Below are 57,671 nucleotides of genomic sequence, written 5' to 3'. Positions count from 1 at the left end.
GAGGGGAAAATAACGAGCTTATTTATTCCAACCTTAAACATGCTGAAATTGCGCCTTACTATTCTTACACGAAACACTTAATGTTCCCGGACTACTTGCTGATCAACTCAACTTTATTTGATGGTATGAGTGAAGAACACCAAGAAATCTTTAAAGAAGAACTAGCAGTTGCAATTGAACGTGAAGTTGAAATGTGGGAAGAAGACGTGCAAAAAGCGATTGCCGACGCTGAAGCAGCTGGTGCAAAATTCAATGAAGTAGATGTTGAACTGTTCCGTCAAGCTACTGAATCAGTTGTTGAGGAAAAGTTGGCTTCTGAAAGTGCAAAAGCGTTATATGAAAAAGTTCGCGAAGCAGCAAAATAAGTGGTGGTGATTTCAGATGGAAACAGTCAAAAAATGGCTTGATAAGATTTTATCAATGATATGCGTCGGATTATTCGGCGCATTAGTTCTCCTTGTTACATGGCAAGTTTTCACACGGTTTATCTTGAACAACCCGAGTACTTTCTCTGAGGAGTTGGCAAAATATTGTTTTGTCTGGTTGGTGCTTTTTGGAGCGGCTTATGTATTTGGGGAAAATGGGCATATGCGTATCGAGTTCATCCAGGATGCTTTGCCGAAAAAATTCAAAATGGCAGTCCAAATTTTTATTGAACTAAGCATTATCGTTTTCTCAGCTCTTGTATTACTTTCTGGTGGCTTAACAATTACTAAATTGGCATGGACGCAAATGTCCGCAGCATTACACATACCAGTTGGTTACTTATACTCTGTAATGCCGATTTGTGGGGTAATCATCATATTCTATTGCCTTTACAATATTTATACTATCGTAAAAAATAAAAAACCACTAGAAATTATGTAATGGCGAGAGGGGAGGTATGACAGATGATGTCAGCAGGGATAGCAGGTTTAATTTTATTTGCAGGGGTAGCATTTTTTCTCATAATCGGTGCACCGATCAGTATTAGTGTCGGAATTGCATCAATGCTTGCGATGTTTTCGATGCTGGATCCGGCAAATGCACTTCAAACTTCGGCACAACGAATGTTTACAGGAATGAACTCATTTACGCTGTTGGCCATTCCTTTCTTCATATTGGCCGGGGTCATTATGAATAACGGCGGGATAGCCATGAGGTTGGTTAATTGCGCGAAAGTCATATCTGGACGCATGCCCGGATCATTGGCGCAAACGAATGTATTGGCCAATATGATGTTTGGTTCCATCTCTGGATCAGGGGTTGCAGCAGCAGCTGCAGTTGGCTCGACAATGGCCCCTATGCAGGAAAAAGAGGGTTATGATCGTGCGTTTAGTGCGGCTGTCAATATCGCATCTGCACCAACAGGCATGTTGATCCCTCCGAGTAACACACTGATTGTATTTTCACTAGTAAGTGGTGGTACATCGATTGCGGCATTATTCATGGCAGGATACATACCGGGGATTTTATGGGGAATCGCTTGTATGATTGCTGCTTACGTAATAGCGAAGCGAAGAGGTTATAAAAGTAATGAAAAAGTTCCGTTCAAGGTAGCATTAAAAGTTTTTATCGATGCGATACCATCACTATTACTGATCATCATCGTGATTGGCGGGATCATTTACGGTGCCTTTACCGCTACGGAGGGCTCGGCCATTGCCGTAGTCTATGCACTATTACTATCCTTTATCTATAAAACGATCAAAATCAAAGATTTGCCAAGAATATTGATGGAATCCACTCGTACAACGGCCATCGTAATTTTCTTGATCGGTGTTTCGACAATTATGTCATGGGTGATGTCATTTACAGGTATCCCTAGATTGATTGCCGACACGCTACTAGGGTTCACGGATAGTATGATTGTTATTTTGATCATCATGAATATCGTTCTTTTAATCGTTGGAACATTCATGGATCCAACACCGGCTATTTTAATTTTCACTCCTATTTTCTTGCCGATCGTTACACAGTTCGGCATGGATCCGGTACATTTCGGAATCATGGTTGTTTTCAACTTAAGTATTGGTACGATTACTCCGCCGGTAGGACCTGTCCTATTTGTAGGAGCGCGGGTAGCAAAATTGAAAATCGAGCAAGTCATACGCCCATTGATACCATTTTTTGCCGTAACAATCGTGGTCCTTTTGATTGTCACGTATATTCCGGAACTTTCACTATGGTTACCAAAGGTATTTGGACTTATTAAATAGCAAAAAGAGGCGTCCAAAGGTATTCAGTAAAGGTACTTTTGGTCGCTTTTCTAGTCATATGAGTGCCAAATCCATAAAAGGAGGACAAAGAGCGTGAGAGCAATTGTTTACACTGCGCCTAACACAGTTGAATGTAGAGAAGTAGATAGACCAGTTGTGCCAAAAGGATATGTGCTACTAAAAAATGCTTTCGCGGGGATTTGTGGAACAGATCTGAATATTTTCGCGGGTACACACCCCAGGGCACAAGCTCCCCTTATTCTCGGACATGAATTTTCCGCAACGATAGAAAGCGAGCATCCGAAATACCCAGTGGGCACAAAAGTGACAGTCAATCCTTTGATTAGCTGCGGTACATGTATTCCATGCAGCACGGGGCAATCCCACGTATGCGAGGATTTGAAATTGGTGGGGATTGATGTTGATGGTGGCATGGCAGAATATGTTGCCGTCAAAGAAGATAAAGTCATTCCATTGCCGCAAAGCGTTTCACTTGAACTTGGCGCACTTTCGGAGCCTATAGCCGTAGCTGTGCATGCCGTCAGAACGGCAAAGTTTTTGGTGGGGGATCGCGCGGTGGTGTATGGTGCGGGAACAATCGGTTTATGTGTAGCTTTGACATTAAGAGCTTACGGAGCATCGGAAGTAATTGTCATTGAGGCAAATGAACACCGACTTCAAAAAGCCGGTGAATTAGGTTTCCAAACACTGCATTCCTTGAAAGATAATGTCGTGGAAAAGTTGGCGGAAATGACAGGGAACGCCGGAGTGGATTATGTATTCGACTGTGCGGGTCACCCGGCTGTCATCAAAGAAGCAACAGAAGTCGTCAAGGTTCAGGGGACCATTGTTGTGGTGGCAGCTTATAAAAAACCGACCGAAATGAATTTAATTCAAGGGATGTTCAAAGAATTGTCGGTCCAATTCGTTCGGGTTTATACAAAACGAGATATCGAATTGGCACTGGATTTACTAAAAAAGGTTCCACAGTTCTCTGAAATTATTACCCATGTTTTAAGGCCCGAAGAAGCCATGGATGGTTTCGAATTACTGACAACACCAACGAATGCCATTAAAGTATTGTACGCGTTTTAGGAGGGAATTCATGCACCGATTATTTGATTTGACAGGTAAAAATGCCGTCGTCACAGGGGGCAGCCGCGGATTGGGAAAGAGTATCGCGCTTGGCTTGGCTGAAGCGGGAGCCAATGTAGCAATTGTCTCCAGGGGAGAATGTCCGGAAGTTGTAAGTGAATTGAAACAATTCGGTGTTAAAGCGGTATCGATCGCTTTTGACATCGCCAATATTCCTATGCATCAAGAGCTCCTAACTATAATAGAAGAAAAGCTTGGAAAAGTTGATATTTTAGTGAATAACGCAGGTGTCCAGAAACGGCACCCATCCGAGGAATTTCCTCAAGAAGATTGGAATTATGTGATGAATGTCAATGCGAACGCTGTATTTAGCTTATGCCAAGTTTTTGGAAAGCCGATGTTGGAACGGGGAAACGGAAAAATTATTAATTTAGCTTCTTTGCTATCTTTCCAGGGTGGCTTTACTGTTCCGGCTTATGCAGCAAGCAAGGGGGCGGTCATGCAATTCACTAAATCCTTGGCAAATGAATGGGCTTCAAAAGGTGTCAATGTAAACTGTGTGGCCCCTGGTTATATGGCCACGGATATGAATGAAGCCCTGATTGATGACGAAGTGAGAAGCCGCCAAATCTTGGATCGTATTCCGGCAGGACGCTGGGGAACAGGGGAAGATATGCAGGGTGCCGTCATCTTTTTAGCATCAAGCGCCTCGGATTACGTACACGGCTTTACAATCGCAATCGATGGTGGCTGGCTGGGCAGATAACATTTAATAGAGCCATGTCAGAAAACCTTTTTCAGACTAAAACTACTTTATAGAGTCCCTATAAGGCAAAAGGAGAGAAAGTATATGAGTTTTCAATTAGACTATTTTTCACTTAAAGGTAAAACGGCACTAGTAACCGGTGCACGCACAGGAATCGGGCAGGCCATTTCAGTCGGGCTTGCAGCTGCGGGAGCCCACTTAATTTTAGTTGGCCACCGCGATAATATGCAAGAAACACAAGAGAAAATCGCCGATGTAAACGGCACTTCCGAAACATTCCTGATCGACTTGAGCGATGTTGACAATTTAGGAGCAAAATTGGAGCCTGTATTGGCAAAATATCAAATCGATATTTTAGTAAATAATGCAGGAGTGATCTACCGCGAACCTGCTGCAGCACATAACGTACAAGAATGGAATCGAGTAATGGATGTTAATATCAATTCCGTATTCATGCTTAGCCAAGCAATCGGAAATCAAATGATTGCAAATGGAGCGGGGAAAATTATTAATATTGCTTCTCTATTATCATTCCAGGGTGGCATCAATGTGCCGAGCTATACGGCAAGCAAGCATGCGATTGCTGGATTGACAAAAGCATTGGCAAATGAATGGGCATCCAAAGGGGTGCAAGTGAATGCGATTGCCCCTGGTTATATTTCAACGAATAATACGGAGGCACTCCGTAATGATGATGTACGAAATCAATCGATTTTGGAACGAATTCCGGCAGGACGTTGGGGACAAGCGGATGATCTAGCGGGAACAGCTGTATTTTTGGCATCCCGTGCATCGGATTATGTATCAGGCCATGTGTTAGTTGTAGATGGAGGCTGGATGGGCCGCTAAATCTAGTGGAGTGAGGTTGAATAATATGGATATTATTACAATTGGAGACGGCATGATTACATTTGATCCGTCTGTTAAAGGCCCTTTACGCTATGTAGACGGATTTAAAAGGAAGATTGGCGGGGCGGAATTGAATGTGATGATCGGCTGTGCACGTCTGGGGTTAAAAGCGGGCTGGATTAGCCGACTGGGTAAAGATGAATTTGGCCGCCACATACTCAATACTGTGCGTGGGGAAGGGATTGATGTTTCGGAAGTGAAGCTTATCGAAAACTATCCGACATCACTAAATTTCAAGGAAGTTCATGCATCAGGCGATAGTAAAACATTTTATTACCGCCATAAATCCCCGACCGAGACTTTTAAGGCAGAGGAGCTGCCGGTTGATTATATTAAAAAGGCCAAAATCTTGCATGTTACGGGAGTATTCCCGGCGATACTTGAACAAAACCGCCAAATCATATTAGAAGCATTGAAAATCGCCAAACAGAACGGTGTAAAAGTTTCTTTTGATCCGAATATCCGGTTGAAACTTTGGTCAAAAGAACAAGCCCGGGAAACGTTGTTGAGCTATTTGCCATACGTGGATTTTTTACTGACCGGCCGTGAAGAACTTGAAATCTTGTTTGAAACTTCAAATGAAGATGAGATGATCCAGGCGCTACAAAACTTTGATATCAAGCATGTGGTCGTCAAAGATGGTGCACTGGGGGCTTCCTATTTGGAAAACAATCGACTCATTCAAGTGGAAGGATTCAAAGTCGGCAAGGTCGTCGATACAGTAGGTGCTGGGGACGGATTTGATGCAGCTTTTCTTTATGGCATTATACAAGACTGGTCTATCGAAAAGTCCATCACACTAGCCAATGCTGTTGGGGCAATGGTTGTACAAGTGGAAGGCGATAATGAAGGACTACCCTATTTAGAAGATGTTGAAGTGTTTTTAGGAACGCGTGAGAAAATCGAAAGATAGGAAGATGAGGCAATGTACAATAAATTACAAGGTATTCGGTTAATACCAGTTTTACGGAAAGTACCCTACGAGCTATGCCAAGAACTTGTGAAAGCATTGAAGGATGGGGGCATAAAAGCTGTCGAGATTACAATGGATTCCGATCATGCTTCCGAGATGATTCGGGATGTAAAGCAACAAAATGGTGGAGACTTATTAGTGGGGGCAGGAACCGTTTTAACAATGGAAGATTGTGAAAAAGCAATCGCATCAGGTGCTGAATTTATCGTTTCGCCATCTTTGAATGTGGATGTTGTCAAAATATGTATGGAACATAATATTCCAGTAATCCCCGGTGTTTTTACACCGACCGAAATGCAAACAGCATACAGTGCAGGAGCTGAAATGATCAAGCTTTTCCCGGCATCATCTCTCGGAACGAAGTTTATAAAGGATGTAAAAGGTCCATTGGCACACATCCAGATAATGACTACAGGCGGCATTAACCTGGAAACGGCTAGATCCTATTTAGAGGCGGGAGCCGCTATTGTTGGAGCAGGCAGTGACCTGATCAAAAAAGAGTGGCTTCAATCAAGAAATTGGGAAGCCATCACAAATGAAGCCATTGCGTGGGACAAAAGCCTGCAGTAATTTTATTGATCCCCTTAAAGTTTAATTGAATAATAGAAAAGCATTATGCATACCTCAAAAAGGATATCGCCAGGACTAAGCCCCTTGAGCAATATCCTTTTTATTTGTCCCCTTATAGCATTTGCCCAAGATAAATCGACACGGCATGGGCACGATTTTTCGCATCCAATTTAATCAGTACGGATTTAATATATTGTTTTACAGTCGCTTCGCTTAAAGAGAGAAGCGATGTTAATTCCTTTGTGGACATTCCATTTGCAAGCGCTCTCAAAACTTGGTTTTCGCGAGGGCTCAGTTTTGGGTGAGCATTTATTTGCGGTTGGATGAACAGTTCACCTGCTGATTGTCCAAAAATGGTAAACTGGTCCAATTCCTGTTCGCTAAATCGAACACTATTTTTCGTAAATTCACAACATAAATAAGCAATGGTCATATTATTGACAGTGATGGGTATAACCAGCAAGGCTTTTAATGGTTCGGTGCGGTGATAACGGCTCGATATGAGGGTAATGATGTCTTTTCCTTCATGGTAAGTCGTTTTACGTTTCTCCACGGCTGTTTTCACGATCGGCAAAGAGCGGATATCATCCCGAATATAGGAAATGGATTGAAGTTGCCCATCTTGCATGGCGGCGACACCTTCCCCCACATAGCCGATGGGACTGTATCGGAAAAAAGAAGTTTTATCACAGATTGACAGTTCGTCCAACGCATGAAGAATTTGGCATATTTTTTCTTCCTGAGTTTGTAAATGAATACAATTCGCTAATTTATCTTCCAAGCCCCGTGCAAGTTTTTGCATATCTATCACTCCTTTATTATTTATATGATTGGCATCTATTAAAAAGTAGTAATCTTCCTAAAAAAATTGACCCGATTATGGTAGGAAAAATAGCTAAAAGTAGGAATGTTGTAGATGATTGATAGTTGATAAGATGATATTGCATACGAAAGTCTGTAATTCCAGTAGATGAAAGGATGTCAAAAAATGTAAGCGTTTTAACGCAGGCGATCAGTATCAGTTTTTGAAACAGTACCTACAAATCTTTCGAACATACAAGGGGGAATATTATGGGAGAAAAGCAATTTGATGCAGTTGTGATTGGTGCAGGTTTTGCAGGGCTTTATATGTTGCATAGGCTACGACAACGCGGGTTATCGGTAAAAGTCATTGAAGCTGCGGATGGTGTCGGAGGCGTATGGTATTGGAGCCGCTATCCAGGGGCGAAGTGTGATTCCGACTCAATTTTCTACAACTTCACATTCTCAGAGGAACTGTATAAAAAATGGCGCTGGAAGGATCGCTATGCATCACAGCCTGAAATATTGGAATATTTGAATTTCGTGGCGGACGAGCTGGATTTACGGCCGAATATACAATTTAAAACACGGGTTAATAAAGCAAAATTCAATAATGAACGAAAGCAATGGGAGATTGAAACCGACAGCAATGAAACCTTCACAGCGAAATACTTCATCAGTGGGGTCGGGTGTTTATCGACGACGAATATACCGCCATTTGAAGGTACTGAAACGTTCAAGGGTGAGCAGTATCATACGGGGCGTTGGCCGCATGAAAAAGTGGATTTTACCGGGAAACGGGTGGTCATTATCGGGAATGGCTCGAGTGGAGTACAAGCAATGCCCGAGATTGCAAAAGAAGCAAAGGAACTTACGCTCTTAATGCGTACCCCTCACTATGTCGCTGAAGCGCGGAATAAGAGGTTAAGTAAGGAGGAGCAGGATCAGGCAATCGCAAACTATGCGGAAATCCGTGATTCTTTTTCAACAACACCCGGAGGCATCAGCATGTATACTACCGGAAAATCGGCTACTGAATTTACTGCACAGCAACAAAAAGAGACCCTTGACTACGTTTGGGATACGGGTGGTCTTGCACTAGGTTCCGTTTATACGGATACAGGCATAAATAAGGAGACGAACTTTGTTGTTTCCCAATATGTCCGCGATAAAATTGACGAAATCATTGAAAATCCTGAAAAAGCCCAGCTTCTTCATCCAGATTACTATATTACGACAAAGCGATTGATTATCGGAACGAACTTCTATGAAATTTTTAATGAGGAGCATGTAAATCTGGTCTCATTAAAAGAAAACCCAATTCAAGGCATTGTGGAAGATGGCGTGAAGTTGAGTGATGGAACAATTGAGTGTGATGTAATTATATACGCAACGGGTTATGAAGCAATGACGGGCTCGCTTTTGAAAATTGATATTCAAGGAAGGGACGGCCAAACGATTCAGGAGAAGTGGGGGGAGGGTCGGGATGTCAAAACATATCTTGGCTTAACAATGGAAAACTTCCCGAACTTCTTTATGATCACTGGGCCACAAAGCCCTTCCGTCCTAACGAACATGCCGGCCGCGATTGAACAGCATGTAGATTGGATCGACCATTGTATCGAATATTTGGAAACAAATGCTCTGCAAACAATCGAAGCTCAAAAAGTATCGGAACTGAAGTGGGGAAGACAATGTGATGACCTAGCCAACGCGACCCTTTTCCCGCATACAAATTCCTGGTACACAGGGGCGAATATTGATGGGGCGCAACGTGGATTTGTCATTTATGTAGGTGGATTAAATAACTATAAACAAATTTGTGATCAGGTTGCCGACAACCATTATGAAGGCTTTTCGTTTGAAAAAGCACAAGCCAATGTAGTGCTTCAATAGAAGTAAAAGGAAGAATGGAAATCGCTTATACTTTTTTAAAATCCAAAGGGGGAATTTTATAATGAAAAACCGTGTGAATCCAGAGATTGTTGAGATGTTGGACTTATTTCCGCCACTAGATTTAGATAATTATGAGGCAGCACGTGCAGCTGCAGCACAAGCACCTTTGGCTCCACAAGATCCGAATATTGCGATTAACGATAAAATAATTGAAGGCCCGGATGGCAATGATTTACGTCTACGAATCTATGAACCTGTTTCAAAATCGGAAGAATTGGCTGGTCTTTTATGGATTCATGGCGGTGGCTATGTCTTAGGGTCTCCTGAAGAAAACGATGCATTATGTCAGCAGTTTGTGAATGAAGCCGGGTGTGTAGTCGTATCCGTCGACTATCGATTGGTGCCGGAACATCCATACCCAGCACCACTGGAAGATTGCTATGCAGCCCTGAAATGGTTTGCGGATAATGCGAAGGACTTCGGTGTCGATGCGAATCGAATCGGAGTTGCAGGATTGAGTGCCGGTGGTGGTTTAACAGCTGGATTGTCGCTTCTTGCAAGAGACCGCAAAGGACCGGAAATTTGCTTCCAAATGCCTTTATATCCAATGATTGATGATCGAAATAATACACCATCGAGTTTCGAAATCAGGGGAAATTATATTTGGAACCATGATTTAAATGAAAAAGGATGGTCTTTCTATTTAAATGGCGAAAATGGGAAAGACGATGTGCCAATTTATGCGGCTCCGGCCAGAGCGACAGTCGAGGAACTTCAAAACTTGCCATTTACGTATACTTGTGTAGGCCAGCTTGATGCATTCCGCGACGAAACGCTGACATATGTAACCAAACTTGCACAAGCGGGTGTCGATGTGGAATTCCATCTTTACCCTGGTGGCTATCATGCTTATGAGATTGTTAACCCTGAAGCGGAAATTAGTAAGCGCACAAATCAAGAGTACGTCAATGCGGTAAAATACGCATTGAACCGTACAAGTTCCGTATCTTCAAAATGATATAGAATAGTAGATTTTTCACCAGGTTGGGAGGGTTGCTTGTAATGGCAGCCCTTTTTCCATTAGCTTGGTGACTCCCATATTTCAAAAAATAACCTGAAAATTTTGTGCGCAAATTGAGTATAAATTCTTTGAATTTTTACCGAATTTTCGGTAAAGTTTAAATGTAATTAATTCTATTATCGAAATAATAATAAAGGGGAAATGTAGAATGACGATTTCGAAGTCAATTACTCTTGCTAATGGTGTTGAAATGCCGCGTGTCGGTTATGGTACATTCCGGATGAAAGACCACGAACTTGCTTATCGAGGTGTGGTGGATGCATTGGAAGCAGGCTATCGTGCGATTGATACAGCAGCCATTTATGAAAACGAAGAAGCAGTCGGCAGGGCGATCAAAGATTCTGGAATTCCTCGCGAGGATTTATTTATTACTACAAAAGTATGGAATACAGACCAAGGTTACGACAGTACATTAAAAGCCTTTGAAACTTCCTTGAAAAAACTAGATTTGGAATATGTGGACTTATACTTAGTGCATTGGCCAAAGCCGACATTGGTGGAAACATATAAAGCGATCGAGCGCCTATATGAAGAAAAACTGATTCGCGTACCGGGGGTTTCCAATTTCCACGAACATCACTTCGAGCAGCTGTATAAAGAGTGCTCAGTTAAACCTATGGTCAACCAAATCGAACTTCATCCATCTTTATCACAGGATGCGCTGCGTGAGTTTTGTGCAAAAGAAAATATCGTGATTACAGCTTGGGCACCACTTGGTACAGGCATCTTGTTCACGCACCCGGTTGTGAAAAAATTGGCGGACAAGTATGAAAAAACTCCGGCTCAAATCATCTTGCGCTGGCAATTGGAAATCGGCAATATCGTCATTCCAAAATCATCCACACCTGAACGCATAGCAGAAAATTTCAATATCTTTGACTTTAGCCTGCAAAGCAATGAAGTCTCAGCAATCACCGCTTTAAACACAGGTCACCGCACAGCATTAAACCCGGATGATGCGTATAACCAATAATTATTTACGGGCGCCTTCTTTATTGAAGGTGCTTTTTTGATGGGTGATAAATTACTTATACGGAAGCAACTTCGAGTAATAGTAAAAAAAGGCATACATATAGCAAAAAGTATTTGATGCTTGATAAAGTTACTGAAAGAAATTTGACGCGGGCTTACACAAATCTGTTTAAAGAACGCAAAATTTAAAGGCAATACCATAAGTTAAAAAGGAGGAAAGTATGAAAAAACCAGTCGGATTATTACTTACAATTTCGATAATCGCTATATCATTTGCAGCGATTTTTGTAAAATGGTCGGAAGCACCAGCAACTGTAATAAGTATGTACCGCATGTTTTTGGCATGCGTTTTGTTATTGCCCGTAATAGTCGTGAAAAGAAGAGAATTTATGAAACTAACTAAAAAGGATTGGCTATTTTTATTCATCTCCGGTGTGTTTCTAGCCCTTCATTTTGCATTGTGGTTTGAATCTTTGAAACTAACAACCGTGGCCAGTTCGACAATCATACTTACATTACAGCCAATCATTGCTCTTATAGGGGGATTTCTTGTTTTTAAAGAAAGAACGAATATTTTTGCCTTATTGACGATAGGGGTTTCGATGGTCGGTGTCGTTATGGTTGGTTGGGGGGACTTTGGGTTGAATAGCAAGTCGATGATTATTGGAGATATTTTATCTTTTTTAAGCGTCATCGCAGTCGTGGGGTATTTGCTCATTGGCCAGAACAATGTGAAAAAGATTTCGCATTGGATCTACAGTTTCAGTGTTTTCTTTTTTGCAGGAATTACATTAACGGTGTACAACCTCTTTGCAGGTACACCTATTGTTGGCTATGATACACGGGAATGGGGCATTTTCTTGTTATTGGCGATTTTCCCAACGATGGCCCATGTCATCTATAACTATTTATTGAATTATATCAACACGACAACGGTGTCGATGAGCATTTTAGGCGAACCGATCGGGGCAACAATCCTGGCGGTAATCCTTCTGGGTGAACGTGTGATGGCCTTGCAGATTATCGGGGGAGCGGTTGTTTTATCGGGAGTGTTTTTATTTTTGATGCAGCAAAGAAAAGTCACTACTGAAGAGCTGTCAAAATTGGAATGATATGTTGAAGCGCGATTATTTCGATACACTGGATTGACCTACAAGAACAAATATACTTAACGATTCAGGAGTTCAAATAATATAAAAATTTTGATTTCTATAGGATTTTTCAAATAAATTTTTGCACGCTTGTTATGTTAATTAGTATTTTCGGCAAGGTTACGGAAATTTGAAAATGACTGTAACATACAAAGAAAAGGTGAAGGAAAAAGTGCGCATTACTTGTGAGAGGAATTTTTCAACAGGTCGGTAGGATTCACACAAAGAATGAGCCTAATCACGATTTAAAGGAATAATAGTACAACTTTCAACACCGTCTAAAAAAAGGAGCATGTCATGGATAAAAATGAATTAATTCAACTTTTCAACAAAGAACTTCGATATGAGTCCCAAGTACAAGGTTTCATAAGAGAGGAAACGGAAAATGTTGTGCGTCATGTTTCACAGTTTGGTGAGAATGGATTCATAATCTATTCAAATGTGAACTCGGAAAATGCGAGGGAAATTATTAAAAAAGAGTTAACGTATTTTAGTGACATTAAGCAGGATTTTGAATGGAAAGTATACAGTTATGATAAGCCTGATAATCTGAAAGAAATTCTCGAGCAAGAGGGTTTTACAATTGGGGATCCGGAAGCACTGATGGTCATGAAGATAGATGATGAACACACCCTGCTTACTAATCGCCAACTCCTCGGTGTAAAGGAAATTACGAATGAACAAGGTATTCAGGATATTATTGTTTTGGAAGACGCTATTTGGAATGAATCTCATGCTGAGCTTGGAGAAAGACTGTGGAGAGATAAACGAAATAATCCTGAATCCCTATACATTTACGGAATTTATGAAGATGGGCAGCTAGTAAGTGCTGCGTGGATGTACTTGGAGAAGCACTCGTCATTTGCCAGCTTATGGGGAGGATCGACGCTTCCGTTGTACCGAGGAAAAGGTTACTACACAAAACTATTAGCTGCTCGTGCTCAAAAAGCATTTGAGAAGGGGCATCCTATCCTTACTGTTGATGCCAGTCCAATGAGTAGACCGATTTTGGAAAAGCTTGGTTTTATTTGTCTCGCATACTCCAATGGGTGCCAGTCACCTACTCTTAAGTAGAAATTATAATTCTTCTGTAATTTAACCCATATTACTAGGCATCTTTTTTGATAGGACAAAACGAGTCCATTCTTTCTTAAAAATTAAGTGCTTTAAACGAATCAACTTCAAATCAGTCGTACCTCTTAATTAGGGGTACGCTTTTTAAATTTATAAACCACTTAAAGATGGAATAGTCTTATCTGATGGTTATTGGGGTTATGCAACTGCTCGGGGTTCATTTCGAATGTACATACGTTTGAAAACCAGCTGCCAAGCATGATATAAGTAGTAGAGACAAAGAACTTTTGCCATCAAATTTTTGACGCTAAGTTCTAATATAGAGAGAAATGAAGAATATACATAGGGAGTGAATCTATGTCCAAAATTATTCTTATAGAAGATACGGAAACGATAAGAGAAGAGCTTAAAACGTTCTTAACTCGATATGGCTATGACGTTGTTGCACCAACTGACTTTGATAATATTATAAATGAAACGCTAGGGGAAGAACCGGATCTCATACTCTTGGATATAAACCTGCCTGTATTTGATGGATATTATATATGCAGAGAAATCAGGAAAGTCTCGGATGTGCCTATTGTAGTAGTGACAAGCAGGGATAACGAGATGGACGAACTGATGAGCATGAACCTCGGTGCGGATGATTTTATTACAAAACCATATAATACTCAAATTCTTTTGGCGAGAATTGAATCGATTCTAAGGAGAGTCCAGGGATCCAATAATGGAGAGATATTGGCATACAATGATCTGAAAGTTAATCTGTCCAACGGTTCCCTGACCTTTAAAGGGATGACAGTGGAGCTGACGAAGAATGAACTTAAAATACTGTCCTGCTTGATAAAAAACAAAGGAAAAATCGTATCGAGGGATGACTTAATGGACTTTATGTGGAACTCGGACATATTCGTTGACGATAATAATTTATCCGTGAATGTCACGCGGCTCAGAAAAAAACTTGATGGAGTGGGGATGAAAGAAAGTATCGAAACGAGACGTGGATTAGGATACATACTACCATGAGCATAAAAGATTACTTAAAAGATCGCACATTGTTCCTGCTCGTCAATTTCATCTTATTTATTGTCATCTGCGGCATTATGCTGCTGGTCAATATAAGCCATAACATCATCTTCCTCATATTCTGCATATGGTTTTTCCCCGTGTTTTCCTATATCATTGTCGAATTTATTAAGCAGAGGAATTTTTACAGTGAGTCAAACAATATTATGGAAAGTTTAGATCAAAAGTATTTGCTTACCGAAATCATGAAAGAACCTGACTTTATTGAGGGGAAGGTCTTTTACGATTTATTAAAACAAGCGAATAAGGATATGCATGAGCATGTAAAAAAATATCGCGATATGCAAAGTGAATATCGGGAGTATATTGAGACATGGGTACATGAAATCAAGACCCCCATTTCTTCGACCAGATTAATAATCGAAAATAATCAAAATGACACAACGAGAAATATCCACCACGAAATAAAGAAAATTGAGGAATACATCGAACAAGTATTATATTACTCAAGAAGCAATAATGTGAGCAAAGATTATATTATTAAAGAAGTTCCTTTAGCCACTCTCGTTAAAAATGTGATAAAGAAAAATTCCAGAGACTTTATTAGCAAAAGTATCTCCGTCGATATTGAAACTGTCGAGGGCACTGTGTATAGCGACGTTAAATGGTTGGAATTCATATTGAATCAAATAATAGGGAATTCCATTAAATACATCAGGGAAAGCAATGGCAACGTAAAAGTGTCTACAACGAGAAATGAGAATAATATTGTGCTCATGATAGAGGATAATGGCATCGGGATTGCAGAAAAGGATTTAAATAGGGTGTTTGAAAAAGGCTTTACCGGTGAGAACGGGAGAAAGTATGGAAGATCGACGGGCATCGGGCTTTACCTATGCAGGAAACTTGCCGAACAGCTCGGGTTGGGACTTGCGTTGACATCAAAACCAGGGGAAGGCACAAAGGTGAGTATTATTTTTCCACTCGGCAGCGTGAACTTATTGGGTTGATTCATATTCATAAATACGGATTTATGGCATTGTTGAGCATAAATCTGTTTTTTTATGTCACAAAAATGTAACTTTCATGAAATCTAAATCGATATGCAATTTTTTGGTCGCCGTGATAGGTTAATATTTGCATAGAGATTCTCGTTGAAAAGGAGATGGATTTAATGAAACCAATTGAAAATAATGAGAGAGTTGAAGTGTTGGATGTACTAAGAGGCTTTGCATTGTTCGGCATTCTTTTTCTTAATATACCTGCAGTGTTAAATGTGGAACTCCCAAGTTCTGTGGGGGATACAAAGTATTTTTATTTTTTGCAGTTAGTATTTGAAGGGAAGTTTTTCACGATATTTACCTTTTTATTTGGAGTAGGTTTTTCCATTTTTATGACACGGGCCCAGGCGAAAGGGGAAAGGGCGTACATCCTTTTTGCGAAGCGTCTGGCAATCTTGTTGATATTCGGCTTAATACATATGCAGTTTCACCCGGGTGAGGCACTGTTCATCTATGCGATCATCGGCTTCATTTTGATGGTCACGATGAAATTTCCAAAGCAACTAAATCTATTATTGGGCCTTGTATTACTGGTCATTGTGGAATTGCTGGGGGCAAAAATATTAATGCCGCTGCCGCTAATTTTACTGGGTATTGCAGCGGGGCAGTATGGACTATTTTATAAAATAGAGGCGAATAAAAGGAAATGGACCATCGCAGCGATTCTCTTCTTTATAGGTGCGGCCATCGCCATTCTTTATGGTTATTTGCACCTGCCATCGACACATTATTTTATCCAAGAAAATTCACAGAGCGAAATTGATAAAATCTTATTCCTATATGATATGACGCTGTACACGGCGCCGCTAATTTCCGGATTTTTCGTTACTTTGATTGTTTGTCTCGTTCAATGGAAAGGGATGCGGAGAATGTTAAGTCCATTAAAATTTTTCGGTCGCATGGCTCTGACCAATTATATTGGTCAAACCGTGTTGATGTTGTTTATCGGGAAAGTGCTTTTGGACAATGCAACTTTGACCTATACCCAGACCGGTTGGATGACGCTCGGCATTAATTTGGCACTCATTGTGATAAGCACACTGTGGCTTCAACGTTTCACATATGGACCGCTCGAAAAATTATGGAGAATGGGTACGTATTCAAAATTTAAATAATGCTGACGAATCAGGGATGGGTCTTTATCATGTAAGGATCCATCTTTTTGTTCGTTTAATTAAAGAAAGGATGGTGAACACAGCCACCCATATGCTGCCGTACTTTAATGATTTTATAACGAGGCTATTAGTGATGTGTGGTTTTGCATGGAAATAAGTAATTGTTCGAATATGTGAGGTGCTGTACTCAAATAATGCCTTTAAAACATTTATGAAATTATGTTAAGTTCAATATAGGGGAAGTAATTGACTGTATTTGCGTGCGAAATGCTGGAACTATTAAAAAGTAATTTGAAGGAACTTATAAATATCGCTAGAATAAAGAGAAATGAACATAAAAAGGTTGCTGCTTATGGTAAAAGTATCACTACATAAAAAGATTTTAGGGCTAACGATGTCACTTAGCCTTCTACTGATCCTTCTCTTAACATCTTATTATACGCACATGAATGGAAAGCAAATTGAACTAGAACGGGGCCGCTTGGCTTTGGAAATATCAAAATCCGTTTCTGTAATGCCCTCCATCATCGAGGCATTTGAGCTGGAAAACCCCTCGGAGCGCATTCAGCCGATTGTTGAGAAAATCCGAGTGAAAACGGGGGCTGAATTTATTGTAGTGGGAAATCGTGAAGGGATTCGCTATTCCCATCCAAAGAAAAATGAAATCGGCAAGAAAATGACCGGTGGTGACAGTTTAAGAGCGATTGAGCAAGGCGAATATTATGTATCCGAAGCGAAAGGTTCATTGGGGCGGTCGATGCGCGGGAAATCACCGATATTCAACGAGGATGGCGAGATAATCGGTGTGGTTTCGGTCGGGTTTTTGGTAGATGACATTGAAAAACAGATATTTAAAATTTTATCGAAAGAAATGCTCATTTCTATAGTGGCTATCATCGCCTCCATCCTGGGCAGCTACCTGCTTTCAAGGAGTATCAGGAAAGATACGATGGGATTGGAGCCGTACGAAATTGCCAATCTTTATAAAGAAAAAAATGCTGTATTGCATTCCGTGCAAGAAGGCATATTGTCGATAAATAATAAAGGCATGATTACTTCGATGAATCAGCGGGCAAAGGTTCTGCTTGGGATCAGTGGGTCGGTCCGGCATTCGAAGGTAGATGGTTTATTCCCGGCCAGTCAGTTATACGAAGTATTGAAGACAGGACACCCACAGTTTGATAAAGAAATGACCTGGAAAGAAAAAACGATAATTGTCAGCTGTACACCCATATTGGATGGGAAAAATGTTGGAGGGGTTGTCGCTTCATTCCGCGAAAAAACCGAAATCGAACAAATGATCAACACGTTATCGGAAATGAAGACATACTCTGAAGAATTGCGTGCCCAAACGCATGAGTTCACTAATAAGTTATATGTATTATCAGGCTTATTGCAGTTGGGTGAGTATGAAGAAGCAATCAAGATGATTCAAGGCGAGACTTCCGAACTGGAATTCCAGAATCAAATTGTCTTCAAGCAGATCAAGGATACGAAAGTTCAGGTCATCCTGCTAGGGAAGTTGGGTAAGGCATCCGAAAAGAAAATCGTATTTGAAATTGATTCTGAAAGCTACATCGATAAATTGCCGGAGCATATCAATCTATCGCAACTAACCCTAATTTTGGGCAATATAATTGATAATGCATTTGAGGCGGTTCATAGCAGCGGAAGTCCAAGCGTTAAATTTTTCGCCACCGACTTAGGAGAAGATATTATTTTTGAAGTAAGTGACAATGGATACGGCATTTCGGACGATGATTTGCCGGCGTTATTTAACCGTGGCTTTACTTCAAAAGAAGGGGAAAACCCAAGAGGATATGGACTATTCAATGCGAATAAGGCAGTAAAGGAGCTTGGGGGCATTATAGAAGTGCAAAATGGTAAAGAGAACACGTTATTTACAGTGTATCTTCCCAAGAAACCGTTAGGAGGGGATGAACGGTGAATATTAGAGCAGTCATAGCAGAAGATGATTTTCGAGTCGCGGCAATCCATGAAAAATTCTTGAGTAATTTCAAAGAAATCGAAGTCGTGGGAAAAGCGTTAAACGGCAAAGAAACAATCGAATTACTGAAGGAGCAAAACCCGAACTTGCTATTGCTAGATGTGTATATGCCCGACCAACTTGGTACCGAGCTTTTGCCAATTATCCGCAAGCAATTTCCCGATGTGGATATTATTATGATTACAGCGGCTACGGATAAAGAAATGCTTTCAAAGGCACTCCATTATGGTGTGGAGCAATATTTGATAAAACCAGTAAAAATGGAAATGTTCCATCAGACGATCGAGGAGTATCTTCAAAAATCGGAGTTGCTCGAATCCAAACAAGAAATCGACCAGGATTTTGTCAATCGCCTCTTTAATAGATCGACATCCCACAATCATGCAAGGGAATCGACTTTGCCGAAGGGAATCGACGAAATTACACTGGTCAAAGTGACGGAAGTGCTCCGGTCCAGTAGTTCGGGGCTGTCGGCAGAGCAAGTCAGCGAACAAATTGGTGCTTCACGGACGACTGCGAGACGCTATCTCGAATACTTGATCACGGTAAAAGAATGCAAGGCGGAAGTGGTCTATGGCGTAGTAGGCAGACCGGAGAGAAGATACTATAAAATATAATTGAGAAGATAGTTACATGATGATTCAAATTTTTCGTGGGCACCCGGTAAATGGGGTGCCCACTTTTTTTTGTTTCCCTAGTGGTTCTCCTTCAAGTACCCGTTTCGTGAACACAATGAACAAAACTTTCAAAATGTTTTTAAAACACAATATTTTGCAATCGCTTACAACGTCATTTTTTTATCTTAATATAGATTTATGGGGAAACAAGAAAGTTTCAAAAATAGATGTTTTAGGGGGATGAAGTACAGATGCTTGCTATATTGGGATTTTTAATGATACTTACATTCATGGTATTGATTATGTCGGGAAGATTATCGGCGATGATCGCTTTAATCATTATACCGATAGTGTTTGCTGTCCTGGGCGGATTTGGAAGCGAAATTGGACCGATGATGCTTGAAGGAATCAAAAGTGTGGCCCCGACAGGCATAATGATTTTGTTTGCTATTCTATACTTCGGTACTTTAATTGATGCCGGGGTATTTGATCCAATCATTAAAACAATTTTGAAAGTTGTAAAAGGAGATCCTGTGAAAATTGCGATTGGAACAGCGATCTTGGCGCTTTTAATTTCCTTGGATGGGGATGGCACGACAACATATATGATCACCATTTCGGCAATGCTGCCACTCTATAAAAGGATTGGTATGAAACCGATAGTCCTGGCGGGGATTGCAGTCTCGGCTTCGGGAGTAATGAACCTTCTGCCTTGGGGCGGTCCTACAGCACGCGTAATGTCAGCTTTAAATCTCGAGATGTCCGAAGTATTCACACCAGTCATACCAGCAATGGTCGGCGGGGCACTCTTTGTTCTATTTATGGCGTTCGTGCTGGGGAAACAAGAAAGAAAGCGAATCGGCATAATTGAAGTCGATTTTCAAGCGATGGCCCAAATGGCCGCTACTGCGGATGATGCTGCCCTTAAACGTCCGAAATTGATTATTTTCAACTACGCTTTAACGATTGCGCTTTTAGTGGCACTAATTACGGAGCTGTTCCCACCGGTAGCATTATTCATGCTTGGGTTTGCAATAGCGATAACGGTAAACTATCCAAAAATCAAAGATCAAAAAGAACGTGTGGCCAACTATGCCGATAATGCTCTATCTGTCGTATCGATGGTTTTTGCAGCAGGGATTTTTACAGGGATTCTTTCAGGTACTGCAATGGTAGATGCCATGGCGGATTCCGTCATTCATTTTATTCCTGATGCAATGGGTTCCCACTTTGCTGTGATAACGGCTATTCTCAGTGCTCCGTTTACTTTCTTTATGTCGAATGATGCCTTTTACTATGGGGTACTGCCATTGCTTGCCAAGGCAGGGGCGGTGTACGGCATTGACCCAGCTCTGATAGGAAGAGCTTCCCTTTTAGGATTGCCTGTGCATCTACTGAGTCCATTAGTTCCATCTACGTACCTTTTGGTCGGTATGGTGGGAGAAGATTTCGGGAAATTCCAGCGTATCTTCTTGAAATGGTCATTCGGATCCACACTCGTGATGATCGTTGTATGTGTATTATTGGGAATTATCCCTTTGTAAAATTATCATGAAGAGCAACCTTAATAAGTTGCTCTTTTAACGGGTTTATCTTTATCGTTGACATTCAATAAAGTTTAGGTTATAGTAAATGTAATAAGGTCCTAGTTAGGATAAGATCAATTCACCTATTACCAAAAGTAATCGTGTTTGTTCGGTACTTTTGGTAATAGGTGGATTTTTTTTCGGAAGCTTATAATTTAATTAAATGGAGGTCATTTAAATGACACAAGGTACAGTAAAATGGTTTAACGCAGAAAAAGGTTTCGGTTTCATCGAAGTAGAAGGTGGATCTGACGTATTCGCTCACTTCTCAGCAATTCAAGGAGAAGGATTCAAATCATTAGAAGAAGGTCAAAAAGTTGAATTTGAAGTAGAAAACGGTCAACGCGGACCACAAGCTGCAAACATCGTAAAACTTTAATTCTTTCAATCGTTTTTGCCTTAGCAAAGATGAAAAACCTTTTTAACAGGGTACCTGTAGATCGGACACTTAGTGTTTGAATCTACAGGTATTTTTTTGTATTGAATTTTACATACGTAGATTAGGAAAAAAGCAAATATTTCTGGTCTTTTATTATAAAAGCTAACTTATCTATCTAACTATCCATCTAATTCCCTTTGTTATAAGAAAAATGTTTAAAGACCGACTGAACAGGGGTAAGAAGTAACTATGAAAGAAAATACTACTAATTTGTAGGAGGAATAATATGAAAAAGTTCATGAAATCAATCGTTCCTGTCTCAGCGCTATTATTGATGCTGACAGGATGTGCAGAAGATGAAGAAGACGTGGATGTAGATGTAAATGAAGAGGAACCGGCAGTTACAGATGATGAGGCGGATGTGAACATCATCGATGAAGATGGAGCAAATACTGAAACAAATACTGAGCCCAACACAGAAACGGATATTGATGACACGACTATTGACAGTACTGGTGGCCAAGGTGGAGCTAGCGACAACACGACAGTGGAGGGTCCAACTACCGACACTGATGATGGCGAGACTAATGAATAATAGAAGTTAGGAATTTGAACTTTCCGAACATTATTCGTAAACGGTAGATAAAGTCGATTACCATTGGTATAGAAAAAAGCAGGAATAGGTTTTCCTGCTTTTTTTTTGCCGATCATCCACAAAATATCAACCGCAAAAGAATAATTGATTCCAGAGTGAAGACAAAGTCGATATTCGACTTTGTCTTCACGTTTTTTAGGCTATTCCCTTCAATGCAAGATTACCGTGTCTGTCTTGAAGACGCTTGGCAGACAAGGCGGGCAGTTGAGTGAAAATCCGGAAAGAATATTACACATTACGTTCATGAGGGGACGAACGAAACAACCAACGCAGGATGAAACCGTTTGTCAACAGTCTAAAGATCAACTCTAAAAGAAGAGTTGATCTTTTTTATTGCTATGCAAAGATTTGACCACCGTTTACATGAATGGTCTGCCCTGTAACGTAACGGGAATCGTCCGAAGCCAAATAGACGTAGGCCGGTGCCAACTCAAACGGTTGACCTTGGCGGTTCATCGGATTTCCTGCCTGAGGAACTTCCTCTGCAGAGAAGCTTGCCGGGATCAGCGGTGTCCATACTCTGCCAGGAGCGACAGCATTGACTCGAATTCCTTTGCTCACAAGATTTTTTGCAAGAGCACGTGTCATGCCGACATTTGCTGCTTTTGTCATCGTATAATCCATTAATTTATCATTGCCGTCGAAGGCCACAACCGATGCGGTATTCACGATGGAACTGCCGGATTTTAAATACTTCAGTGCTTCGCGTGTAGTATAGAAGTGTGAATAGACATTGATTTTGAACGTTTCATCGAACTGTTCGTCCGAAATATCGAGGAAATCATTTTGCTCGAATTGAACACCCACATGGTTGACCAGAATATCGAGTTGGCCGAATGTCTCCACTGTTTTCGTGACAATATCCAGACACTGTTGCTTTTCTCTCAAATCACCAGGCAACAGTAAACATTGTTGACCAAGTTCTTCGATTCTAGCTTTTGTTCTTTCTGCATCCTCTTCTTCTTGAGCACCGAAATACGAAATGGCTACATTTGCACCTTCTTTTGCAAAGGCAATCGCTGTCGCAGCTCCAATCCCGCTATCACCACCAGTAATCAGCGCAACTTTTCCTTGTAGTTTGCCGCTGCCTTGATATGCTGGATTTTCAATAATGGGTCTTGGTTCCATCAGTCCTTCTATGCCTGGCTGACTTTGTTGTGTCTGTTCGGGAACGGTCAATGTGACTTCTTGAGTTTGTGTGACCTTTTTGTAATTCGGATTTTCGGGGTAGCCTTCTTGATTGTTTGGCTCTTGTGTCATGTTAAAATTAACCTCCTAATGTACTGAATGATTTCTTCCATAGTTGTTTAGCCAATAGCGTTTGGACGATTCCAATGGCGGCCGATGCGCAATGCTTCGATAAAGGACTCTACAGTCTGGACAACGCCTTCATCCCCTTTATTCACATTTGTGCCAATTAAATCAGGTGCCACCAGGAAGGCAAGTGGTTTGTAATGATTGTATGTCTCCTGAATGTAATGATTTAATTTACTGCTGGATTTGGGATCACCAAATTTAGCGGCAACAATGATTCCGTCATATAGGACCGGGGAGGCTGTATCCATCGTATGATCAACTTCGAAGTGCTGGATTATTTGCTGTCTATCACTGATGAGCTCTACAGCAATTTTTTGATTCTTTAATGTTTCCACGATTTTGCTTACGTTTTCAGTTGTTTCATCAACAATGATGGCCACTTTTTTGGATTCGGTGGTGAATACAGGATTTGCGAATAAGCTTACGGCAGGAGAAATTTTATTTGTTTCAACTGCTTGTATCGTTTTAGGTGGTTCAACCCCTACATTCAGAGCGAGCTGTGCAGCCAATTCAACGTCGATGTTTGCAAACATCTCCACCACTTGCTGTCGTATATTACGACGCGCCACTTTTCCGACCTCAAAGCTTGCGGCTTTCACAATATGTTCCTTTTCAATATCGGTCATACTCAGCCAAAACATTCGCGCTTGAGTGAAATGATCCATAAAGGATTGACTTCTCGCACGGACCTTTACGCCATCCACTTTCTCTTGATAGTGTTCATAGCCGCCATCACTTGGGGAAACAGGTCCGGGTGTATTTTGCTGGATCGAGTTTTTATGATAACTAACCGGGCCGACATTGATCGTTTGGCGTCCATAGCCATCACGCTGGTTGTTGTGGAATGGGCACACTGGACGGTTGATCGGCAGCTCATGGAAGTTAGGCCCTCCCAGGCGTATCAACTGTGTATCTGTATAAGAGAATAAGCGGCCTTGAAGCAGTGGATCGTTGGAAAAGTCGATGCCGGGCACAACATGGCCAACATGGAAGGCGACTTGTTCAGTCTCGGCAAAGAAATTATCGACGTTTTGATTTAACGTCATTTTTCCTAAAATGCGGACAGGTACTTCTTCCTCTGGCCATATTTTTGTAGGGTCGAGAATATCGAAGTCAAAATTAAATTCATCTTCTTGCGCAATTAGTTGCACACCAAGTTCATATTCGGGGAAATTTCCTTGCTCGATATTGTCATATAAATCGCGGCGATGGAAATCGGGGTCCTTCCCAGCAATTTTTTGAGCTTCATCCCAAACCAAAGACTGGACGCCTAGCTTTGGTTTCCAGTGGAATTTAACAAAATGGGCTTGTCCAGCGGCATTTACAAAACGATAAGTGTTGACGCCAAAGCCTTCCATTGTCCGATAGCTTCTCGGAATTGCCCGGTCGGACAAATGCCACATCACCATATGGGCACTTTCTTGATTGTTTGCAATAAAGTCCCAGAATGTATCATGGGCGCTTTGAGCTTGCGGGATTTCGTTATGTGGTTCCGGTTTTACGGCATGAACGAAATCCGGGAATTTAATCGCATCCTGCACAAAGAAGACGGGCATGTTATTTGCGACCAAATCATAATTACCTTCCTCTGTATAAAACTTTGTGGCAAAACCGCGCACATCCCTTACCGTGTCTGCCGATCCACGGGATCCCGCAACAGTGGAGAAGCGCACAAAGACAGGGGTTTGTTTGCCTTTTTCTGAAAGGAAGTTTGCCTTTGTAATATCACTGGCATCTTCATAGCATTCGAAAACGCCGTGGGCTGCTGTCCCTCTAGCATGGACGACACGCTCAGGTATACGTTCGTGGTCGAAATGCGTCATCTTCTCGCGAAAGTGAAAATCCTCCATAATCGTGGGGCCACGGGAGCCGATTTTTAATGAATGTTCATCTTCGGACACCTTCAGACCTTGGTTGGTCGTTAGGGGCCGATTGCTGTCATCGGATTTAAAGTGGTCCAATTGCTGTTGTTTTTTATTCATGAAAAATTCCTCCTACCGAATGAAATCTATACAATACCTCTATTCCTTTGTAGTTAAGAAATAAACTAATTCTTAAGTAATAAAAAGCCCAACCTGTTTAACAAGCAATTTAGGAGGAATATAAATAGAAACTGAGGGAGAAAGCTCTCTCTTCATAAAAGGAGAATCATATGGAAAAAATGGGTCAGATTTTGGTAGAATTTCCGCTAATGTTAGTGTTGATGTTCATTGTTATTCGTTTAATGGGGAATAAAGAATTGAATCAATCGACGCCGATTGATTTTGCGTTCATGGTACTCCTTACAAGTGTCGGATGGGATGTGACCATTTCCCAAGACTACCCTTTATGGTTTACCATCGTTCTTTTCGTTGTATTAGTGGTGATGATTTATCTATTTGATTGGATAACCGTTAGGAATAAAAAGGCGGAAAAATTCATCATCGGGGAACCCCTTCTTCTGATTGAAGACGGTGAAATCATTGAGAAGGCTTTGAAAAAGGAACGAATATCAGAAGATGAAATAATGGCACTTTTACGATTGAAAGGCTTTTTTATAATTGAAGAAATAGAACAATGCTATTTGGAATTTAACGGGGATATATCGGTGAAACCGAAAGAATCCAAGCGAAATTAACAATTCTACATACGAAGAATAAAATGGGCTGCCTTTTTGGCGGTCTTTTTTTTGTGTTAATTACTGTATGGAATATTATGTTAAAATCTAGAAAGCGGGTTTGATAGTCTGCCACCGTTAATAAAGAAAACCAATGATTTAATGGATAGCTAGATTTATAGGATATTCAATTCAAATTGAAATAATGGAGGAAATTAATTGAAACATCGAATTATGATTGTGGAAGATGATTTGGCGATAAGTGACATGGTTCACGAAAGTTTGGCCAAGGAAGGATACGAAGTGATAGTAGCTTATGATGGCGAAGAGGCATTACAGTTATTCGATTCGCAAAGAATCGATTTAATCCTGCTCGACTTAATGTTGCCAAAAATGGCTGGTATGGAATGCTTGAAGGTGATCAGGGCAAAAAGCATGGTACCGATTCTCATTATGTCCGCAAAGGGCGAAGATGTGGATAAAGCTTTGGGATTAGGGTTTGGTGCGGATGATTATCTCTCAAAGCCGTTTTCACTGATTGAGCTAAAGGCAAGGGTTCAAGCGATCCTCAGAAGGCAGATACACTATACAAGTGCAAAGTATTCCGGAGCAGCTGATCGAGAAGAGATTATTAAAGTTGGTGATTTGGTAATCGATCTTAATAGTTACTCGGTTCGCAAAGCCGACAAGGAGCTCAATCTCACTGCGAAGGAGTTTAATATTCTCAAACTATTTATGGCGAAACCTAACCATGTCTATACAAAATCTCATTTATATCAACGAGTTTGGCAAGAGGAATATTACGGTGATGAAAATGTCATCAATGTGCATATTAGAAGACTGCGGGAAAAGATTGAAGACAATCCTTCTGCTCCGAAATATATTAAAACCGTATGGGGAATCGGCTACAAATTGGGGGAAGTATAGATGCTGACGCTAGTTGTCATTCTACTACTCGTTTCTTTCAGCCTGAATATCGCAATGTTCCTTAAACGATTGGCGCATAGGAAGGAAATCCAATATATCGAAAAAAAACTTCGGAGTATTGTAGTAAATTCATCGGACGAAAAATTGCTCCTCTATACGAATGATAAGCAGATAAAAGCCCTGTTGATCCAAATCAATCTACTTTTGGAGGAATCCCAAAAAGCAACCGTAGATTATCGTGTACTGGAACGCTCCATGAGAAAGATGCTGTCGAATATTTCGCATGATTTAAAAACACCCCTCACAGTGATACTTGGTTATGCAGAAAACATGATGAACGATGATGATTTAGATCCTCATAAGGTAAAGGCATCCTTGCAGACAGTACATTTAAAAACAGTTGAAGTGCTGGATTTAATGAAACGTTTCTTTGAGCTTGCTCGGCTGGAATCAGGAGATAATCATGCAGAGATAGTGAAAGTTGATATTAGTGAAATTTGCCGAAAAATCATACTGGATTATTACGAGATTTTAACAAGAAAAGACTTTGAGGTCGCTATCGAGATACCGGAAACACCCATTTTTGTTTGGGGCAATCAAATTTCAATCGAACGCATTCTAAATAACCTCATTACGAATGCGATTAAATATGGCGCAGACGGAAAAATGATCGGGTTAAAGGTGAAAACGAACAATGATCATGCCTACATAGAAGTTATGGACAAAGGAAAAGGGATAAGTGAAATCAACAGAGACCGTGTTTTTGAGCGGATGTATACGCTGGAAGACTCAAGAAACAAGCTCTATCAAGGGAGTGGACTGGGATTGACCATCACGAAGAGATTAGTGGAGCAATTGGGTGGAAGCATTTCCTTGGATAGCGAACCATTCAAGAAAACCGTATTCACGGTTGCATTAAAACGATTTAACTTTTAAAAGCAAAAAGGGGAATCTTCGAGAATGAACTTAAGATTTTTGTAAGGAACGAGTAAGTAAATCGATATTTTTGATTGATACAATAAAGACCATAGAGCAGAAGGGGGGGAATCAGGTGAGTGATATCATTCAATTAAGAAATCTCACAAAGACATATGAAGGAAAAGATGTGGTGTCGAATGTGAACATGCACGTAAAAAAAGGGAAAATTTATGGCGTTTTAGGTCCCAATGGTGCCGGAAAAACAACCCTTTTCCGTATGATCACTAATCTGGTGAAGCCATCAAGCGGGGAAGTAATAATCCTCGGCGACAAGCTGACATCGAAATCCTATGAACTATTTAAAAGAATGGGAAGTATTATCGAATATCCCGTATTTTACGATTTGTTGACAGCGAGGGAGAATCTAGAGCTGCATTGCGAATATATCGGTTATTACAATGAAGATGCCATTGATCAAGCGCTTGATTTAGTCCAATTGAAAGATTTTGAAGGGAAAGCAGTAAAAGACTTTTCATTAGGAATGAAGCAGAGGCTCGGCATTGCCAGGGCAGTTATAACGAAACCCGAAATTCTCATATTGGATGAACCGATTAACGGGCTGGATCCAGTCGGTATCGAACTCCTTCGAAATATTTTTCAGATGCTGAGCAAGGAGTATGGAATGACATTGTTAATATCCAGCCATATTCTCGCGGAAGTCGAACAAATCGCCGATACCATTGGAATCATGAAGGATGGGAAACTGATCGAGGAAGTAGCGATGGAGAGCATCCGCCTACAAAACATGAAATACATTGAATTAAGAACAAGTGATGTCAAAAAAGCAGCCTTTATCCTCAATGAAACATTGAAAATTTCTAATTTCAAAGTACTCGAAAATACAACCATCCGCATATACGACATGACCATACCTCTAGGTGAAATATCAAAGGCACTTGTTTTAAACGATGTTTTGGTAGAAGCAATCAAACAAAAGGACCATTCATTAGAGGACTACTTTTTAAAAATTATCAATGGGGGCGGAATTGGTGTATAAGCTCATCAAACTAGAAATAAAGAAATTTAAATTGTGGAAGCATTGGAAAGGGGTCCTTATTTCAAATGTAGGATTCATTGCATTTCTTGGCATGATCTATGGACTGGAACTCAGCGAGGAAAACGTTCCATTCGAAAACTTTGAAATGGTCATACTTATCCTTGGTTCGATTGTCCGGGCGACATTCATCATATATGCCTCGTTTCTTATCGTGAAATTGGTGATAGATGAATATAAAAACAAGACCATCGATATTATGTTTACCTATCCGGTAAAGCGCAAAAAAATCCTGGCTGCGAAGTTGATGATCGTGATGGCATTCACTTTCTTTACGGTTTTCTTATCCAACGTGTTGATCGGAGGGTTATTTGTCATAACGGAAGCTGCCTTCGATATTTTACCAGGCGAGATTGGAGTGGATGAAATTTATAACAACCTCATATCCACGTTCTTTTACTCTTTAGCTACTGCAGGAATAAGTCTTATTCCCCTTTTGTTTGGGATGCCACGAAAATCTGCGCCGGCTACAATTGTTACAGCGATTTTTTTAGTGTGCCTGATCGGTAACACAACCGATAGTTTCACGGTGTTTTCAATAATTGCTGTCCCGATTTCGCTAGCTTTGCTAGGTTTGTTTATAGGTTACCTATCCATCCGAAACATTGAAAAAGTAGATGTAAGATAATCATGTTAGCAAATAGATTCTTGATACAATTGGAATGAGGAAACAATGAAATGAAAAAACTGATGAGTTTACTATTGATTTTCATTCTGGGTTTAGTTGTTTTCTTGTTTCTAAGGCCTGGTTTTGAGAAAGTAACATTGAAAGAAGAAAAAGAGATTGAAATCGCCAAAATTGAACAATTACAATTGCTGACTGCCTCAGCAGATATCGAAATTATTGCCAATGCAGCTAACATAGTAAAAGTGGAATTAAAGGGGGATATCCCCAAATCGATGAAAGACGAGTATGCGCTAAACCTGGTTGAGGAAGGTAGTCGTTTGAAGATTTCGTACTTAAGTAACGATAATCGGTTAAAATGGAAGTTCGGAAGTGAAAAGGACGTCATGTTACAGGTGACCTTGCCCGAAAAAGTTCTAAAGAATTTGATAGTGCAAACAACTTCTGGAGATATTGTCTCCAAAGATATTTCAGCACAAGAGCTGGACTTTAGATCCACTTCAGGAAATCAAAGTATTAGAGGGTTGAAATCAAACGAATCTCTCGCTATTGAAACTGTAAGTGGGGATATCACTCTGAAAGGCAGCGAAACAAATGACTTCTCCATTGACTCCACGAGCGGGAATGTTGCTATAAATTCTTTAGTATCCCAAAATGGGCGGATCGATATAGAATCCGGGAATATTAATATGCTGATTGAAGAAATGATTCATACAATGAACATCGAAACAATAAGCGGTGATATCAGGTCAACATTTGAACGACCTCCTGAGTCTCTCAAGATTGACTTTAAAGGGACTTCTGGTCAAGCAGTTATAAAGCTGAAAAAGTTTATATATGAAGACAATGCTGAAAATAAAGCTGTTGGTGAAACTGGAGACGGTGCCAATCTGCTAAAAGTGCGAACAACTTCCGGTGATTTCATAGCTAATTAAAATCCTTCCCTATACTTTAGTATAAAGAAGTTTAGTAGATTGAAGGATAATCATAAAATTTCCCCGTTCTGAATTGGAACGGGGTTTTACTTTTAGTGCTTCCTTTTGTCATATAATTTTTTTTGCGCTCCAGACGAATAGCGTTTTAAAGCTGCTTGATAAGCATGATTGCCATTTTTAATATAAAGGCATCCTTGAAATTTTGCGGCTGGTACCCCGTGAATTGATGGATTTTATTTAATCGATAAGTCAAGGTATGTCGATGGATCTGAAGGCGATCGGCACATACATTAATTTGCAGATCGCTTTCAAAGAAGGCTTCCAATGTGTTCAACATTTTTTCACTCATGCCGGGAAGTGTTTTTGACAGAAACTTTAGAACTTCTGGGTCTTTTTTGTTCTTAAGTAATGTATAAACTTCTATTTCTTCAAAAAACGTATCCCGTCTTTCATCAAGAGCAAAGGCAAGGGTTGTTTTTGCGCTGCTATATGCGTAAGACAGTTGGATTAAGGAGTTGACAGCAGGGCCTATCCCCATATAAATCTCAAACTTTTTTCGCAAGTTTGCAAGTTGATCCAAGATGGCCTTCATTTTTCTTACTGAGTCCCCAGTAAGGCAGATGTAATACTCATTCAGCTCCATTTGACCAAAAAGAATGGGTTGTTTGTATAAAATGTTTTCCAAATTGATGGATAATGTATTTGTTGCAAATTTACCTTCCTGCTTGATTAGAATAATTTGGAATGGCTCCTTTAGAGCAAAAGGGAGTTTATGTATGCGTTCAGTAAGAATGTTTGGGTTGGATTCACCCTCAATCAATGTTTTGAAGATGAAGTCCCCATTTTTCCGCTGCCATTCGCTCTCACTTTCGGTCAGCACTTGGTGGACCATCATCTCGGTTGTCAATTGCACAAGATTGGCTATTTCATCCAACTCATTGGGAGCACCAGTGATCCCGATTACCCCGATAATTTCATCATGAAATTTAATCGGCATATTAATGCCGGGTTTGCAATTTTGAAATTGGTTGGAAAGTTTTTCATCTACTACAAGGGGCCTTCCCGTTTTGACAACTTCAATCGCCCCTTCGTGGATTAAATCGATCCGTTCTTTGTCCCCCGAAGCCAAAATGACACCGTTTGGTCCAATGACATTGATGTTGTGATGAAGTCGCAACATGGTTTGGGCGACTATTTCTTCTGCTAATCCAATAGATAACATTTTATACACCCCGTATAAAAAAGATACTGTACTAATACAGTTATATTGTACACCTATCATAATGATAATTTCCATAGTTTCTCATTATAATAATTGTAAGCGCTTAATCAATAGCAATCTTAGTTTTGATGAAAGGGGCAAGAGGATGAAAGTTGTAATCAGTCCAGACTCATTTAAAGGAACATTGACAGCGCTCGATGCGGCTCGTGCCATCGAAAAAGGGATCAAGCAAGTGGACGCTAACATTGAAACAGTGCTGTTGCCGGTTGCAGACGGTGGGGAAGGCACAATGGAGACACTCGTTTTGGCAACGAATGGCCGCTATATAAAAACGACCGTACTCGATCCTCTTGGTCGGGAGATAGAAGCCTCTTTTGGCGTACTGGGGAATCAGACTACTTGTGTTATAGAAATGGCCTCTGCATCCGGAATCACACTGTTGCATAACAATGAACGCAATCCTCGGCTTGCCTCGAGCTTTGGGACAGGTCAATTAATTAAATGCGCATTGGATCAAGGCTTCAGGGACTTTATCATCTGTATCGGAGGAAGTGCCACAAATGATGCAGGTGTAGGAATGCTTAGGGCACTAGGGCTTCGTCTGCTCGATCAACATGGACTTAACGTACAAAAATCCATAGACGGTTTATTTGAGGTAGAAAGACTGGATTTTGCAAATTGGGATGCAAGATTAGCAGATTCAAAGATTGCCATTGCCAGTGACGTGGATAATCCGTTAGTCGGTGAAGTAGGGGCGACGGCTGTCTTTGGACCACAAAAAGGCGTAAAAGCCGATGAAGTGCAGTATTTCGATGATGCATTGACCCACTGGGCGGATGTTGTCGAGAAAGAAAAAGGGATTCGTTTGCATGATTTCAAAGGGGCGGGAGCTGCCGGTGGAATGGGGGGCGCATTGATTGCTTTCTTGCAAGGGAAGTTCCACCAAGGGATCCATCTTGTTCTTGATGTCATGAAATACAAGGAGAATATTCACGGTGCTCATTTAGTTTTCACCGGCGAAGGCAAATCGGATAGGCAAACCTTGCACGGGAAAGCACCTTTTGGGGTGTTGGAATGTGCAAAGAACCTTCAAATACCTACAGTCTTGCTTTCAGGTTATATCGAAGAAATCGATCAATCGTTATTATCGGATCATTTTCATCAGGTTTATTCCGTGGCGGGGGAGTCCATTACAATCGAGGAAGCGATGGAACAGGCTTCGGATTGTTTGGCGGAGAAGGCTTTTCAAGTGTTCAGCAAATTACTCAAATAAGGGGGATTTCGTATGTTATTTGTCATTATTTTACTGGGGGTATTACTGGTTGTATTTGCAACGGCCAAGTTAAAGCTACATCCATTTTTAGCATTAATCTTAAGTTCATTCTTTGTAGGCATTGCAAGCGGTATGCCCTTATTGGATGTTGTAACGAATATCAATACCGGTTTTGGCAGTTTAATGACAAGTATCGGGATTGTCATCGTGGCAGGAACGATGATCGGTGTCATATTGGAGCGTTCCGGTGCCGCTTACCGAATGGCGGAAGTTGTACTGCGTATTGTTGGGCCGAAGCGACCTCAATTAGCAATGTCGATCATCGGTTATATCGTTTCGATTCCTGTATTCTGTGATTCTGGATTCATTATTCTATCAAGCTTGCAAAAATCTTTGGCAAAACGTGCAAAAGTGACGATTGCTTCCATGGGTGTAGCACTTGCAACAGGACTGTATGCGACACATGTTCTTGTTCCGCCAACTCCTGGACCAATTGCCGCGGCGGGAAATATTGGTGCGGCAGACTATTTAGGGACAGTCATTCTTGTTGGTCTCATCGTAGCCATTCCCGCAACATTTATAGGGTATCTTTGGGCAGTGAAAGTCGCTACAAAAATTAGAGTGCCGATGGATGAGGAAGAGGCGCTTGATTACGAAGACGTTATTAAATCTTTTGGGGAGATGCCATCAACATTCAAAGCATTTTTCCCTATCATACTGCCGATTGTGTTGATTGGGATCGGTTCGATTGCAGCGCTAGTAGGCAATCCTGAATCCACTGTCAATATGATCCTGCGTTTCTTAGGAAGCCCGATCGTTGCGTTGCTTCTAGGCGTATTGGCAGCATTCCCATTGCTTCCGAAATTAAACGAAGAGACGTTAACCGGCTGGATTGGAGATAGCTTAAAGGATGCGGCCCCTATTCTACTCATAACTGCAGCAGGTGGGTCATTTGGAACGATTATTAAAGAAACAGGCGTGGGCGACAAGCTGCAGCAGATGGACCTTGGTTCACTAGCTACGGGATCCCTGTTCTTGCTAGTGCCATTTATCATTTCAGCAGCTCTTAAGACAGCGCAAGGTTCGTCGACAACGGCTCTCGTTATTACGTCCACACTTGTAGCACCGATGCTGGTAACAGCTGGAATTGAAGGTGCCCTTCCATTGGCGCTGGTCGTCATGGCAATCGGCGCTGGGGCTATGACGGTTTCCCACGTAAACGACAGCTTTTTCTGGGTAGTTACGCAGTATAGTGGAATGGAAGTAACGCAAGCCTATAAAGCTCAAACAATGGCAACTCTTTTACAAGGAATCACAACCATTGTATTCACGATCATTTTATGGCTCATATTTGTATAATGAACAAAGCATACTTGCACATATGAATGTGCCGGTATGCTTTTTTTATGCTAACGGATGAGCCAAGTCTTGGTTTAATCATGGTCTATCAACAATCATTTTAGTCGGTGTGTACCTCAGTCACAATGAAAGTTAAGAAATCTTTTATGGGCCCTTCCTCTTGTAAGGGTTCTTTTTCATCCAAATGTTAAGAAAAACTTAAGAAGTTTCCGCAATTTATATTAAGAATTGACCTTTATACTGTTGGATATAAGTTGTTTTTAACAATTCTTGGAACACTTAATGTGGGAGTGCAGCACCCATTACATCATACCGAGATTGGATTCCTTTAAATAATTATTAATCCGATGTTAAATTCGAATATAAGGAGTGAGATTGTAAGATGGACATTAAAAGTATTATCGGTAAATTACTGCCGATTTTGCCGATAGCCTCGATTGCGGCGGTCGTAATCATTGGAATCATGTACTTATCGTATAAATTATATCGAAAAAGGGGTGGGAGCAAAAAAGCATCACTGAGTCAATTTAGCGCTTTATTTTTACTGCTGGGTTGGTTTGTTGTTGTGATGGTTTTAACAACATTCAGCAGAGGGGCACATTTTGAGGGGTGGGTTAATCTCCGTCTGTTCAGCGATTATATGAATGCTTGGAATCAATGGTCTCTTAGTGAATTACAGCTTATCATTTTTAATATGTTAATGTTTGCACCACTCGGCTTTTTGTTGCCGCTTCTCGGAAGTAGAACGCGCAGAATTGTTCCGATCATACTAGTGTCGCTAACTGTTACATTGGGCATTGAATTATTCCAACTGTTCACCAAAAGAGGAATATTTGAATTGAATGATATACTGCACAACACAATCGGTAGTATTGCGGGATATCTCTTGATGCGTGCAATTTTGGATGCGGTGGCACATCGAAAACTAAAGCTTCAGCCGTTGTTTAAAGCGCTTTGCCTTCCACTTGTTTTTACACTGCTTTTCACGGGGGCAATGATTGTGTACCATTCAAAAGAACTCGGGAACCTTTCCATTCGCCCGGCATCTGCACAAAATATGAACCATGTTGAAGTGACGCTAAAAACGAAACTCGAGAAAGAAGGGGACACAGTTTCACTGTATTATAGCGACCAAATTCATAATCTTGAATACGGAAATGATATGGCGGATTTATTGCAAAGCTCTTTTAATTTATCGCAAAAGGGCGGTATGCGCAAGGATGGCTTCAACCGCATATGGACTTTATTAGACAATAGTGGCAAGGAAATATTTTTGAATTATAGTTTAAAAGATGGAACGTGGAATTTGTATACCGAAAATTATGAAACCGTCTCTATGGCTCAGGAGGAATTAAATAGTTATCGGGATTTTTATGAAAAGTGGCTGCTATCAAATGGGTTATTGTCGGAAGAGGCGACATTTAGTACACAAGATGAAAATACTTTGCGGTGGGACATGAAACGGTCCATCAAAAATATAGCCTATGAAGAAAAAGATTTTTTTAAAGGATTCATTATGCTGATACCCTCCCAAAATAATGACCTGCCAATTGATGTGTTTTATGATATGAAGGAAATGGAATATGTAAGAGATATTAAAATTAGCAGCCCCTCGCAAGCATATAAAGAAATTTTGAATGGGAATTTTACTATATATAATGATCTAAAGGATGGGGACAAGTTATTTGTAAATGGCTATGAGCTTGACTACACTTTCGACTCCAAAGGTTACTATCAGCCTGTTTACAAGTTTACGGGATTAGTGAATGGCCAACATTGGGAAGCATTGATACCTGCTGCAATCGATTGATTAAACATTTAAAAGTTATTTGAGGATCAGCTTTTCCTTAAATAACTTTATTTTTTTGCGACTTCGCGTCTTCCACAAATGTATGCAAAACCTTGTATTTCGAAGGGGCAAATAGGTAAAGAGGTTAACCACAGCAGTTCTTATAAATAAGTGGATTTGAAAAGGGGAATAGAACCGAATCTGTTTAAAGTAATGATCATTGGGTAAAAAATGTACCATAGATTGGTTTTTGAAAGTTTGCAAAGTGTGGACTTTTTATTCTTTGGCTTTAAAGATTAAACAGAATAGGAGATGGTTTTAATGAAAAACACACATCTAACCGATCCACGCAAGAAATTTTATACAGAAAAGTTCCCGGATCAAGAACAGAACACACCAGCACTGCAAAGTAAAATGAGCCCTAAACCTGACTGCGGGGAGGAATCGTATAAAGGATACAATCGCCTGGAAGGGCGCAATGCCTTGATTACCGGAGGCGATTCCGGAATCGGCCGTGCCGCGGCCATTGCCTATGCGCGAGAAGGGGCTAATGTGGCCATCCAATTCTTCCCTGGTGAAGAAGAAGATGCGCACGAAGTGAAAGAATTAATTGAAAAAGCAGGCAAAAAAGCATTATTGCTGCCATATGACTTGCGGGAAGAAGGCACAGCGACAGAGATTGTTGCAAAAACGGTGGAAGCTTTCGGCACTTTGGACACGCTCGTATTGAACGCTGCGCAACAAATCGCACAGCCAACACTAAGTGATTTAACAATCAAACAAGTGCAGGATACCTTCAAAGTAAACATCATCAGCATGTTTGAAACCGTAAAAGCGGCCGAAGAGCATCTGGAACCAGGAAGTGCAATTATTACTACCACATCGGTCCAATCTTTCAATCCGTCCACCTCTTTGATGGATTATGCCGCTACAAAAGGTTCGATAAGCAACTTTACGGTAAACCTTTCCGCGTACTTTGCTTCCAAGGGAGTGCGTGTCAATGGGGTGGCGCCGGGACCAATTTGGACACCGTTGCAGTTGGATAACGGACAATTGGATGGACAAATCCCTGAGTTTGGCCAAAACACCCCTCTTGGCCGCGCGGGACAACCGGTGGAGCTTGCGCCGGTGTATGTTCTTCTAGCATCCGATGAAGGAAGTTATATCACCGGCCAGATTTATGGAGTGACAGGTGGTGAACCGATCGACTTATAATCATAATAGTGAGTCAAATGAAAACAACCTGCTCGAATTTAGGGAAGGTCCACTCTTCTTTTATTACGTTAGGTGCGTAATAGGTGAGGGGCCAATAAACATAGATAATGTAAAACGGTATAAATGATCATATGCCTGCTGCAGTTGGTGATTAATGTCCCAATGTAGCAGGCTTCTAATTGCTTTCTTTCATAACAGATTCTAACAACCTGGCGCTTCCTTGAATAAGGAAAGTGTTTTTTTAGTTAACGGGCTGTTTAAACTGGACCTAATGAAGTGGCATTTTTGATAAAAGGAAATATCGCACTCATACAACAGCTTTATTTTTAGAAATGCCTTTTCTTCTTGAAAAAAAGGATAATTATGGTTACAATTAGCACCAGGTATTAATATCAACTTATAATAAATTAGGGGTGAAGTGAATGTTGGGAGCTAGAATAACGGCGATTGGGACATATGTGCCCGAAAGAAGATTAACAAATTCTGACCTTGAGCAAATGGTTGAGACAAATAATGAGTGGATTTTACAAAGAACTGGAATACATGAACGCAGAATAGCCCGTCCTGATGAATTTACCAGTGACTTGTGTGTCTCTGCTGTAAAAGACTTGATGCAAAGATATGATAAAACTGTTGAAGATGTGGATATGATTATCGTGGCGACAAGTACGCCCGATTTTCCATTTCCATCTGTCGCAAGTATCATCCAGGACCAATTGAAAATTTCCCAAACAGGCGCAATTGATTTAAGTGCGGCGTGTGCAGGATTTGTTTATGGTTTGCATACAGCCCACAGTCTAATTTCATCTGGTCTTCACAAAAAAATACTAGTGCTTGGCGCAGATACCCTCTCCAAAGTTACCGATTATACAGATAGGAGTACGTGTGTTTTATTTGGTGATGGGGCTGGTGCTGTATTGGTTGAAAGAGATGAGAAATCAAAAGGTTTCATTGGATTCCATCTAGGAAGTGATGGGCGTGGAGCACAACATGTGTATCGTTCTGGACTTTCCAAAAAGGTCAATGGCATTGAGTTGATCGACACTCAATATCTTGTACAGAACGGTAGAGAAGTGTTTCGATGGGTCGCAAGAAATGTACCAGATAGCATAAGACGAATATTGGAAAAAACACAAACCAATTTAGATCAAATTGATTGGTTTATACCGCATAGTGCTAACTTAAGACTAATAGAGCCAATTTGTGAAAAATTAAACTATCCAATGGAAAAGACTCTTTATAGCTTGGTGAACTTTGGAAATACCTCTGCTGCAACAATACCTTTAGCACTTGATCTTGGAATACGTGAAGGTAAAGTAAAAAATGGGGATCGGGTTCTTATGTACGGGTTTGGATCTGGCTTGGTACACGCTGGGCAACTTCTAGAAATAAACTTTGATGAGCAAGTCACGGCCCCAAAAGCATTGTGAAGTAATTTGAATGGCATATAGTAATGATGACGCTATGGAGGTTTCAATATTGTTTGATATACAAAAAATTAAAGAAATAATAAAACATCGCTATCCTTTTCTTTTAGTGGATAGAGTTCTGGAACTGGAAGAGGGTAAGAGAGCGGTCGGTATTAAAAATGTTACAATAAATGACCCTTTTTTTAATGGGCATTTTCCGAATTATCCTGTAATGCCTGGTGTATTGATTGTGGAAGCATTAGCACAATTAAGTGCAGTTGTGATGCTAGTTAAAGATGGAAATAAAGGGCGTTTAGGGCTTTTAGCTGGTATAGATAATTGTCGTTTTAAAAAGCAAGTAAAACCGGGTGATCAACTACGTCTTGAGGTTGAAATCACTCGTTTAAAAGGTCCTATCGGAAAGGGAAAGGGTAAGGCCACTGTGGACGGGGAATCCGTTTGCGAAATGGATTTAATTTTTGCATTTGGTGATTAATATACCTTGGAGTGAGTTTTTTAGGTTCTTCTAGACATAATGCTTTCAAAAGTATTGTGTCTTTCTTCTATTAGATAAATTGTTAAGCTAGTGGCTAGTTGCTCCGTGGTAAAATTGGAATGTGAAGACAAATACTTAGTGTTCCAGAACATAAACTATGTCTTTTAGTTTATCATGTTTGACTTTTTGTTGTGTCTAATTTGAATTTCACTATTTACCAGAATGGATTGGATAAAATAGTTAAAAGGGGGCTAAAAGCAATGATTGAGCAATGTAAATGTGATGAAACATATGATTTAAGAGTAGAAGGAGATATCGGTGCGGATGCGATATGGTGCAATAAATGTCTTTGTAACTTTGAAATTACATATGTTCCAATTTCAAACGAGTTAAGGTCAGAACTAGCAGAATGGATATCGAAATATGGTGAATGGATTGATTGGGATAATGACGGGATCGTTCCCAGAGGAATCGAACTTGAAGAAGCACATAATGAACAAGGGGTAAAGCTAACAGAAAAAGTAAGGAAGGAACTTGAAGGGAAATATAACGTTTCGTTTAAGCCTTCTACATTTGCCAAAAGACATACAAAATAGTTGGAAATAATTGCTTTGTAAAGCCAGTTTTTATAAAAAGCTCTATGAAATCTTACACTGTTGATAGACAGCTTTATTAGAGGAGGATAAATTGATGGAATCCCTATTGGGTAGTTTCATAGGAGTAATCATTATTATTTTTGGTTACATGCTGCTGGTGAAAATAATATCGAAAGTGTATCACTGGATGAGATGGCAGCGAATGAACCCAACGGAACGTAAATATGAAAAAATCAGACAGCATAGACGCCGCAATTATAATGCAAGTGGTAAAAAATCATACGATGCCTCGCCTCCCGGTGGTGATTGAGTAAAAGTCTTTCAAAGAGTGATAATTATGTATGGTATCCAGGATAAACATCTTTAGTACTAAACAAAAGTGAAGGAAAAAGTAAACATAGAAAGAGATCCATGAAGCACTGTTTGCAAATTATAGTTTTACAATATGGGCAACAGCTATTTAGATTAGCGGGGGGGATGATAATATGGAACAATTGGGGACGCTTTATTTTTTCTGTGGGAAAATGGGAGCAGGAAAATCAACAAAATCAAAACAAATGGCTAATGAGAAACGTGCTGTACTCCTATCCGAGGACGAATGGCTTTCTTCGCTTTATCCCAATCAAATCACCACATTTGAAGATTATCTAAAGTTCTCAGTGCAGATCAAACCGTTAGTGAAAAAGTATGTCCAAAACATATTGAGTGTCGGGACGGATGTTGTGATGGATTTTCCAGGCAACACTCAAAAACAGCGAGAGTGGTTGGTAGGTATTGCGACGGAAATCAATGCTACACACCAATTAGTTTTCCTAAATTTGGATAAGGAACAATGTTTGCGTCAAATTGCGAAAAGGAGTAAGGAACAACCTGAAAGAGCAGCATTTGATACGGAAGCGATGTTTATCCATGTTACTAAATTTTTTGAAACACCTGAAGCATCAGAGGGTTTGAATATTTTGGAGTTTAGTGGAAAAGAATAAAGAGCAAGACAATCATTTTGACGTACTGCAGCCTAGTGTAATAAGGGTCGTCGCTTTTGGAAACCTGGCACCGTTCATCCATTCGGTAAATCAAACCAATGTTGTACCGGGTGAAGTTTATCTGAATCATTCTATTGTTCTTCCTGTTGATACTCCTGGTTGAAAAAAATGGATTGCCCTAAACGGACAATCCATTTTCGTTGTTAATGATCCAATTCAAGCGTTTCATTAATGTCAGTCGATTTAGAGCTTTGGCCTGTCATGCGTTTATAGTAATAGGCAATCTTCTTCACGAAGTTACCAGATTCCCAATACTCGGCTGCTTCTACATTCACCTTGATCAAGATAAGGTTCGGGTCATCATAGGAAGTTTGCATGATTTTCTCGTATACTTTGCTCCACAATTCCTTTTTTTTGTCCAGATCCTCAACGATTTCTGCTCTTCCACGGACGGAAACGTAGGATTTGCCTACATATGCTACATTCACATCTTGATCTTGTAGTATTTCATCATATTTATTAGTCTCTTTTTTTGTAAAAAACCATAAATCACCATCAAACTCTACCTCTTGTGTTTTCATCGGACGAGAAACGAGCCCTTCTTCAGTAGCCGTAGTCAACATGGCAATGTCTATGTCTTTGATTAACTCTCTTAATGTTTCAATTTCTTCTTGTTTCATCATGTGGGACATTCCTTCCACTCCTTTCGTGTTTTTATACTACCCTCTATACCAACTTTTATTCAGGTATAGCGGATACAAAATTCACTCTCTGAAACAGGAAATCAGCAACCCAGTCTAATTGATATCCTTATGTAGTAATGATGACAATGAACAAAGAGCGGATCAATCCATAGGGGAGTCTCTTGTTCTATTATTTTGAATAAGGAACCTACCATTTTCCATTTAATGACCATTCATCAAAAAGAAGAGGTATTATTAAGGTATTGAAAAAATTGTATAAAGAAGAGAAGGGGGCGAATGGTACAGTTGTTTGGTGTGATTTTTTTATGGGGAATTCCGGCATTATTCGTATGGAGCATCGTGTTAAGCGTTGTCCGAACAGCAAAAGAGCCTAGAACCGGGCAGTTTTCGGAGCGGACTTTGACGTTTATTGGCGCGATCTATTCTTATGCTGTCAGTTCATTGGCTTCTTGGTTCGGTCTCATTTGCTTAATTTTTGGAATCGTCGGTTATACAGAAGATGCCATTTTTGGTCCGACGTTGTTCATCTTGTTCGGCGCATTTATGGTATATAACTTTTTCCCTCGCTACAATATGCCGGAATGAATAGAAGTTGATATTCTTTCATCATAGATAGTAATGAGTTAATATTAAAGTAATTGTAAAAATATGGAGGTTCTTTGAATGGCAGAAATTGAAGACTTTTTGAAATTGGATATCCGTATAGGTACTGTTGTGAAAGCGCAGCCGTTTCCCGAAGCAAGAAAACCTGCAATAAAATTGGAAATTGATTTTGGGGAAATGGGCATTAAACAGTCTTCAGCCCAAATTACGCGAAGATATACACCGGAACAATTGATTGGACGTCAAGTAGTGGCGGTAGTGAACTTCCCTCCAAGACGTATCGCAGGTTTTAAATCGGAGGTATTGGTAATTGGAGGCATCACGGGAGAAGAAGACGTGGTACTTTTAGTTCCGGATCAACCCGTTAAAAACGGAACTCCAATTGCTTGAGAATCTCAAAATTAATTTAATAGAGATCTTCTACATTTAGGCGCAGTTACTTAATAGGAATGCGTCTATTTTTACATATTGAGTAGAGGGAAAAGTTAACATTTAGTGGCTTGGTTATTTATGTTAAAATTACATATAGATGTAAAATGAGAGGCAATTAATCTATAGAATAGTTTAATTAAAATTAGGGGGAAAAGTGTGAATAAGGACAAAACAAAAGCAGCATTTCTTATATGGGTATTGATTCTTTTTTCCGAGATTATTTGGTTCTCTCTAAAAATTAATGATCCTATGTCTGCAGCAGAAATTGTGTATATGGTGACAGTGATACTAACAACAATCTCTGTAGGATCATTAGGGCTAATTATGTTTGGAAATCCAAAAGAGTAGATTGGATGATTTCCTTGAATTATTAAGGGACTTATTTATTTAGGGGGATGAAATTGAACAATTATCATAAAACAAACGCAACTTTTATCTTTATACGCATACTTTTGTTGCTCACTTCCTGTACGACAACTGAAAAAAGTGAAGAACCGCTTCATAAGAAGGAGTATAAAACTGACATCACAGAAACTATAGATACCTTCGAGCATCCTCAAACGAACCAAAAGTATAAAATCGTTCATACTTCTCAACTATTTGAACGGTATTTAGATAAAGTGAAGGAAAATCCAAGCGAAGCAACCTTGGAATTGTATCAAGAGGAAATCATTCAGCCAGTATACAAGGAGTGTTTTGAAAACGGAGAATACCTTCATATGGCAGAAGCTCTTTTCAATTCGCATCCTGATAACTTAGCAGAATTGGAAATAATTAATGAAAAGCTGGAACTCCGCAAAAATGAAGTTAATGAACTTATTCAAGAGTCACTTTTGAAATCAGCAGAACTGTTGCCCTCTCAAAAGGACGTAGCGATATGTGTATTTCCTAGTAGCAATTTAGATTCGTACATGTTTGCGGCGGGGGCAGGGAAAATCATCATTACCTATAATAAAAATTTTATGAACGATATTATAAGGGTTGGGGTTGCCCACGAATACCATCATAGTGTTTGGACAGAAAAACACTTAAGCAATGAGCCCATGACTGTTTTAGATACTCTTATTTTTGAAGGGAAGGCGGTCATGTTCGAGAAAACCGTTTATCCTAATCTTGATAGTACGCCAGTGGATTCAGCTTACAACAAAGAGTTATGGTCCAAAATTGAACCTGACTTGAACAAATACGATTTGGATCGTTCGTTGGAAATTATAGTTGGAGGAAATGATTTACCGTGGTCATATGGTTATAGTGAAGGCTATAAGATGGTCAAATCCTATCTCGATGTAAATCCCAACCTAACACCGGAAGAATGGACTGCCCTAAGTTCAAAGGAAATTATCGAAAAAGGGAAATATTTTGATCACTATAAATGAGTGAACTCAATCATTAAAGATCAGCATGATTTTAGAGGTGAATATATGACGAATTTCAAGGACATTTTGCAGAAAGATCTTATTCTATCAAGGCCGTTAAGTAAAAATGAAATAGATAAGTTGACCCTGGCGAATTCTATTTTAGAAGAAGAGGAGGAGCCATGCCTTCCTAAACAATGGTTTTGCAGTATTGACCTAGAGGAATGGACAGACGTGGAAATATTTGTGCAGGGGAATATGGAACAACCGTATGAAGAATTTATCGAGATAGCGGGGAACATTCTTGACAACTCACCTCAACATGTTGACCGTGCATTAAAGTATTTGAAGCGATTTTTTCCTGCACAAGAAGAAGGGGATTATGAACTATCCGCAATTTCATTCGGAAAGTTCGTAAATTTTGACGAATATTTATTTAAAGGCTTTACAATCGCTTTTATACATGGTGATTATCCCTATGCTTTCCAATATAAGGTGAAATTCAAAGAAAATGGATGGCCCATCGGTTTTGAAGGCGGTCCACTTTAACTATTCACTAAGCTTTGTGGCACAGTTCTGATGAGGAATTGTGCCTTTTTATATCCCCGTACTATTCCAGTGATGTCCATAGCTTTTTTGACGTTTCCTTTAAAGGAAGCACCCTTTTTTCATTTTGTTTCGTTCAGGGAAGTTCGGGAGAAGCAAACATTTGAAAATAATAACGTGATTTGCATAATTTTTATTGAAATTGATTATCATTATCTATATTATTATATTTATTGAGAATTATTATCAGCGAGCGAAAAGTGATAATAAATTTTGGGAGGTTCACATGGAACTATTTGATGTAACGATTATCGGTGGCGGTCCAGCTGGTTTATATAGTGCTTTTTATAGTGGTTTGCGTAATATGAAAACGAAGATTATTGAGGTGCAGCCAGTACTTGGCGGGAAAGTCAATATTTATCCGGAAAAGGTATTGTGGGATGTTGGTGGACAGCCGCCAATGCAAGCACAACTTTTTGTTCAAAATCTGGTGAATCAAGCAAATACGTTTTCTCCGACAATTTGTTTAAACACGAAAGTCGAACAGATCGAGAAACATGGCGATATTTTTGTCATTACAACAAATAACGGAGAAACTCATTATTCAAAGACAATCATCGTTGCAGTAGGCGGGGGGATTTTAAATCCCATTAAACTTGAAATTGAAGGCGCTGAAAAGTATGAAATGACGAACTTGCATTATACAATTTTAGGCTTGGAGCGTTTCCGTAATAAAAAGGTGCTTGTATCAGGCGGTGGAAATGGGGCCATCGACTGGGCGGTGGAACTGCTATTCGTTGCAAAAGAAGTGGTCGTCATTTACCGCAAGGACCAATTAACAGCCCATGAATCACAAGTGGAAAAGCTGAAGGAACATGGCGTGCAAATTATGCTGAATGCTAAAATTCAATCAGTTGTCTCGAATGATACGAAAACCGCAATTGAACAAGTGATTGTTTCACAAAATGGGGACATCCATGAAATACAGGTTGATGACGTCCTCATAAGTCATGGCTACAATCGGGAAGTTTCTTTAACATTCGCGGATGATATTCAACCAATGCGAAAAGATGATTATTACTTGGTTGGCCAAGGACAATGCAAGACTTCTGTACCAGGCATTTTTGGTGCGGGTGACATCATTTCATATGACGATAAAGTGAATTTGCTTATCGGTACGTTCCAGGATGCAGTTCTTGCTGTGAATAATGCCAAGAAATACATTGATCCAAAAGCCGATCAATATGGGATGGTATCGTCTCATAATGAGAAATTTGCAGAGAAAAATAAAGAACTTCTGGAGGAGTTATTCTGTAAAGCAGAAGCAGCTAGCCTGTAATTGCCTCCTTCAGAGGAAATCTATAAAAGAAACCGCGGTATGCAAACATAGCGCGGTTTTTATCTTACCTATATAATAGAAATAAGGAAAAATATAGAAAAAAAGCCTCCTAATATAGGAGGGGTCAATCAACAATTACAGACTGGTTGTTAGAAGGTAGTCATCAAACGAGAAGACTAATCAGGAATGAAAAGATTTAATCGTATCCAATAAACCACATCATAGCTCTAATTTCAGGATTAGTAGTGGCAATGATTGCTACAGCAGCAACAGCTACTAATTTAAAAATAGAAGAAGTCTTTTTCATTAGTCTTTCATCCTTTCCTTAGAAATTTTATTATAATGAAATTGTACTAGAGAAATTTTAAATACAGATGTAATGTAAACTATTTTATACATATCAAAGAGAGGGAGATTGTAATGGAAATCGGACAAGTCATAAAGTATATCCGAACAAATAAAAAAATTACCCAACAAGATTTGGCTAATGCAATTGGAATGACACGCCCCTATATAGCAAGGATTGAGTCAGGTAAAAATAGCATATCCTCAGATAAATTAACAGAAATTCTTGAGTATTGCAATGTGACATACAATGAATTTTTCTACATAAAAAATGATTATACCAAATCATCTAAAATGAATGAGTTTAATAGGGTAATTGAATTGTACTATGACAAGAAATTAGATGAAATATCTAAAATTAAAAATAAGGTTAACGAGCAATATATGGAAAGTGGGGACATCTTTCTTAGGCATTTATATATTCTTTGCCATTGTATGGAGAATGATCTTGATCCCAAGAAAATTAAAGAAGAATATATTAAGGAAATTACTGACTACTTATTAAGTATGGATGAATGGTGTTACCATGAGCTAGTAATTTTAAATAATTTCATTTTTTTATTTCCTCCAGAAACAGCATTCTTAATGACAAAGAACTTACTTTATCGTGCGGATAAATACAAAGGCTTAAATTTAGATAAAAATATGCTTAGTTATTTATTCTTCAACTTATTAGAGTTTAGTTTTAAATACGATGGCTATCAATATTCAAAAATTGTATTAGAGGCAACAAAAAAATATTATAAGAAAATCTCTGATTTCTTTGAACAAACATTGATCATCTATTATGAAGGACTGCTGAATATCGTGGAGGATTCAATCGAGGAAGGGATGGAGAAGTGTAATCGTGCCTTCATCATTTTCGAAACTTTGGGGCATGAACAGATTCTTCAAAAATATAAAGCGGATTTAGAAGATTTGTTAAAAAAAGTGGAAAAGAAAGATTCCATAGTTGAAGAAGTATAAAATAGTGTACAAAAGGTAATATCCCCCCATAAGTGCGCTTTAATAAAAAGTAACTAATTATGAAAATTTACCATACCAATTTACCTAATGTTTTTTCTGATTATTAGTTATTTTGATTTAATGAGGGGGGCAATGATGCATAGTTATTCATACCTGGACCGAAAGAAGATAGTATATATAGTATGTGGATTAGTAATCTTTGCACTTATACGTATTTTGCTCATTTCTAGAGAAAATTCGTTTTTAAATAGTATATTTATAGCCGCCATTGCTATATCGCTGCTTTATTTCGCAATTTATGTAACTTCAGTTTACGGGAATAACGTTAAAACTTCACGAAGTAATGAACGAAAGTCAGCTAATTCTAATAAAATGAAACCTTTTATATCTTACCATGAAGAGGCAACAGCACTTTCAAATGAACGCTCCGTAATAGAAAAAATGAACGATCAACTAAAACATGATGGCTCTAAAAAAGCACTTCTTATTTTTGAATTGGACCGTTTCTTCTTATTTAAAAGCTCTCTCGGTTCCATGTACACCAAACGCATTTTGGATTTGATGGCTGAGCGGTTGCTACAGAATTTTCCACTTTCTCAGATTGGAAAGGTAGAAGAGGATCAATTTCTAATATTGCTTGAAAATGGAATAGAAAAAGAAGAACTGATTGATTTGTGCAAGCAGCTTACTCAATCGATGGAGAAGCCGTTTTGTATCGAGCATCTCACTCTTCATACATCGGTCAATATCGGAATTGCCTACTATCCAGATAATGCCCAAACAGCAGATGGATTATTGAAAAGCGCCCAACTTGCAATGTATGAAGCAAGAAATGGTCCGGAACAATGGACTTTTTATGATCAAGAACTGTCCAGTGTCCGAAAGCAAATGCTGCTGTTGGAAAACGATCTGCATCAAGCGATTCAAAACAATGAATTCATTTTGCAATATCAACCCCAGTTGAAATTAAAAACAAAACATGGTATTGCTATGGAGGCTCTCATAAGATGGGAGCATCCTGAAAAGGGACTTATTCCTCCGTCAGACTTTATCCCGATTGCCGAAGATTGTGGTCTCATTGTCCCGATAGGAAAGTGGGTACTAGAAACAGCTTGCAGACAAACAAAGGAATTACAGGAATCTTTGGGGCATCCTGTCACGGTTGCTGTCAATCTATCATTGGGTCAGCTTTATCACGAAAACTTTGTGGAAGTTGTTAGTGCAGTCTTAGAGGAAACGAAGCTTCCACCCGAGTGTTTACAGCTTGAAATAACAGAAACGATGACAATGGATAAGAACCTTTTAGTGCCGATTCTGAATGACCTAAGGGCTCTGGGAATCACCATTGCTTTGGATGACTTTGGAAAAGGGTATTCATCCCTTTCTTATTTGAAGGATTTACCTATTGATTGTTTGAAAATTGATCGGGCTTTTGTAAAGAATATGAGTGAAAAAGGTCATGAGCCGCTGGTCGACTTTATCATCTCGATGGCAAAGCATTTAAAATTGAATGTGGTTGCGGAGGGGATCGAGACGATGGAACAGTTTAATTATTTCGTCAATAGTGAATGCGATGCAGTGCAAGGCTATTTAATCAGCAAACCGTGTTCTTATGAGGCAATCGTGAAAAATTGCTGTTCCGTAAAAAAATATGAGTTTTGTTGTGAGACACAGTCGGATTATTATTGCTTGATCAAACAAATATTTAATTAAAAAAAGGGCAATCTCTTTAAAAGAGATTGCCCTTTGAGCTTCAATTATAGTTTAGTTACGTTAGAAGCTTGTGGTCCGCGGTTTCCTTCTTCAACTGAGAATTCAACTTTTTGACCTTCTTCTAAAGTTTTGAAACCGTCGCCTTGGATTGCAGAGAAGTGTACGAATACATCGTTTCCACCTTCAACTTCGATAAATCCAAAACCTTTTTCTGAGTTAAACCATTTTACTGTACCTTGTGTCATATTAATAGACCTCCAAAAATTTAATCAATAATCAATTACTTCAAAATACTATAAAAAAATTCACACATTACAAAAAGTACCGAACGTTCACGATTACTTTTTGTAACATGTGAATTCATTAGATATGAAGCAATATAATTATTATAGTATTCATTATACAAGGGGATTACAGGATTGTCTAGAGAAAAATAAAAAAAAATTAAATTTCTTTGCGAATCTGTATGGACCAAGCTGGAGAGCTTATCCGTACATTAGGAAACAAATACGTAATTTGTTAAATAAATACTTTAAACTCATTTTCATATAGATATAAAATATTTTCCAACTGAATATGATATAGTAGGAATAGAATGAATTATTAGACTATAAGGTGGTTATTAAGGGTATCAACAACTAGTAAGAAGCTGTTTATGTAAATGGGGTGTATGTATTTGGATAAAGTTTTCGCAATAGGCGATATACATGGTTGTTATAGTTTGTTGGAATCCATTTTATCGCGATGGAATCCAGTGGAAGAACAACTTGTCTTTCTAGGGGATTATCTCGATCGGGGACCGGAGAGTTTGAAGGTTTTACAAAAAGTTATGCAGCTTTCCCAGGACTATGATGTTGTCACCTTGAGTGGGAATCATGAACGACTGTTTTTGGGCTGGCTCGAAAAACCCGAGGAACTATCAGAATATTACTTTAATCCGAAGGTTGGAGGAGCGGCAACGGTTCAAAGCTTTATCAACAATCCTGCATTCAACATCGCCACAAGCAATTATTCGGTAAAAGAGCTGACAACTAAAATCCAGAAAGAACAGACAAAAGTCATCGAGTTCATAAAAGTCTTGAGACGTTTTTACTTATGGGGGCCATTTCTCTTTGTCCATGCGGGAATTTCGCCTTTGGAAGAGAATTTCCGGGATACTAGGGAAGAGGATTTTTATTGGATCCGGGAAGAGTTCTATAAAAATCCCCACAAAGCAAAAGAAATCGTTGTATTTGGACATACGCCGACCGTTTTGTTAAATGAAGACAAATCAAGCGATGTATGGTTATCACCTTGCCAAAAAAAGCTTGGAATAGATGGCGGAGGGGCCATCTTTGAACAAGGTCAGCTTCATGGGGTGGTTTTTACAAAAGGTTCAAGAGAGATCACCATTCATTCTGTCGGACTAACTACGGAATTAACAACAAAAACGAAAGAGCTAACATTATAAAAGATTATGCTTCTCTGCTGTATGGATTTGTATGATGTGATTGCCGAGGATTCGCTATAGGTGGATCCTTCTTTCATTTCTGAAAAATGTTTCAGTACATGCAAAGGTTAATGCTTCTGAACCCGAGGTGAGGGATGGTATAGTAAAACTAGTGAGGTGGAAGAAAATGACTAATAAAGTTGAACATATTTTTAAGCTGCAAACAAGTTGGTCTGGAGGAAGAAACGATAGCGGAGTAATCCATTGTGAAAATTTAAAAACGACAATGTCCATTCCGCGTGAAATGGGGGGGCCTGGACTTGGTACAAACCCCGATGAGTTACTTTTAAGTGCCGCAGCCAGTTGTTATATTATTTCTTTAGCTGCCATGTTGGAACGTTCCAGTGTAGAAGCGCGTCTATCTCTTCAATCCGATGGTATTGTCCAGGTGGAAAATAATATCTTTACATACAAACAAATCGTTCATCATATCGGGATATCGTTAAGTGAACCAAGCGATACGAATAAACGAATTGCGCAGCGGCTAGCTGTAAAAGCGGAAGAAAGCTGCATGATTAGTAAAGCGTTAAGAGGGAATGTAGAAATCATAGTCGATTGCAAGATAACGCAATAGAATTGAAAGACAGAAAGCGAGTGTAGGGAATGACCATACTAAAACCGATTCTACTAATCTTACTCGTGGCCGTTTTTACCTTTTTTATAAGCGGTCGATTGATTGGGGCGAATGTTAATCTTTTTAAAAGGGTATTGTCGGTTGTTATAAGTGTCTCATTTACCACATTTATCTACTGGTACACGTATTTAAAGGGAAAGGAATATACCTTTGATACGGTCAATAGTGTAGTAAATGTTTCCACCTTATTATGGATTGGCAGCATGCTCTTAATTTCGATGCTGATTTATTTGTTCTTTGAACTATTCGATCCAATAGCCTTTGATGAAAAATCTGGCAGACACCATGGGAAAAAGTCTCTGGTCAAAAAAATAGTCGGCTATTGGCGACACCAAAAGAGGTTGCGCAATGTTGTGAGAATAGCCGTAACAAATGGGATCACAAGAACAGTGAAGTATGCAAGAAATCGTGATTCCGACCGTGAATTAGCTGTGGCACTGCGTGAAACACTTGAACAATGTGGCGGTATTTTTATTAAATTTGGACAAGTGCTTTCTACCCGCAAAGAATTGTTTTCACCAATCTTTATCGAAGAACTGGAAAAACTGCAGCAAAATGTCACAACCCTTTCCGATAACCAAGTACACGAAATTCTGAAACAAAACTTGCGCGGCGAAGTAGATGAGGTATTTTCCTACTTTAATAGAACACCGATTGCAGCCGCCTCCATTGGGCAGGTACATAAAGCGGTTTTACGTCAAACAAATGAGCAAGTGGTCGTCAAATTATTGCGCCCGGATGTCAAAGACATTATGAGGGAAGATCTAAGCATTTTAATGGAATTCGCCAATTGGATTACAAGTAAATCCCAATGGGCGGAAAGTATGGGCTTCCTCGATTTGGCAGAAGGATTTGCGTCTTCACTGAGGGAAGAGATTGATTTTAAAATCGAAGCCCGCAATATGACTCAAATTTCTAATGTCATGAAGAAAAGTGATTTAAGGGTCAACATTCCAAAAATCTATGATGAATATAGCAATGAGAATATTTTAGTAATGGAACTGGCAAAGGGTGTAAGTGTTGCCAATCTCCCACAAGAAACAGGGATGAGCCGACATAATATTGCCGAAACTTTACTTTTCTCCTATTTAGAACAAGCTTTGGTTTCGGGCATTTTCCATGCAGACCCTCATCCAGGCAATATTTATTATGACCCAACGACGAGAGAGATTTCTGTACTGGATTTTGGTGCAGTTTGCCGTTTATCGGCTTCTCAGCAAGAAGGGTTGAAACTCTTCTTTGTCGGAATACAGCAAAGCGATTCGGCTATTCTATACGATGGCATTTCATTACTGGTTAAGAAGCGCAATGATGTAGATCGTGGGGAATTAGAGCAGGCTATAAGTCAAATCTTGCTGAAGATTTCTTATGTGGAACGAATTCGGACAGATGAAATCGTCTACTCCATCTTTTCGGTCATACGGGATTTCGGGCTGCAATTCTACCCTTCGGTAAGCCTTGCCTTACGAGTGATTGTCACTTTGGATGGGACATTGCGAATCATTGACCGCCATTTTAACATCTTTGAGGAAGCGAAAATTTATTCCAGTAATTTTTTGAAAGAAACATTGAAAAAACCTTTCAAGGAACCGCACGCAACGAAAGAGAGAATAGAAGAAGAACTGGCACTGATGCTGCCGAATTTGCGTAAGATTCCTCGCAGGGTGGATCAATTGTTTAAAAAAGTCGAAGATGGAAAGGTAATTTTGCACCATGATATCTTCTCCGATAAAAACAATAAAAATTTCGTCACACAATTATTTTCAAGATTTGTCTTACTGTTCGTAGGTATTACGTTCGGCGTTATTTCCGTGGCTCTCCTTGCCATCTCTCAAGTCGTCCACACGGCGTACGCAATCTACATGAATATAGCCGCATACTTTGGTCTATTTTTATGTGCCGTTCTACTCGTCCGCTTATCCATCCAAGCTATCCGCGATATGAAACAAATTAAATAAATTGTATGAACCCTTTTCGCTTGCCGGAAAGGGGTTTTTTTATTTTGAATTTATTTACTTTTTTAGGGATAGGATGTCGAATTATTGTCAATAACTGGATTATATATAATGAGAGATTCTATTAATCACTCTATTATTCCAACTGATTAGAAAGGAGTGGAAAGACCGTAATGCTAATGTTTGGGTAATTATCAGAGATGGTGAATAAATTATATTATAAAAATTTCTTTAAATCACCGACGATTCATTTTTTCTTTGTTTAATGACGAATTATCAATACCGAAATGAATTTTAATTTATTCCCTAGGAAATATTTAGCTGACCAGAACTGCAGAAAGATATAGTGGGAAAATGAATTTACCTTAAATTCAGAAATTTTTGACCTATAGTCAATCTATTAAAATAAATCACCCAATTATATTTTTGACTATAAAAAATATGTTAAAGGAGGGTATTGTACATGTTGAAAATCAAAAGGAAATTATTTATTTTGCCAGTTGAGCAGGTTTATTTTCAAGAATCGAAGTGTGATAACAGATATGAACCGAAATTGATCAATTATATTCATGTTGTAAAACCGAGCCGCAAGCTTCAGGGAAAGAAAACGCTCCATATAAATTTAAGTGAGGAAGAACGTACGCCAATTAATAGAATGTCCGAGCAACTAAAGATTCTATTGGACAAGGTGAAGGAAGAGAAGTGGGATATATCTAGATCGACGCATCCTACCGATCAAGAAATTGAGGAATTTCAACAATTTTATAATTTGAATGCCAAACAAAACGATATTCGAAAAATGAACAACTTTGATGTGGAGACGCTGAAACTACTTCGTGACCAAGGCGGACTCGTCTTGACGAAGCTGGAAAATGAACAAAAAAGGCCCATTTGTTTTCGGATTTATGTTGTTGGCCAGAATATGGTTATGGCACTATATAATGACGGACAAGACCCACAGTGTAACACAAAAAGTGAAAATGCGAATCATCTTCTATGCTGGGAGAACATGAAGTATTTTGGCGAGCAAGGATACCTCATTTATGATTTTGGCGATGCCACGCATTTGAGGGAGTTGCAGGAGAAATTTGGCGGAAAGGTCGTCACGGTTTTCTCAGGGTGCATTACAAAGTCGTTGTTTAGTCAATTCCTTCTGCACCTTAATCTAAAAGGAATGAAAAAACGTCTGAGCTTTTAAATAGAGAATCAATTTCCATTTATCCCTACAGTATATTGATATGCGAATTAATTAACAATTTTATTGTCATCTAATCTTGTTTTAATTTTGTTATAATAAGACCAATAGATTTAGAGAGGATTTTTCATGATGACTACTATAAAACCGCATCTTTTGATTGTTGATGGAATGGCACTGTTGTTTCGTTCCTTTTTTGCCTCGAGCGCGATGGGGCACTATATTCGTTTGGCTGACGGAACACCGTCAAACGGGGTGCAAGGCTTTGCCCGCCATGTATTAACTGCACAATCGATCTATAAACCGACGCATTTAGCCGTTTGCTGGGATATGGGGGCACAAACATTCCGGAATGAAATTTTCGATGGCTATAAAGCGAATCGTCCGGCACCACCCGAAGAAATGCTTCCTCAGTTTGATATGGCAAAAGAAGTATCGGAAATGATCGGATGGCAAAACTTTGGTGAAATTGGAATGGAAGCCGATGATATGATCGGTTCCATGATAGAGAAATGGAAGGATGAAGCCTCGATTACGGTAATTTCCGGTGATAAAGATTTGCTCCAGTTATTGAACCCATCAACACAAATTGCCTTTACAAAGAAAGGATATTCTGAATACGATGTTTATTCGGAACAACGCTTTAAGGAAGAGTACTTGATCGAGCCGTACAAATTCGCTGAAGTGAAGGCTTTTATGGGCGACACAAGTGACGGATATCCTGGTGTTAAAGGAATCGGACCTAAAACCGCATTACAGTTGATTCAGAACTACGGATCCATCGACGGGGTGCTTGAAAACCTGGATGCTCTTAAACCTGCCCAACGCAATAAGATTAGCGACAATCTTGAAATGCTCAAGCTATCCCATCAACTAGCCAAGATTGAGAGGGAAATGCAAATCGACGCCGCATTGGAAGAACTGACATTAAATGATTACGCACAAGAAACTTTTGATCGTCTTCAAGAAAAAGGGTACAGCCTGATTGCAAAACATGCAAAAACTTTATATTCATTGGTGTAAATTGATGAGCCGGGGTGATTTTTTTAATCACTTCGGCTCTATTTTTACGAAACTTAATACTTTATAGTTTTCCGCATAGCGAACCTTGCTAATTTGGCTTTCTCGATTTCGTCCGCCATTATCATGAAGAATCAAGTATAGTTCGTTATCTGTGAGTTCATATCCAATCAGAGGGACCCAATGGTATTTGAATGTTGGTTTTGCGAACCATTGGAAAGAAAAGTGTTTATCAAACTTCATGGCAACGGGCCTTCCAGCTTCGAGTTCTTTCAAGCTTTCGGCGAGTGTACAGCGTGATATATTCCAGCTTGAGCCTAATAGTTTTCGTAAGTTTTTTATGAGGCGCCATGAAAATAATCCAATTCTCGTTCCGCCAAGCAGCTTATAAAGTTCATTGATGTCTTTTTCCGTTGATGCCTGATGAGCGTGATAATTTAATATGACAAATACTGTAGTTGGCCCACAGGCAGAGTTTTGAAACTTCGGGTTTACGTCCATGCTATATTGAGATATGCCTTGTACATTTAGCTGGATTTTCATTTTATCACCTCTTTTTATATCATATGGGATATAAGGGATGGTGTACAAAAGAATGCTATAATTTTATTAGGAATATATATATTGAGTTAGAAATAAGGGGGAGCAGCATAGTGAAATACAACACCTTGTTATTTGATTTGGATGACACATTACTGGATTTTCGGGCATCGGAAGAAGTGGCCCTTCAAAAGCTATTCAAAGACCAGCAGTATACATTAACACCTGAAATAAAAGACAATTATAAAAAATTGAATTCGTCCTTATGGAAAGCCTATGAAAATGATGAAATAGATCGTGAGGAAGTCGTGAATACACGTTTTGCCCTTCTATTTCAGCACTATGGAATCGAGGTGGATGGGGTCGCTCTGGAACAGAACTATCGAAAGTATTTATCCGAGGGGCATCATTTAATGGAAGGTGCTGTGGAATTGATTCAAAGACTACATACGGAATTCGACTTATATATTGTGTCAAATGGAGCGTCCTACACGCAGCATAAACGGTTGAAAGATTCGGGTCTTGCCCCGTACTTCAAAAAAGTGTTTGTCTCAGAAGATACTGGCTATCAAAAACCAATGAAAGAATTCTTTGATAGTGTATTTTCTCAAATTGAAAACCTCGACTTGAAGAGGACCTTGATTATCGGCGATTCCTTCAGTGCCGACGTAACGGGCGGCTGGAATGCCGAAATCGATACATGCTGGATCAACTTGTTGGAGCAGGACTTTCAACACCCTGTAATTACCCCAACTTATGAAATCCGCAAACTAGCAGAAATCTACGAGCTATTGGGGATTGAGAGCCATAAGCTTGGTTCGAGTTTATAATGAATGATTAGGGCAAGAGGGGGATACTGTGATTTAAATAGCTGTTGTTTTGATAAATATGGCTAAAGAGCACGGGAAGTGCCATGAACCAAGCTGTAAAGTGACAAACCGGGCTGAAGGGTCAGGGGAAGTGTCCCGAACCAAGCTATAAAGTGACAAAACAAACTGAAGGATGAGGGGAACTGTCACAAAGCAAGCTGTAAAGTGACAAACCGGGCTGAAGGTTCAGCGGAACTGTCCCGAAGCAAGCTGTAAAGTGACAAAACCAACTGAAGAATCAGGGGAAGTGTCATGAAGCAAGCTGTAAAGTGACAAAACAGATTGAAGGGTCAGGGAAAATGTCAAGAACCAAGCTGTAAAGTGACAAACCGGGTTGAAGGGTCAGTTGAAATGTCCCGAAGCAAGCTGTAAAGTGACAAAACCAACTGAAGAATCAGGGGAACTGTCCCGAAGCAAGCTGTAAAGTGACAAAACAGATTGAAGGGTCAGGGAAAATGTCAAGAACCAATCTGTAAAGTGACAAACCGGGTTGAAGGATCAGGGGAAGTGTCACGAAGCAAGCTGTAAGGTGACAAAACCAACTGAAGAATCAGGGGAAGTGTCACGAAGCAAGCAGTAATGTGACAAAACAAATCGAAGGGTCAGTTGAAATGTCACCAAGCAAGCTATAAAGTGACAAAACAAATTGTAGGATGAAGGAAACTGTCCCGTAGCAAGCTGTAAGGTGACAAAACCAACTGAAGAATCAGGGGAACTGTCCCGAAGCGAGCTGTAAAGTGACAAAACAAACTGAAGGATCAGTTGAAATGTAACGAAGCAAGCTGTAAAGCGACAAAACAAACTGAAGGGTCAGTTGAACTGTCCCGAAGTAAGCTATAAGGTGACAAAATAAATTGTAGGATGAGGGGAACTGTCACAAAGCAAGCTGTAAGGTGACAAAACAAATCGAAGGTTCAGTTGAACTGTCCCGAAGCAAGCTATAAAGTGACAAAACCAACTGAAGAATCAAGCAAAATGTCAAGTACCAAGCTGTAAAGTGACAAAACCGAAAATGTCCCGAACCAGGCTTTTATAGGACAGAAGATACTGCAGGTGTTGAAAGAAGAGAAAATACTTTAAATTAAAAAAAGTGGAAAATGAAATTTTCCACCTCATACAACCAACTATTTTCCTTCTTTTCTTCTTTTTGTTACAGTTTCCCCGGCGATGCCCCAATTGTCAGTGTCGACTTCGTCTATGACAACTACTGTCGTGGCTGGATTTTTACCGAGTACGTCCACCAGCAATTGGGTTGCTCC

The 57,671-nt window shown here is 39.7% G+C and carries 58 protein-coding genes (2 of these 58 running past the window's edge); 50 read left to right on the top strand and 8 right to left on the bottom strand.

Translation table 11 applies throughout. The features are described 5' to 3' along the window. The 8 genes from CD33_RS12460 to CD33_RS12425 form a co-directional block, all read left to right on the top strand. Window positions 1-365 carry the 3' portion of a TRAP transporter substrate-binding protein gene (locus tag CD33_RS12460; protein ID WP_036201219.1) on the top strand. It extends 670 nt beyond the left edge of the window, so 365 of the gene's 1,035 nt are visible here — the last part of the coding sequence; its start codon lies beyond the left edge, outside the window; its stop codon occupies window positions 363-365. A 16-nt stretch (window positions 366-381) separates the two neighbouring features. Beyond that, a complete protein-coding gene (locus CD33_RS12455; protein WP_036201216.1) occupies window positions 382-867 on the top strand; it encodes a TRAP transporter small permease in 486 nt (161 codons plus the stop codon). 26 nt (window positions 868-893) lie between these two features. Further along, on the top strand, window positions 894-2,198 hold the full coding sequence (locus tag CD33_RS12450) for a TRAP transporter large permease (RefSeq protein WP_198135545.1): 1,305 nt from the start codon (window positions 894-896) through the stop codon (window positions 2,196-2,198). A 93-nt stretch (window positions 2,199-2,291) separates the two neighbouring features. Further along, on the top strand, window positions 2,292-3,293 hold the full coding sequence (locus tag CD33_RS12445; RefSeq protein ID WP_036201212.1) for a zinc-dependent alcohol dehydrogenase: 1,002 nt from the start codon (window positions 2,292-2,294) through the stop codon (window positions 3,291-3,293). 10 nt (window positions 3,294-3,303) lie between these two features. Further along, window positions 3,304-4,059: an SDR family NAD(P)-dependent oxidoreductase gene (locus CD33_RS12440; protein ID WP_036201210.1), complete on the top strand. Its 756-nt coding sequence runs from the start codon at window positions 3,304-3,306 to the stop codon at window positions 4,057-4,059. 84 nt (window positions 4,060-4,143) lie between these two features. Next, the gene (kduD, locus tag CD33_RS12435; protein ID WP_036201208.1) at window positions 4,144-4,908 is read left to right on the top strand and encodes a 2-dehydro-3-deoxy-D-gluconate 5-dehydrogenase KduD; all 765 of its coding nucleotides are present in this window, start codon (window positions 4,144-4,146) and stop codon (window positions 4,906-4,908) included. A gap of 25 nt (window positions 4,909-4,933) precedes the next feature. After that, window positions 4,934-5,881, top strand: coding sequence for a sugar kinase (locus CD33_RS12430; RefSeq protein WP_036201207.1), 948 nt, complete (start codon window positions 4,934-4,936; stop codon window positions 5,879-5,881). Between the two features lie 12 nt (window positions 5,882-5,893). Further along, window positions 5,894-6,511, top strand: coding sequence for a bifunctional 4-hydroxy-2-oxoglutarate aldolase/2-dehydro-3-deoxy-phosphogluconate aldolase (locus tag CD33_RS12425; RefSeq protein ID WP_036201203.1), 618 nt, complete (start codon window positions 5,894-5,896; stop codon window positions 6,509-6,511). 112 nt (window positions 6,512-6,623) lie between these two features. Here the strand turns inward: CD33_RS12425 and CD33_RS12420 are convergent, their stop codons facing one another. Continuing rightward, window positions 6,624-7,313 (bottom strand): helix-turn-helix domain-containing protein, encoded by a 690-nt coding sequence (locus tag CD33_RS12420; protein ID WP_036201201.1) that lies wholly within the window; start codon window positions 7,311-7,313, stop codon window positions 6,624-6,626. Window positions 7,314-7,582: 269 nt separating this feature from the next. Here CD33_RS12420 and CD33_RS12415 point away from each other — a divergent pair, with 269 nt between their 5' ends. From CD33_RS12415 to CD33_RS12350, 13 genes are all read left to right on the top strand, one after another. Further along, the gene (locus CD33_RS12415; RefSeq protein ID WP_036201199.1) at window positions 7,583-9,208 is read left to right on the top strand and encodes a flavin-containing monooxygenase; all 1,626 of its coding nucleotides are present in this window, start codon (window positions 7,583-7,585) and stop codon (window positions 9,206-9,208) included. 61 nt (window positions 9,209-9,269) lie between these two features. Next, window positions 9,270-10,226 (top strand): alpha/beta hydrolase, encoded by a 957-nt coding sequence (locus tag CD33_RS12410; protein WP_036201197.1) that lies wholly within the window; start codon window positions 9,270-9,272, stop codon window positions 10,224-10,226. A 211-nt stretch (window positions 10,227-10,437) separates the two neighbouring features. After that, entirely contained in the window at window positions 10,438-11,262 is an 825-nt protein-coding gene (locus tag CD33_RS12405; protein ID WP_036201195.1) for an aldo/keto reductase, read from the top strand. 220 nt (window positions 11,263-11,482) lie between these two features. Further along, window positions 11,483-12,373, top strand: coding sequence for a DMT family transporter (locus tag CD33_RS12400; protein ID WP_036201193.1), 891 nt, complete (start codon window positions 11,483-11,485; stop codon window positions 12,371-12,373). A 336-nt stretch (window positions 12,374-12,709) separates the two neighbouring features. Next, complete coding sequence (locus CD33_RS12395) at window positions 12,710-13,486, top strand: GNAT family N-acetyltransferase (RefSeq protein WP_036201192.1); 777 nt, start codon at window positions 12,710-12,712, stop codon at window positions 13,484-13,486. Window positions 13,487-13,843: 357 nt separating this feature from the next. After that, a complete protein-coding gene (locus tag CD33_RS12390) occupies window positions 13,844-14,512 on the top strand; it encodes a response regulator transcription factor (RefSeq protein ID WP_036201190.1) in 669 nt (222 codons plus the stop codon). Next, a complete protein-coding gene (locus CD33_RS12385) occupies window positions 14,509-15,522 on the top strand; it encodes a sensor histidine kinase (protein ID WP_036201188.1) in 1,014 nt (337 codons plus the stop codon). The genes CD33_RS12390 and CD33_RS12385 overlap by 4 nt, the downstream gene beginning before the upstream one ends. Window positions 15,523-15,686: 164 nt before the next feature. Then, window positions 15,687-16,688, top strand: coding sequence for a DUF418 domain-containing protein (locus CD33_RS12380; RefSeq protein WP_036201186.1), 1,002 nt, complete (start codon window positions 15,687-15,689; stop codon window positions 16,686-16,688). A 352-nt stretch (window positions 16,689-17,040) separates the two neighbouring features. Then, a complete protein-coding gene (locus CD33_RS12375) occupies window positions 17,041-18,636 on the top strand; it encodes an ATP-binding protein (RefSeq protein ID WP_036201184.1) in 1,596 nt (531 codons plus the stop codon). Then, complete coding sequence (locus CD33_RS12370) at window positions 18,633-19,313, top strand: response regulator (RefSeq protein WP_309299204.1); 681 nt, start codon at window positions 18,633-18,635, stop codon at window positions 19,311-19,313. Before CD33_RS12375 ends, CD33_RS12370 begins: the two co-directional genes overlap by 4 nt. A 251-nt stretch (window positions 19,314-19,564) precedes the next feature. Further along, window positions 19,565-20,857, top strand: coding sequence for a CitMHS family transporter (locus CD33_RS12360; protein ID WP_036201182.1), 1,293 nt, complete (start codon window positions 19,565-19,567; stop codon window positions 20,855-20,857). A 220-nt stretch (window positions 20,858-21,077) separates the two neighbouring features. Beyond that, window positions 21,078-21,278 carry a cold-shock protein gene (locus CD33_RS12355; RefSeq protein ID WP_036201181.1) on the top strand — a complete coding sequence of 67 codons (201 nt, stop codon included), beginning with the start codon at window positions 21,078-21,080 and terminating at the stop codon, window positions 21,276-21,278. A 286-nt stretch (window positions 21,279-21,564) separates the two neighbouring features. After that, the gene (locus tag CD33_RS12350) at window positions 21,565-21,873 is read left to right on the top strand and encodes a hypothetical protein (protein WP_036201180.1); all 309 of its coding nucleotides are present in this window, start codon (window positions 21,565-21,567) and stop codon (window positions 21,871-21,873) included. Between the two features lie 396 nt (window positions 21,874-22,269). Here the strand turns inward: CD33_RS12350 and CD33_RS12345 are convergent, their stop codons facing one another. Beyond that, on the bottom strand, window positions 22,270-23,193 hold the full coding sequence (locus tag CD33_RS12345) for an SDR family oxidoreductase (RefSeq protein ID WP_036201179.1): 924 nt from the start codon (window positions 23,191-23,193) through the stop codon (window positions 22,270-22,272). A 47-nt stretch (window positions 23,194-23,240) separates the two neighbouring features. Continuing rightward, on the bottom strand, window positions 23,241-25,232 hold the full coding sequence (locus CD33_RS12340; protein WP_036201178.1) for a catalase: 1,992 nt from the start codon (window positions 25,230-25,232) through the stop codon (window positions 23,241-23,243). Between the two features lie 170 nt (window positions 25,233-25,402). Between CD33_RS12340 and CD33_RS12335 the strand changes: the two genes are divergently transcribed. From CD33_RS12335 to CD33_RS12310, 6 genes are all read left to right on the top strand, one after another. Further along, a complete protein-coding gene (locus CD33_RS12335; RefSeq protein WP_036201177.1) occupies window positions 25,403-25,867 on the top strand; it encodes a DUF421 domain-containing protein in 465 nt (154 codons plus the stop codon). 198 nt (window positions 25,868-26,065) lie between these two features. After that, window positions 26,066-26,773 (top strand): winged helix-turn-helix domain-containing protein, encoded by a 708-nt coding sequence (locus CD33_RS12330; protein WP_036201176.1) that lies wholly within the window; start codon window positions 26,066-26,068, stop codon window positions 26,771-26,773. Beyond that, on the top strand, window positions 26,774-27,709 hold the full coding sequence (locus tag CD33_RS12325; protein WP_036201174.1) for a sensor histidine kinase: 936 nt from the start codon (window positions 26,774-26,776) through the stop codon (window positions 27,707-27,709). It begins immediately after the preceding gene. A 115-nt stretch (window positions 27,710-27,824) separates the two neighbouring features. Further along, the gene (locus tag CD33_RS12320) at window positions 27,825-28,748 is read left to right on the top strand and encodes an ATP-binding cassette domain-containing protein (protein ID WP_036201172.1); all 924 of its coding nucleotides are present in this window, start codon (window positions 27,825-27,827) and stop codon (window positions 28,746-28,748) included. Continuing rightward, on the top strand, window positions 28,741-29,433 hold the full coding sequence (locus CD33_RS12315; protein WP_052130201.1) for an ABC transporter permease: 693 nt from the start codon (window positions 28,741-28,743) through the stop codon (window positions 29,431-29,433). Before CD33_RS12320 ends, CD33_RS12315 begins: the two co-directional genes overlap by 8 nt. A 50-nt stretch (window positions 29,434-29,483) precedes the next feature. Next, the gene (locus tag CD33_RS12310; RefSeq protein WP_036201169.1) at window positions 29,484-30,365 is read left to right on the top strand and encodes a DUF4097 family beta strand repeat-containing protein; all 882 of its coding nucleotides are present in this window, start codon (window positions 29,484-29,486) and stop codon (window positions 30,363-30,365) included. A gap of 145 nt (window positions 30,366-30,510) precedes the next feature. Here CD33_RS12310 and CD33_RS12305 read toward each other — a convergent pair whose 3' ends face one another. Beyond that, on the bottom strand, window positions 30,511-31,587 hold the full coding sequence (locus CD33_RS12305; RefSeq protein WP_036201168.1) for a CdaR family transcriptional regulator: 1,077 nt from the start codon (window positions 31,585-31,587) through the stop codon (window positions 30,511-30,513). A 145-nt stretch (window positions 31,588-31,732) separates the two neighbouring features. On the opposite strand from CD33_RS12305, the gene CD33_RS12300 reads away from it, so the two are divergent. The 9 genes from CD33_RS12300 (at window position 31,733) to CD33_RS12260 (ending at window position 40,707) form a co-directional block, all read left to right on the top strand. Then, window positions 31,733-32,860, top strand: coding sequence for a glycerate kinase (locus CD33_RS12300; RefSeq protein WP_036201167.1), 1,128 nt, complete (start codon window positions 31,733-31,735; stop codon window positions 32,858-32,860). A gap of 12 nt (window positions 32,861-32,872) precedes the next feature. Next, complete coding sequence (locus CD33_RS12295; RefSeq protein ID WP_036201166.1) at window positions 32,873-34,219, top strand: GntP family permease; 1,347 nt, start codon at window positions 32,873-32,875, stop codon at window positions 34,217-34,219. A gap of 382 nt (window positions 34,220-34,601) precedes the next feature. Beyond that, a complete protein-coding gene (locus CD33_RS12290; protein WP_036201165.1) occupies window positions 34,602-36,029 on the top strand; it encodes a VanZ family protein in 1,428 nt (475 codons plus the stop codon). 300 nt (window positions 36,030-36,329) lie between these two features. After that, on the top strand, window positions 36,330-37,223 hold the full coding sequence (locus CD33_RS12285) for an SDR family oxidoreductase (protein ID WP_036201163.1): 894 nt from the start codon (window positions 36,330-36,332) through the stop codon (window positions 37,221-37,223). Between the two features lie 422 nt (window positions 37,224-37,645). After that, complete coding sequence (locus CD33_RS12280) at window positions 37,646-38,653, top strand: ketoacyl-ACP synthase III (RefSeq protein ID WP_036201162.1); 1,008 nt, start codon at window positions 37,646-37,648, stop codon at window positions 38,651-38,653. A gap of 49 nt (window positions 38,654-38,702) precedes the next feature. Then, entirely contained in the window at window positions 38,703-39,128 is a 426-nt protein-coding gene (gene fabZ / locus CD33_RS12275; protein ID WP_036201161.1) for a 3-hydroxyacyl-ACP dehydratase FabZ, read from the top strand. 260 nt (window positions 39,129-39,388) lie between these two features. Beyond that, on the top strand, window positions 39,389-39,724 hold the full coding sequence (locus CD33_RS12270) for an immunity protein CdiI family protein (RefSeq protein WP_036201159.1): 336 nt from the start codon (window positions 39,389-39,391) through the stop codon (window positions 39,722-39,724). Window positions 39,725-39,818: 94 nt separating this feature from the next. Further along, window positions 39,819-40,034, top strand: coding sequence for a hypothetical protein (locus tag CD33_RS12265; RefSeq protein WP_036201158.1), 216 nt, complete (start codon window positions 39,819-39,821; stop codon window positions 40,032-40,034). A 175-nt stretch (window positions 40,035-40,209) separates the two neighbouring features. Next, complete coding sequence (locus tag CD33_RS12260) at window positions 40,210-40,707, top strand: P-loop nucleotide/nucleoside kinase family protein (RefSeq protein ID WP_036201156.1); 498 nt, start codon at window positions 40,210-40,212, stop codon at window positions 40,705-40,707. 203 nt (window positions 40,708-40,910) lie between these two features. Here CD33_RS12260 and CD33_RS12255 read toward each other — a convergent pair whose 3' ends face one another. Continuing rightward, window positions 40,911-41,399: a pyridoxamine 5'-phosphate oxidase family protein gene (locus tag CD33_RS12255; RefSeq protein WP_036201155.1), complete on the bottom strand. Its 489-nt coding sequence runs from the start codon at window positions 41,397-41,399 to the stop codon at window positions 40,911-40,913. 288 nt (window positions 41,400-41,687) lie between these two features. Here CD33_RS12255 and CD33_RS12250 point away from each other — a divergent pair, with 288 nt between their 5' ends. From CD33_RS12250 to CD33_RS12215, 8 genes are all read left to right on the top strand, one after another. Beyond that, window positions 41,688-41,996: a hypothetical protein gene (locus CD33_RS12250; protein ID WP_036201154.1), complete on the top strand. Its 309-nt coding sequence runs from the start codon at window positions 41,688-41,690 to the stop codon at window positions 41,994-41,996. 78 nt (window positions 41,997-42,074) lie between these two features. After that, window positions 42,075-42,404: a chaperone CsaA gene (gene csaA, locus CD33_RS12245; RefSeq protein ID WP_036201153.1), complete on the top strand. Its 330-nt coding sequence runs from the start codon at window positions 42,075-42,077 to the stop codon at window positions 42,402-42,404. A 198-nt stretch (window positions 42,405-42,602) separates the two neighbouring features. Then, the gene (locus CD33_RS12240) at window positions 42,603-42,794 is read left to right on the top strand and encodes a hypothetical protein (protein WP_036201151.1); all 192 of its coding nucleotides are present in this window, start codon (window positions 42,603-42,605) and stop codon (window positions 42,792-42,794) included. Between the two features lie 53 nt (window positions 42,795-42,847). Continuing rightward, window positions 42,848-43,822 (top strand): DUF2268 domain-containing putative Zn-dependent protease, encoded by a 975-nt coding sequence (locus CD33_RS12235; RefSeq protein ID WP_235863254.1) that lies wholly within the window; start codon window positions 42,848-42,850, stop codon window positions 43,820-43,822. A 45-nt stretch (window positions 43,823-43,867) separates the two neighbouring features. Next, window positions 43,868-44,350, top strand: a complete 483-nt coding sequence (locus CD33_RS12230) for a hypothetical protein (RefSeq protein ID WP_088291743.1) — start codon at window positions 43,868-43,870, stop codon at window positions 44,348-44,350. A 283-nt stretch (window positions 44,351-44,633) separates the two neighbouring features. Next, window positions 44,634-45,686, top strand: coding sequence for an NAD(P)/FAD-dependent oxidoreductase (locus CD33_RS12225; protein WP_036201148.1), 1,053 nt, complete (start codon window positions 44,634-44,636; stop codon window positions 45,684-45,686). A 420-nt stretch (window positions 45,687-46,106) separates the two neighbouring features. Continuing rightward, on the top strand, window positions 46,107-46,997 hold the full coding sequence (locus CD33_RS12220) for a helix-turn-helix domain-containing protein (protein ID WP_036201147.1): 891 nt from the start codon (window positions 46,107-46,109) through the stop codon (window positions 46,995-46,997). Window positions 46,998-47,132: 135 nt separating this feature from the next. Beyond that, window positions 47,133-48,710: a putative bifunctional diguanylate cyclase/phosphodiesterase gene (locus tag CD33_RS12215; protein WP_052130200.1), complete on the top strand. Its 1,578-nt coding sequence runs from the start codon at window positions 47,133-47,135 to the stop codon at window positions 48,708-48,710. Window positions 48,711-48,754: 44 nt separating this feature from the next. On the opposite strand, the gene CD33_RS12210 is transcribed toward CD33_RS12215, so the two are convergent. Further along, the gene (locus CD33_RS12210; RefSeq protein ID WP_036201146.1) at window positions 48,755-48,955 is read right to left on the bottom strand and encodes a cold-shock protein; all 201 of its coding nucleotides are present in this window, start codon (window positions 48,953-48,955) and stop codon (window positions 48,755-48,757) included. Window positions 48,956-49,386: 431 nt separating this feature from the next. Between CD33_RS12210 and CD33_RS12205 the strand changes: the two genes are divergently transcribed. From CD33_RS12205 to CD33_RS12185, 5 genes are all read left to right on the top strand, one after another. Continuing rightward, window positions 49,387-50,160, top strand: a complete 774-nt coding sequence (locus tag CD33_RS12205) for a metallophosphoesterase (RefSeq protein ID WP_052130199.1) — start codon at window positions 49,387-49,389, stop codon at window positions 50,158-50,160. A gap of 166 nt (window positions 50,161-50,326) precedes the next feature. Then, complete coding sequence (locus CD33_RS12200) at window positions 50,327-50,773, top strand: SACOL1771 family peroxiredoxin (protein ID WP_052130197.1); 447 nt, start codon at window positions 50,327-50,329, stop codon at window positions 50,771-50,773. A gap of 29 nt (window positions 50,774-50,802) precedes the next feature. After that, complete coding sequence (locus CD33_RS12195) at window positions 50,803-52,791, top strand: ABC1 kinase family protein (protein ID WP_036201145.1); 1,989 nt, start codon at window positions 50,803-50,805, stop codon at window positions 52,789-52,791. Between the two features lie 460 nt (window positions 52,792-53,251). Beyond that, window positions 53,252-53,986, top strand: coding sequence for a GNAT family N-acetyltransferase (locus CD33_RS12190; protein ID WP_036201143.1), 735 nt, complete (start codon window positions 53,252-53,254; stop codon window positions 53,984-53,986). 129 nt (window positions 53,987-54,115) lie between these two features. After that, on the top strand, window positions 54,116-55,006 hold the full coding sequence (locus CD33_RS12185) for a 5'-3' exonuclease (RefSeq protein WP_373906698.1): 891 nt from the start codon (window positions 54,116-54,118) through the stop codon (window positions 55,004-55,006). A 27-nt stretch (window positions 55,007-55,033) separates the two neighbouring features. Here the strand turns inward: CD33_RS12185 and CD33_RS12180 are convergent, their stop codons facing one another. After that, entirely contained in the window at window positions 55,034-55,546 is a 513-nt protein-coding gene (locus CD33_RS12180) for a C39 family peptidase (protein ID WP_036201141.1), read from the bottom strand. Between the two features lie 107 nt (window positions 55,547-55,653). Between CD33_RS12180 and CD33_RS12175 the strand changes: the two genes are divergently transcribed. Then, window positions 55,654-56,373 carry a YjjG family noncanonical pyrimidine nucleotidase gene (locus CD33_RS12175; RefSeq protein WP_036201280.1) on the top strand — a complete coding sequence of 240 codons (720 nt, stop codon included), beginning with the start codon at window positions 55,654-55,656 and terminating at the stop codon, window positions 56,371-56,373. Between the two features lie 1,163 nt (window positions 56,374-57,536). On the opposite strand, the gene CD33_RS12170 is transcribed toward CD33_RS12175, so the two are convergent. Beyond that, a protein-coding gene (locus tag CD33_RS12170) for a 2-hydroxymuconate tautomerase family protein (protein ID WP_036201140.1) crosses the window boundary here: on the bottom strand, window positions 57,537-57,671 show its 3' portion. 69 nt of this gene lie beyond the right edge of the window; 135 of the gene's 204 nt are visible here — the last part of the coding sequence; its start codon lies beyond the right edge, outside the window — the gene reads right to left on this strand; the stop codon is at window positions 57,537-57,539.

It is taken from the genome of Ureibacillus sinduriensis BLB-1 = JCM 15800 (assembly GCF_000772955.1).
Lineage (GTDB): Bacteria > Bacillota > Bacilli > Bacillales_A > Planococcaceae > Ureibacillus > Ureibacillus sinduriensis.
This window is presented reverse-complemented; position numbering and strand designations above follow the sequence as displayed.

What these genes read in the sequence shown, in the direction of transcription:
- CD33_RS12360 (WP_036201182.1), top strand. Translation starts at nt 19,565, where the DNA reads ATGCTTGCTATATTGGGATTTTTAATGATACTTACATTCATGGTATTG.
- CD33_RS12335 (WP_036201177.1), top strand. Translation starts at nt 25,403, where the DNA reads ATGGAAAAAATGGGTCAGATTTTGGTAGAATTTCCGCTAATGTTAGTG.
- CD33_RS12455 (WP_036201216.1), top strand. Translation starts at nt 382, where the DNA reads ATGGAAACAGTCAAAAAATGGCTTGATAAGATTTTATCAATGATATGC.
- CD33_RS12355 (WP_036201181.1), top strand. Translation starts at nt 21,078, where the DNA reads ATGACACAAGGTACAGTAAAATGGTTTAACGCAGAAAAAGGTTTCGGT.
- CD33_RS12420 (WP_036201201.1), bottom strand. Translation starts at nt 7,313, where the DNA reads ATGCAAAAACTTGCACGGGGCTTGGAAGATAAATTAGCGAATTGTATT.
- CD33_RS12340 (WP_036201178.1), bottom strand. Translation starts at nt 25,232, where the DNA reads ATGAATAAAAAACAACAGCAATTGGACCACTTTAAATCCGATGACAGC.
- CD33_RS12200 (WP_052130197.1), top strand. Translation starts at nt 50,327, where the DNA reads ATGACTAATAAAGTTGAACATATTTTTAAGCTGCAAACAAGTTGGTCT.
- CD33_RS12180 (WP_036201141.1), bottom strand. Translation starts at nt 55,546, where the DNA reads ATGAAAATCCAGCTAAATGTACAAGGCATATCTCAATATAGCATGGAC.
- CD33_RS12425 (WP_036201203.1), top strand. Translation starts at nt 5,894, where the DNA reads ATGTACAATAAATTACAAGGTATTCGGTTAATACCAGTTTTACGGAAA.
- CD33_RS12210 (WP_036201146.1), bottom strand. Translation starts at nt 48,955, where the DNA reads ATGACACAAGGTACAGTAAAATGGTTTAACTCAGAAAAAGGTTTTGGA.
- CD33_RS12270 (WP_036201159.1), top strand. Translation starts at nt 39,389, where the DNA reads ATGATTGAGCAATGTAAATGTGATGAAACATATGATTTAAGAGTAGAA.
- CD33_RS12190 (WP_036201143.1), top strand. Translation starts at nt 53,252, where the DNA reads ATGTTGAAAATCAAAAGGAAATTATTTATTTTGCCAGTTGAGCAGGTT.
- CD33_RS12390 (WP_036201190.1), top strand. Translation starts at nt 13,844, where the DNA reads ATGTCCAAAATTATTCTTATAGAAGATACGGAAACGATAAGAGAAGAG.
- CD33_RS12450 (WP_198135545.1), top strand. Translation starts at nt 894, where the DNA reads ATGTCAGCAGGGATAGCAGGTTTAATTTTATTTGCAGGGGTAGCATTT.
- CD33_RS12345 (WP_036201179.1), bottom strand. Translation starts at nt 23,193, where the DNA reads ATGACACAAGAGCCAAACAATCAAGAAGGCTACCCCGAAAATCCGAAT.
- CD33_RS12220 (WP_036201147.1), top strand. Translation starts at nt 46,107, where the DNA reads ATGGAAATCGGACAAGTCATAAAGTATATCCGAACAAATAAAAAAATT.
- CD33_RS12195 (WP_036201145.1), top strand. Translation starts at nt 50,803, where the DNA reads ATGACCATACTAAAACCGATTCTACTAATCTTACTCGTGGCCGTTTTT.
- CD33_RS12290 (WP_036201165.1), top strand. Translation starts at nt 34,602, where the DNA reads ATGGACATTAAAAGTATTATCGGTAAATTACTGCCGATTTTGCCGATA.
- CD33_RS12300 (WP_036201167.1), top strand. Translation starts at nt 31,733, where the DNA reads ATGAAAGTTGTAATCAGTCCAGACTCATTTAAAGGAACATTGACAGCG.
- CD33_RS12410 (WP_036201197.1), top strand. Translation starts at nt 9,270, where the DNA reads ATGAAAAACCGTGTGAATCCAGAGATTGTTGAGATGTTGGACTTATTT.
- CD33_RS12405 (WP_036201195.1), top strand. Translation starts at nt 10,438, where the DNA reads ATGACGATTTCGAAGTCAATTACTCTTGCTAATGGTGTTGAAATGCCG.
- CD33_RS12305 (WP_036201168.1), bottom strand. Translation starts at nt 31,587, where the DNA reads ATGTTATCTATTGGATTAGCAGAAGAAATAGTCGCCCAAACCATGTTG.
- CD33_RS12260 (WP_036201156.1), top strand. Translation starts at nt 40,210, where the DNA reads ATGGAACAATTGGGGACGCTTTATTTTTTCTGTGGGAAAATGGGAGCA.
- CD33_RS12295 (WP_036201166.1), top strand. Translation starts at nt 32,873, where the DNA reads ATGTTATTTGTCATTATTTTACTGGGGGTATTACTGGTTGTATTTGCA.
- CD33_RS12225 (WP_036201148.1), top strand. Translation starts at nt 44,634, where the DNA reads ATGGAACTATTTGATGTAACGATTATCGGTGGCGGTCCAGCTGGTTTA.
- CD33_RS12265 (WP_036201158.1), top strand. Translation starts at nt 39,819, where the DNA reads ATGGAATCCCTATTGGGTAGTTTCATAGGAGTAATCATTATTATTTTT.
- CD33_RS12215 (WP_052130200.1), top strand. Translation starts at nt 47,133, where the DNA reads ATGCATAGTTATTCATACCTGGACCGAAAGAAGATAGTATATATAGTA.
- CD33_RS12230 (WP_088291743.1), top strand. Translation starts at nt 43,868, where the DNA reads ATGACGAATTTCAAGGACATTTTGCAGAAAGATCTTATTCTATCAAGG.
- CD33_RS12350 (WP_036201180.1), top strand. Translation starts at nt 21,565, where the DNA reads ATGAAAAAGTTCATGAAATCAATCGTTCCTGTCTCAGCGCTATTATTG.
- CD33_RS12400 (WP_036201193.1), top strand. Translation starts at nt 11,483, where the DNA reads ATGAAAAAACCAGTCGGATTATTACTTACAATTTCGATAATCGCTATA.
- CD33_RS12385 (WP_036201188.1), top strand. Translation starts at nt 14,509, where the DNA reads ATGAGCATAAAAGATTACTTAAAAGATCGCACATTGTTCCTGCTCGTC.
- CD33_RS12255 (WP_036201155.1), bottom strand. Translation starts at nt 41,399, where the DNA reads ATGTCCCACATGATGAAACAAGAAGAAATTGAAACATTAAGAGAGTTA.
- CD33_RS12185 (WP_373906698.1), top strand. Translation starts at nt 54,116, where the DNA reads ATGACTACTATAAAACCGCATCTTTTGATTGTTGATGGAATGGCACTG.
- CD33_RS12375 (WP_036201184.1), top strand. Translation starts at nt 17,041, where the DNA reads ATGGTAAAAGTATCACTACATAAAAAGATTTTAGGGCTAACGATGTCA.
- CD33_RS12440 (WP_036201210.1), top strand. Translation starts at nt 3,304, where the DNA reads ATGCACCGATTATTTGATTTGACAGGTAAAAATGCCGTCGTCACAGGG.
- CD33_RS12250 (WP_036201154.1), top strand. Translation starts at nt 41,688, where the DNA reads ATGGTACAGTTGTTTGGTGTGATTTTTTTATGGGGAATTCCGGCATTA.
- CD33_RS12285 (WP_036201163.1), top strand. Translation starts at nt 36,330, where the DNA reads ATGAAAAACACACATCTAACCGATCCACGCAAGAAATTTTATACAGAA.
- CD33_RS12280 (WP_036201162.1), top strand. Translation starts at nt 37,646, where the DNA reads ATGTTGGGAGCTAGAATAACGGCGATTGGGACATATGTGCCCGAAAGA.
- CD33_RS12395 (WP_036201192.1), top strand. Translation starts at nt 12,710, where the DNA reads ATGGATAAAAATGAATTAATTCAACTTTTCAACAAAGAACTTCGATAT.
- CD33_RS12380 (WP_036201186.1), top strand. Translation starts at nt 15,687, where the DNA reads ATGAAACCAATTGAAAATAATGAGAGAGTTGAAGTGTTGGATGTACTA.
- CD33_RS12415 (WP_036201199.1), top strand. Translation starts at nt 7,583, where the DNA reads ATGGGAGAAAAGCAATTTGATGCAGTTGTGATTGGTGCAGGTTTTGCA.
- CD33_RS12325 (WP_036201174.1), top strand. Translation starts at nt 26,774, where the DNA reads ATGCTGACGCTAGTTGTCATTCTACTACTCGTTTCTTTCAGCCTGAAT.
- kduD (WP_036201208.1), top strand. Translation starts at nt 4,144, where the DNA reads ATGAGTTTTCAATTAGACTATTTTTCACTTAAAGGTAAAACGGCACTA.
- csaA (WP_036201153.1), top strand. Translation starts at nt 42,075, where the DNA reads ATGGCAGAAATTGAAGACTTTTTGAAATTGGATATCCGTATAGGTACT.
- CD33_RS12430 (WP_036201207.1), top strand. Translation starts at nt 4,934, where the DNA reads ATGGATATTATTACAATTGGAGACGGCATGATTACATTTGATCCGTCT.
- CD33_RS12310 (WP_036201169.1), top strand. Translation starts at nt 29,484, where the DNA reads ATGAAAAAACTGATGAGTTTACTATTGATTTTCATTCTGGGTTTAGTT.